The organism is Fictibacillus sp. KU28468 (assembly GCF_026153615.1).
GTDB lineage: Bacteria > Bacillota > Bacilli > Bacillales > Fictibacillaceae > Fictibacillus_C > Fictibacillus_C marinisediminis.
The window spans coordinates 115,343-172,267 of sequence record NZ_CP110666.1 but is presented as its reverse complement, the minus strand read 5'-3'; the positions used below and the strand labels follow the sequence as shown (position 1 = coordinate 172,267).

Sequence of the window (56,925 nt, the reverse complement as noted above, 5' to 3'; positions counted from 1 at the left end):
TTTCTGATTTATTAAAGAAAACCTAAAATGCATATTCATTGGCATCCTATGAAAATCCCTTTATCATGACTAACAGGCATGAAAATTAATATGAGAGGTTTGGTGAAAAAATGGCAGCAGAAAAAAATCAGCACATCTTATTAACGAGCCGTCCGAAAGGGATGCCGACGATGGACAACTTCAAATTTGAAGACATTGCGATCCCTGAACCGAAGAATGGACAAGTATTGCTTAAAACGCTCTATCTTTCCGTGGATCCTTACATGCGAGGCAGAATGAATGATACAAAATCCTATGTTCCTCCTTTTGAATTGAACAAGGCGATCAGCGGAGGAGTTGTGGCGGAGGTTGTTCAATCCCGTTCCAGCGAATTGGAAGAAGGAGACCTTGTTATCGGAAATCTTGACTGGGCACTCTATTCAGTCGCGGAGGATGCACAAGTCAGAAAGATTGATCCTGATCTAGCTCCAATCACTACTAACCTTGGTATTCTAGGAATGCCTGGCCTCACTGCCTACTTCGGATTACTGGATATCGGCAATCCTCAGCAAGGGGAAACTGTTGTCGTATCAGGTGCAGCCGGTGCAGTAGGAAGTGCCGTCGGCCAAATCGCTAAAATTAAAGGTGCCCGTGTAGTAGGAATTGCAGGTTCTGAAGAAAAGATCAGCTATCTCAAAAATGAACTTGGTTTTGATGCCGTGGTAAACTACCGTGAAGCAGGCAATATCCGAAAAGCTCTTAAAGAAGCTTGCCCGGACGGTGTCGATGTATATTTTGATAATGTGGGAGGAGAAATTTCGGACGCGGCATTGAGCCTGCTCAACCAGAATGCCCGCATTCCGCTTTGCGGCCAAATTTCCCTGTATAACCTTGAAAAAGCCGATCATGGCCCCCGTATTCAAGGACAGCTGCTCATCAACAGCGCCTTGATGAAAGGATTCATTGTCAGCAACTATGCTTCTCACTTTGAAGAAGGAGCGAAACAGCTTGGACAATGGCTCCGAGAAGGAAAGCTGAAATACGAAGAGAATATCGTAGAAGGCTTTGACAACACGATAGATGCGTTCTTAGGATTGTTTAAAGGAGAAAACCTCGGCAAGCAGCTCGTTAAAGTATAGTATCCGAGCTAAGCCGTTAATTTTTATTAAATAAACGGGGCTGTCCAAGAAGTCTGGTAGCTGTTGATCTCTGCTCCAGGCTGCTCGCTTTCCGCGGGGCGTGCGGTGAGCCTCTTGGCGCAAGCGCCTGCGGGAGTCTCACCTGTCACGCTAGTCCCGCAGGAGTCTCGCACCTTGCACTCCAATCAACTTTTCATTGAAGATTTTTCACGTCAAAGGAGCTGCCTGAAGGTCAATTTTCGACTTTCAGGACAGCCCCTTTTTATTATGCCGAGCTAGAAGCCGCTTCAGCTTTTCTTGATCCAGCTTCAGCGCCTAGAGACTCGGACGCTTCACTCCTTCAATACAACACAAAAATCTGTGTTGCTATTCTGGAGCTCCACCGTTTTTCTTCTCTAAACAGCCGCTTCAGCTTTTCTATTCACCTTTAGCCCTGAGATTGTATACATTGAACAAAAAGGAATTGAGGAACTTTCATGAAGATGCTTGATCCCAAGAAGCTGTATGTCCAGTATCGCCCCAATGCAAATCCTGCGGATCCAAAATATCCAAGGCGGTATACACTTACTCACTCTGATACCACGGCACAGCTGTTCCTCGTGGCAGGGCCTGAATTTGCTTATGATACGACCAACGAGATGAGAGATGAAGTTTTTGCCGAATGGAAAACATTTAACCGTGAAAAAATTCTGTACGGCTATGTATTGATTGCGGACGAAAACACAAGTAAAAGCCAGGCTAAAACAAGAAATGAGATTTTCATGAGCGAATTGCCGCGGGTACTGGAAGCTTTTTTCTATGGAGACCGCTTCTTTTTCCAGGCACACCCTGAATATAAGGATGCTCCTGTCTATATTCAATTTGAATCAGTCTATCCTGAGTATCGCCAGGTAAAGTCTTATGGGCCGATCTCTAAATACCAATAAGTAAGAGGTGAGTTCCTTTTGTATAAAGCCCGCTCCTATACCAATCTGCTGATCCAGCAATATCAAAATAACAAAGCGACGGTTCAATATCCCGAAATCATTGGGCTGCCCAGTACCGAGACGCAGATTAACCTGAACAAGGCGATAAAGGATAAGGTATTCAGCCTGATGGATGAAAACGGAATCAAGCGCAAGGATTTAGAAGAAATGACAGGCTTATTTGAAGTAAAACTCAATCAGGGAGACTGGCTGAGCATCGTGTTCACAAATTACGCCTATTGGAAAAATGCTGCCCACGGCCTTACACTCCAGGGATCGATTACGATGAATGTAAAAACCGGCACCATTTATGAGCTGCGTGATCTTTTTAAGGAAGGAAGCTATTATAAAACAAGGCTCACCACCCTCATCAAAAAGCAGTTCAAAGAATTTCAATTCCCGCTCATTCAGCCCTATCAGAGCGTAAAAGACACGGATGGCTTTTTTTTAACAAAATCAGGCCTCGTCATCTATTACCAAAGCTATGAATACACGCCTTACTATGTCGGAATTCCTGAATTTACGATTCCTTATAATAAAATTGCTTCTATACTCAAACCAGAAGTGAAAATCAGCTCTTAAGCTTTTTCAGCCGTTTTGTTGATTTTAGTTCGGCAACAGAAACAGCCCCAATCCCAAACATGGCCGTCCGCAGTTCAAATTCAATTTGATCAAGCTTTGAAATGATGGCATGTTCATTTTCAATAGCAGCCGGCAAAAGGGTACGGCCATAGCCGGCAAGGTTTGCACCAAGTGCCAGTGCCTTTGCAGCGTCCACACCGTTATTCAGCCCGCCGCTTGCAATGACAGGAACCTCTGCCGAACATCCTTTCACTTCATTAAGAACCTCCGCAGTCGAATTTCCCCACTCCAAGAAAGCTTCTGCCGCTTGTTCTCGCATTTGGTCTTTAGATCGGTATTTTTCTACTTGAATCCAAGAGGTTCCGCCCGCTCCTGCTACATCAATAAACTGCACTCCTGCGTCGATCAATTTTTGGGCAGTCTCCCTATCGATACCCATTCCCACTTCTTTCACACCGACCGGAGCAGGCAGGTTTTTCGCCGCCTCTTCAATTTTTTTCAGTAGATTAGAGAAGTTGACGTCTCCTTCCGGCTGGAAAATTTCCTGCATGCCGTTAAGATGCAGGACAAGCCCATCTGCTTCGGCAACCTCAACAGCTTTCATGCACTCACGGAGCCCATATCCATAATTCAACTGCACCGCCCCCAGGTTAGCGATGACTGGTACAGAAGGAGCATAATTCCTGATTTGAAACGTGTAGGCTGTCTGCCCGTTCTCGATGGCCGCCCGCATGGATCCTAATCCAACCGCCCATCCTTGTTTTTCCGCAGCCAAAGCGAGAGCCTTATTGATTTGATAAGCTTTTTCTGTGCCGCCTGTCATTGAACTGATCATGAAAGGGGTTCTCATCGTTTTTCCGAGAAAAGAAGAAGACAAATCGATTTCGCTGAAGTTGATTTCAGGGAGCGCGTTGTGCTTGAACCTGTAGTTTTCAAATCCTGTTGTCATCTTTTTCCCAGTCACATCTTGGTTTAGTGCAATTTCGATATGCTCGTTTTTTCGTTTTTCTGTATAGGAATTTTGCTCATCCACATCGATCTTCTCCTTTCCGGAACTTCTGTATCTTTCTAGACTTCCCCAAATCACATCCTGTTTAACGGCGTAAACGAATAAAAGCAGACAGTTGCACACTGCCTGCTTTTAAAAAATATGAATTTTATTCGAAAATCGAGCGGTACTCGCCATAGCCTTCTTTTTCAAGGTCCTCTCTCGGGATAAACCTCAATGCCGCAGAATTGATGCAGTAGCGCAGTCCCCCTGCTTCCCTCGGACCATCGTTAAACACATGGCCAAGATGAGAATTTGCTTCTTTGCTCCTTACTTCAGTACGAATCATGAAGTGGCTGAAATCCTTCTTCTCCTTTACATCCGTTTGGCGCATAGGCTTCGTAAAGCTTGGCCAGCCGCAGCTGGAGTCAAATTTATCAAGAGAACTGAACAGCGGTTCTCCAGAAACAATATCAACATAGATGCCTTCTTCTTTATGATCCCAATACGGATTTTGGAAAGGAGGCTCTGTTGCGTCATTTTGAGTGACTTCGTACTGAATCGGTGTTAATTTTTTCTTCAGTTCATTTTTGTCCGGCTTGGACTGCCAATGGCTTTTAATAAAGTCTTCACGCCCAGAACCCGTACGATAGCGCTTATAATGAGCCGGATTTTTCTTATGATAACCCTGATGGTACTCTTCGGCAGGGTAAAAAACAGAGGCTGGCAAAATTTCAGTCACGATCGGTTTCTGGAAGCGGCCGCTTTCAGCAAGTTCTTGCTTAGAGGCCTCTGCCAATTCCTTTTGCTCTTCATTATGATAGAAAATCGCCGTGCGGTACGAATCGCCCCGGTCATAAAATTGTCCGCCAGGATCGGTCGGATCGATCTGCTGCCAGAAGAGCTGCAGCAGCTTTTTATACGGAAACAATTCGGGATCAAACGTAATTTGTACCGCTTCATAGTGGCCCGTTGTATCGGAACAGACTTCCTGGTATGTCGGATTTTCCGTGTGCCCGCCTGTATAGCCTGACACGATACTGATGATGCCCGGCATTTCCTCAAACGGAGAAACCATGCACCAGAAACATCCACCCGCAAAAGTCGCAAGCTGCTGATTGTTATACTGAGTATTCAAAGACCTCACTCCCATTCTTTTGAAAGTCTTATTGTTCTATTGTTCCTATCATAAAACAAGTATGGCACTTAATAAAAAAATAATGCCTAGTTGGAAGTGCTGAAGTGTTCGGTTAGGCCAGAAAAGCGCTGGATTTTGGCATTAAACGTTATTATGAAAATGACGTGCTATGCAAGTAAATGGAGCAAAATCGCAAGTAAAGTCTATATTCTCGCAAGTAAGCCACCCCGATCAGTCGTCCGCAATCCCTTCCAGCGGTTTATCTTCCTATAAATGGGCAAACTAACCGTAAGTACGACGAAACTGGAGGGAAAATCATGGCTAGAAGAAGTCGAAGGCCGCTTGTTCCTGAAGCAAGAGAAGCATTGGATCAATTAAAAGCCCAGGTGATGAGGGATGTTGGCTATCAAGTGGATCCGTCACAGCCTGACGCTGTTAAATTTGAAGTAGCAAAGGATGTCAACGTCCCGCTTCAGAATGATTACAACGGACAGCTTACGGCAAAACAAGCTGGCACAGTGGGCGGACAGATCGGCGGCCGGATGGTCAGCGAATTGATCCGGCAGGCGAAGCAGCATCTTAACAAACAGCATTAAAAAGGCTGGCGCACGGCATTCAAACAAACTGCCACGCGTCCAGCCTTTTTTATATTAAGGAACAAGCAAAATTCCATCCCCAATCGGGCGTTCACCCGCTGCATCGGATGGATCGGTAACGAGCTGGCTGTTCATGACCATGCCCGTCGATCCGCCGCCATCCAAGTTTAGCGCATCAACAGCTCCCAGTGATTTCATCAACTGGGCTTCTTCGTCAAAATTCATGCCGATGCTGTATCCAGGACTCCGCCCATCAACCGTGACGAGCAGGATATTACCGTTCGGCTTAATGCCCGCAATGGTTCTTGGATTTCGCCGCTCACCGAAACGATAAAAGAATTCAGGATCATCGGGCTGATGAAACCCTTCTTTTGTAGCATCTATAATTACCTTTCCGTTTTTCAGCAATCGTGGGCCACCATTGATGATGCCCATTTTTTTAGACGCGGGGACAGGTTTGTTATCTGCAAAGACCATTTTCCCAACGTAAAGTTTATTACCGATAATAGCATGTTCCTGAAGCCAAGCCGCAGATTGGCCCGTTCCTGCAACAACAGAGCCCCCAAACGGAATATCAGCTCCCCGTGACTTATGGACAGCCACCACTCTTCCCGTACTGTCCATAACAGCTTCAGCTCCCGGACCTTCTGGAGCCCTTTTTCCGAAAACAGAATTGTATTGAATCAGTTCGTCCTCATCTGTACACGTAAAATCGTGTTTAGGAAGTGTAGTTTCAAGATCACCCACGCCGCCGCATCCACGGATACGTCCGGGATCCCTGTTTAAACCATCCAGTTCAGCCGGCATGCCTTTTGTACCTTTAACCGTTAACTTAGTATGGACCGAGGAAATTTTAGACGTATTGTCTTTGCCGATAAGCAGGCTCGTTCTTCCCTTAACCGCCTCACTGATCAGCTCACCGTTAATGACAGAAACTCCAGCTAAATCGCCTTCAGTTCCATCCTGCGATCCCATCACAAAGTATCCTCCATTAATGCCGGCAATAGCCTTCTTTTTGGCAGCCATATCCGTCAGCTTTTCCCTGCCTGGCACAATGCCGTTTGCTAATGATGGCTCCATCTCTCCCCTCCACTTTTCAGGAGATACCTCAAGGACACTGACTGTCCATGGCCCGGAAGCCTCTTCGCCATCTTCGGGTATGTAGACGACCTTTGATTGGTTATAGCCTGCAGAAACCAGCTTCTTTTGTTCAGATTTTGCGTCCGTTTCCTTTTGAAAAGGCCCGGTCCGTACAAGATAACCGAGCGGCGTCCCGCGCAAAGGATCATCCTGCGCCCGCTCGGCCACCGTTTTTACTGATGCAGCATAACCCTTGCCGGCAAGTTCATTCCGAAGCTCATCGGCTTCTTTCTTTGTTTTGGTAAAGGCTGCATCCACCATATATTCAGCATTGGGGTTATTTTCCCCATAAACAGCATGGGTGTAAGCCAGACCCTTCTGAAGCTGTTCGGTATGCTTGGTTTTTGGCTGGGAAAAATGTTCTTCTGCATGAACCGTGTGTCCAGGGATCATCGTGCTCAACATCGATACAGCCACGAATGCCTGGAAACAGGAAGATAAAATCGTTTTGTGTTTCAAAAGCCATACCTCCAATTTTTATTGATTCAACGCAACAATAACTCAACTATATGTTGAAGGAGTTACAGCCATTTATAGAAGTTGTAAATGATTAGGTAAATGAAGGCAGAAGAGTATTAAGTCTAATCGAATGGCAAAATAAATTTTGTAATGGCAGTTTTATATTGACAAAATTAATCTTGTGCATTTATTATAATCTTTGTGCATAAATAGTTTGTATGCGAACTATTTACAATGCAAACTGTTAACATTATTAGAAAGAGGGGACGACAGTGGAATGAATCTGCTCAATAATGAGCTGCTGGATTCCTTTATACAAATACAAAAAGCACTCTATTCGTTAATGAAGGAAGATGCTGACCGGGCTGGCTTGACCGTTGTACAGCTCAAAGCGCTGTACAAGATCCGTCTTACACCTGAATTAGGTTTGAGAGAGCTTGCAGGCGGCTTAAAGCTGACCAACAGCACGATGAGCGGAGTGGTAGACCGCCTTGTCGCTCATGAACTATTAGAAAGACATACTTCTTCTGCCGATCGAAGGGCCATCACACTTAAGCTCACGAAAAAAGGGGAAGAAAAGCTTCAGGAAGCAACTGGAAATAATTCTCTTTTTACCAAAAAAATTATGGAATTGACGGATATGCCGCAAGAAGATAAGGACCATTTACTCAGGATTCATCATCAAGTACTGGACGTATTGACAACCAAGGAGGAAAATCAGGAATGAACATGAAACGTTTAGCTGTACTAAACGTAATAATTTTATTGATTTTAGTTGGGGGCGGAATTGCAGCTTATTATTACTACAATCAATCCGTTTCTTATATCAAAACAGATAATGCCCAAATCGCAGGAGAACAGGTCACGATTGCAGCACCAGCTAATGGAAAACTAACCGATTGGAAAGGCTCCCTCGGAAAGGAATTTAATAAAGGCGAAGAAATCGGTACAATCTCTGCTGCACCTTCAGCCGGAGCTGGAGCAACCCCTGCAGCTGCAGGAATGTCAAAGGTCAAAATCACTCTTCCAAAGGATGGAACAGTCGTACAGCAATCCGCAGTTGAAGATTCTTTTGTTGCAGCCGGAACACCGCTGGCGCATGTTTATGATTTAAGAAGCCTTTGGGTAACAGCAAATGTGAAAGAAACGGACATTAATGATGTTAAGGTTGGCCAGGAGGTAGATGTGTACGTGGATTCTTATCCGGACAATACACTTTCTGGAGAAGTGAAAAAAATCGGCCTGGCTACTGCCAATACATTTTCTTTATTGCCAAACTCAAACAACACAGCGAACTATACAAAAGTAACTCAAGTTATCCCAGTTAAAATCTCATTAGACAGCTATCAAGGACTGGATATTGTACCTGGAATGAATGTAACCGTACGGATTCACAAGTAGGTGATATGATGTCAATCTATTTAACAGGCTACGCCATCCTATGCGTTATACTTTTGCTGACCGTTAACTATATGGCCATCCGCTCAAAACGCAAAAAACTGGGCGAAGAGACCGAACTGATCTCGGAAAGGGCTACGGGCCATCCGGATGAGTCCAACGTCCTCATTGATGAAACACTTGAGGATACAGCCGTTTCCGAGCCTGCACTTGAGTATGTAACATCTGCTGCAGAAAAGCATACAGAAGAGCGCTCGCTTCAGCGGACGGAAAGCGGTAAAAAAGATGAGCCGATTCACGTTGGCAAGATACTTACGGTTCTTATGCTCGGTGCCTTCATCGCCATCTTGAACCAAACCTTGCTGAATGTAGCCATTCCCCACATCATGAACGACTTGAACGTCTCTGCCAACACGGTGCAATGGATTACAACAGGCTATATGCTCGTTAATGGTGTATGTATACCGATTACCGCTTATCTTATTGAAAAGTTTGGGACACGGACGCTATTTATTACCGCTATGTTCCTTTTTACAGCCGGAGCGGTCATCTGCTCGCTTTCCGCCACCTTTGGCATGCTGATGGCGGGAAGGGTTGTTCAGGCTGCAGGAGCTGGAATCATCATGCCGTTGATGATGACCGTATTCCTTACTGTTTTCCCGATTGAAAAACGCGGCCAGGCGATGGGAACCATGGGGATTGCCATGCTGTTTGCACCAGCCATCGGCCCTACGCTCTCCGGGTATATCGTTGAAAATTATTCCTGGAGACTTTTATTTGATATCATTATTCCTTTTGGTGTGATCGACCTTATTATTGCTTTTGCATGGATGAAGGACGTTATCAAGAAATCAAGCCCTAAGTTCGATTTCCCGGGGTTCCTTTTCTCCACGCTCGGTTTCGGATTCTTGCTCTATGGATTCAGTGAAGCAGGAAATAAAGGCTGGACCAGCACCGTCGTCCTTTCGAGCATCTTCATCGGTATCGTTTCACTTGTCGCTTTTACGTATAGAGAGCTGACGACTGACAAACCGATGCTCGACCTGAGAGTTTTTAAATATGATGTATTTGCCTTAACGACCGTCATCAGCATGATCATCAACATGGCCATGTTCGCCGCCATGATCCTGCTTCCCATTTACCTGCAGAACATCAGAGGATTCACGCCTTTTGAATCCGGGCTCTTACTTCTTCCTGGAGCGATCATCATGGGCATCATGTCTCCGATTTCCGGCGCGCTCTTTGACCGTATTGGAGCAAGGCCGCTGGCGATTGTCGGACTAACCATAACCGTTATCACCACTTGGGGTTTCAGCCATCTATCGACCGATACCACGTATGGACATATTCTTTTCCTTTATGTATCCCGTATGTTCGGTATGTCCTTCTTGATGATGACCGTCATGACAGCAGGAATGAACCAGCTGCCGCGGTACTTAAACAGCCACGGAACAGCCACTTCCAATACGATGCGCCAGGTTGCGGGGTCACTCGGTACAGCTTTTCTCGTTACCGTGTTCTCCAACCGCCAGGAGTATCACATGGCGGACTATTCCAATGTAGTGACGAGCGCAAATCCATACATCGCTGATAAGCTTTCAGCGCTCGGGCAAGGACTTGCTCAGATGGCAGGATTACCTGGAGGAGCAGGAAGTTCACTTGGGGTTCAAGTGATCTATGGAACAGCAGCAAAACAAGCAGCCATTGACGGAATCAATGATTCGTTTATGGTCGCAACCGGAATCGCTGTTATCGCCCTCATCCTTTCCTTCTTCATCAAACGGGTCATCCCGCCAACAAAATAAATGACTGAAGGCAAGCTCACCCATTGAGCTTGCTTTTTTTATGAAAACGAATGAAAACCCTTACATGTCAAGAGTTTCGCTTGCCTGCTTCTTTTAAAAATCACCCAGATTCTTGCATTTTCCGCAAGATTTATTCTTCCATAATTCTCCCTCTGCCATTCCCTCATACCCTGTCACATCCTTTGATCCGATTAAAGCATGCATCCTCCGTTTTTCTCTCTTTCTGGGCCGTATCCGCACTATCTCGGCATGAGCGGTTGTATCGATTTTGAAGCTTCGTTATACTCGTAACCGTTGCTTATTGAACGGGAAAAAACGAGGAAATGAGGAGTGAAAGAGTTGAATTTATCTACTACTAAAAATAAACGAATTGTGGTAAAAATCGGTTCAAGTTCACTGACAAGCAGGCATGGAGAAATCAGCCGCAGAAAATTGGAACGGCTGGTCGACGAGATTGTCATGCTTAAAGATGAAGGACATGAAGTACTGCTTGTTTCTTCTGGCGCTGTGGCAGCCGGCTACAGAAAGCTCGGCTGCCTTGCGAGACCAACTTCTCTTCCAGAAAAACAAGCTGCAGCATCGATCGGCCAAGGGCTGTTAATGGAAGCTTATTCTGAACGATTCCTATCCCATGGCTATACAGCTTCACAAATCTTGATTACAAGAAGTGATTTTTCTGACCGAAAACGATACAACAACGCGCGCAATACGATAAATGTATTATTGGATCGCGGTATCGTTCCTATAATTAATGAAAATGACACGATTACCGTTGAACGTCTGAAGTTCGGTGATAACGACACCCTTTCAGCAAAAGTATCAGGGCTTGTAAATGCCGACCAGCTGCTGATCTTATCAGACATCGACGGGTTATATACAGATGATCCAAGAAGCAATCCAGACGCAAAACTTTTAGAAGAAGTATATGAGATCACACCAGAAATTGAAGCTTCAGCCGGTGAGTCCGGAAGTGAGGTCGGAACCGGCGGCATGCGTTCCAAGATAGATGCTGTCAAGATTGCGATGGCATCGGGCATTCCTTCATTTTTAGGAGATGCAGCAGTACCCCACATTATCTATAATGCGGTTCAGGAAACAGCTAAAGGAACGTACTTTACACCAAAAGACGACTCAGAAAACCTGGATGTCAGAAGACAGTGGATTGCTTTTCATTCCGGTCCTGAAGGAGAAATTATTGTATCGAATGAAGCAAAAGACGAGATTGCAGAACACAAAAGCCTGTATCCCGACGGCATTGAATATGTAGAAGGCTATTTTAAAAAAGGTGCCGTTGTGCGAATTAAAGATTTGGACGGCTTACAAATCGGCCTAGGTGTGAGCAATTATTCTTCAAGACAGCTGATCAAGATTAAAGGGCATTCCAATGACGAGATCGCGGACATTATCGATGTTGATCCGCAAGAAGCCATTCATAATGCTGATCTTGTGTGCCACACCCAGTTAGCTGTACCACTATTATCTTAAGGAGGCGTTGGATGAGTATTTTAGAATCTGAAGTGAAAAATAAAACCAATGTAAAAGAACAGGCGAAGGCAGCGCAAAAGGCCGCAAAAGAACTTGCAATACTGAGTGAAAAGGATAAGAACGAGGCGCTCTTCATATTAGCTGATGAGCTTGAAGAGCAGGCTTCCTTTATATTAAATGAAAATGAAAAAGACTTGCAGAACGGCAGGGAGAAGGACTTCAGCCAAGCCTTTATGGACAGACTCTCTCTTACAAAGGAAAGAATTGCAGATTTTGCCGAAGGACTCAGACAAGTAGCTGGCCAGGATGACCCTGTCGGTGAGACTGTCAGTGAATGGACCCTCGACAACGGAATGAGGGTTGAACAAAGACGTGTACCGCTCGGAGTGATTGGCATGATTTATGAAGCACGGCCAAACGTCACTGTGGATGCTACCGGCTTAGCTTTAAAGTCAGGCAATGCAATCGTCTTAAAAGGCGGTTCAAGCGCCATTCATTCCAATAAGGCCATTATCCAGGTCATTCAGCAGGGGCTGGCTAAAACCAGTATTCCTGCTGATGCCGCTCAATTGATTGCAACAACAGATAGAAAAGCCTCAAGTGAGCTGTTTACGATGAAAGAACATATTGACGTACTGATTCCACGCGGAGGCGGTTCTTTGATCAATACGGTTGTGAACGAAGCGACGGTTCCTGTTCTTGAAACAGGCGTTGGAAACTGCCATATTTATGTTGATAAAGAGGCTGATTTGGAGAAAGCCCTCAATATACTCATTAATGCGAAAACCGACCGTCCTGCGGTGTGCAACGCAGCAGAGACCTTGATCGTTCATAAAGACTGGCTCAATGAGTATCAATCTGTGCTGGAGAACGTGCTGAAGGAACATGGAATTTCCGTTCATGGCGACGAGGTTGTTGTTTCTGCCTTCGCCGATGCTGTTCCAGCTTCCGAAAAGGATTGGGCAGAAGAATTCCTTGGTCTTTCTATCGCGATCAAAACCGTAGAGAGCACGGAAGAAGCGATTGAACACATCGACCGCTACGGTACAAAGCATTCTGAAGCCATCGTCACAGAAGACGCTGCCACAGCAGAAATCTTTATGAGCCGCATCGATGCAGCTGCCGTGTACCATAACGCGTCTACACGCTTCACTGACGGGTCTGCGCTGGGCTTCGGGGCTGAAATCGGCATCTCTACCCAAAAGCTTCATGCACGCGGCCCTATGGGCTTACCAGCGCTCACGACGACAAAGTACTGCATGACCGGTGACGGACAGATCAGATAATCGGTAGTGCTATAAAAGGGGCTGTCCAGAAAGTCGAAAATTGACCTTCAGGCAGCCCTTTTTTGGCTTGAAAAATCTTCAATGAAAAGTTAATTGAAGTGGAAGATGCGAGACTCCTCGAAAATGAACTTCACATTTTCTTCGTGCAATATAACGCTGCCGAAGCTTTCCTTCCTGCGGGACTAGCGTGACAGGTGAGACTCCCGCCGGTGCTTGCACCAAAAAGCAGGCGTTCACGCCGGTAAGGCTCACCGCACGCCCCGCGAAAGTAGGAGCTCGCGCCGGTAAAAGAGAGCAGCCTGGAACGGAAATCAACAGCTTACAGACTTCTTGGACAGCCCCTTTTTTATAAGGAAAAGCGTCTCTTTTGCCGTTTTTGACCAAATGAGAGAATAATTGAACGAAAGAAGGAGATAATTGAACCAAAAGGACCAGTTATTGATTCTAACTCAAAATAATTGATTCTAACTAATTATTCAGACTTTTTCTCAACCATAAAAACCCAAAACATTTATGCCACACGTCATTCAAAGCTTACAGGCTAACTGTACAACTGGAATTTTTTATAGAAAATAGTCCTATTTTCTAAATTTTCTGTAGTATATTTTTGAAAACGTGGTATACTAAATGTAACAAAATGTTCACAAAACAGACCTAACTTCGTCACAATTGCAAACGCTGTCATCTACTTAAGGAGTTGATTGTAATGGATGTGTATGTTGTATATCTATTCGTGGCCACGGCTACTCCGCTATTCCTATGGCACGATCATAGAAAGCTTGCTTTATGGCAGATTCCGTTTATCGCGATCATGTGGCTCTATGTCGCGCTTTTCTTGGCAGGAGATTTGAATCCGCTGGCTCATCTGCTGTTCAATATCGTGTTTGTAGCCAACGTGGTATTTGCTCATGTTGCAGCTTTCAAAATCTATGCGATTCCGTTTATCCGTCGTGAAAGAGAACGACGTAAAATTTACCGTGAATCTAAATAAGTAACCATAAAAAAGCTCCTTGCAGGAATTCTGCAAGGAGCTTTCTTTGTGCTGACGTCCGGCAGATCTTAATGATCCATGTCCATTCCGTCCATATCGTCATCCATCTTATGCTTTCCATCCATCTCCATCTTGCCATGGTCCATCTTGTGATGATCCATATGTGCATGTCCTGCAGACATAACCCATACAGTACCTGCAACGATAACGATCGCGATGAATGCAGCAAACAAGATGTTTCCTGTCTGGGTTTTGCTGGTAAGCGAGCTGCTCTTTTCGGAGCTCTCTGTCATATGCATGAACATGAGAAGCTGAAGAGCCGCTTGCAAGAACGCAAAGATAAAGATGATAATAAGAATGGTTTGTTTAGAAAAGCCTGTTTTAAATGTTACCCATAGAGCTAATGCAGTAAGAACGATGGACAGGATATAACCAACCACGTGTTTCCAAGGTATGCCGCCATGTTCGTTTGATACAGCTTGATTTTGTGGATTAGCCATTGTGCAACACCATCCCTGTCAAATACACGGCAGTGAAGATAAAGATCCACACAACATCAAGAAAGTGCCAATATAAACTTGAGATAAAGACTTTCGCTGACGTCTGAGGCGTCAATCCTCGTCTTGCCACCTGTATCAAGATTAAGGTAATCCATGCAATACCCATTGTTACGTGAAGTCCGTGTGTTCCTACGATAACGAAGAATGCAGACCAGAACGCGCTTGTTCCTAATGCAGCACCTTCATGTACGTAAGTGACGAACTCGTAGATTTCATAGCCCAGGAATCCAGCCCCAAGTGCGAGCGTGATGATCATCCAGACAAATAGTCCTTTTCTGTTGCGTTTACGCATTTCATGAATCGCAATACCGCATGTAAAACTACTGGTCAACAGCAGGAATGTTTCAATCAATACACCTTTGAGTTCAAAGAGCTCATGTGGTGTAGGTCCATCTGCAGTTCTGTACATCAGAGTGAGATAGGTTGCAAACAACGTAGAGAACAACGCAATTTCCGCCCCAAGGAATATCCAGAAACCGAGAATATTCAAGCGCCCGGTTTCTGATTGATATTCTAAAGGCGTGTTATGATCGTGTACTTCTGCATGTGCCATTGTTCACGCCTCCTTTAAACGGTAATCCGTTCAGTTTCTTTTATTTCTTCAACACTTACATAGTAACCTTCATTTTTATCAAATGAGCGGATGATTAGGGTAATGAATACGCCGATCAATCCGACAATCCCCATCCAGTACCATTCGAACACTAATCCGAAACCTGCAACGAAGAAGCAGGACGCCATAGCAAATGGTACTCCTGAGTTATCAGGCATATGAATCGGTTTAATATCAGCGAGTTTTGGTGTTACATCATGGTTTTCATGTCGCATAGTCTCAACCGGATCCAAACCTTTTACAGTTGGAGTAACCGCAAAGTTATAGTGCGGCGGTACAGCTGACGTTGTTGCCCACTCAAGTGTACGTCCAAGACCCCAAGAGTCACCAGTGTTTTCACGCTCTGAGTAACGGAAGCTGTAGTAGATGTTATAAACAAGGGCCAGGAATCCGATACCCATCACGAACGCTCCTACAGTAGAGACCATATTAAGATCTCCCCAGCCTGATGCTGCGCTGTACGTGTAAACACGGCGAGGCATTCCATCAAGGCCCAGGAAATACTGCGGGAAGAAACATACGTTAAATCCGATCATGAACAACCAGAATACCCATTTACCAATACGTTCATTCAGCTTGTAGCCGAACATTTTCGGATACCAGAATACAAGTCCTGCGAAACACCCAAAGACTGTTCCGGCGATCAATACATAGTGGAAGTGAGATACAAGGAAGTACGTGTTATGGTACTGGTAGTCAGCTGCAGCCATCGCAAGCATGACACCCGTTACTCCACCGACAACAAAGTTTACGATAAATCCTAGTGCCCAAAGCATTGGTGTCGTAAATGAGATCCTACCTTTGTACATCGTAAACAACCAGTTAAAGATCTTAATACCGGTCGGAATACCAATCAGCATGGTACTGATCGAGAATGCAGTGTTAACTGCTGCTCCTGAGCCCATTGTGAAGAAGTGATGGACCCAAACCAGGAAGCTGTATGCTGCGATAAGGACCATCGCCCATACCATCGCTTTGTAACCGAAAAGCACCTTGCGGGCAAATGTACTGATAATCTCTGAGAACAAACCGAACGCAGGAAGGATAACGATGTATACTTCCGGGTGGCCCCAAAGCCAGAACAAGTTCGCCCATAGCATATCCATCCCCGCTCCTTGAAGCGTGAAGAAATGAGCTCCGAATAAACGGTCAAATGTCATAAGTGCAAGCGCTACTGTAAGAATAGGGAACGCGAACACGATGATGACCATAGTAATAAGTGCAGACCAAGTGAACATTGGCATTCTGAACAATGTCATGCCTGGCGCTCGCATTTTTAAAATCGTTACCAGGAAGTTAATACCCGTTAACAGGGTACCAATCCCGGAGATCTGAAGACCGAGCAAGTAGTAGTTCTGCCCTGGTCCAGGACTTAACTCATTACCGGCAAGCGGCATGTAGCTTGTCCAACCAGCAGATGGTGATCCACCGATAACGAACGAGATGTTAAAGAGCATTGCTCCGATAAAGAACGTCCAGAAACTTACGGCATTCAAATAAGGGAATGCAACGTCACGTGCTCCAATTTGAAGCGGGATAACTACGTTGATCAAACCAATCAAGAACGGCATCGCCATGAAGATGATCATGATCGTACCGTGTGTTGTAAAGATTTCGTTATAGTGCTGGGCATCAAGGAATTTCGCATCCGGTACAGCAAGCTGTGTACGCATTAGCAATGCATCGACACCACCGCGGAATAGCATAAGAACCGCAGAAGCGATGTACATGATTCCTAACTTTTTATGGTCAACGGTAGTGAGCCATTCTTTCCAAAGCCACTGCCATTTTTTAAAATATGTCAGATAAAATAGAAGTCCGATTACTGTTAAACCGATGGAAACGTCCGCACCGTAAATCAGCGGGTCACCGGTAACAAAAAATTCATCCCATTTCATAATTTAGTGCCTCCTCTATTAATGAGAATGAGATTCCCCATGAGAGTCTTGTTCCGGCTTGTTCGCATCTTTCGCTTTTGAACCGTGCGGGTTTTGCGGAACTACTCCTAAGCGTTCACGGGTCTTCACTGCATAGTCTCTATCTTTAGCGTGATCTACCCATTTTAAATGTGTAGATGAGAATGTCATCTTCTTGGCTTCGCCTTGAAGCATTAACTGATCATACTGCTTTTTAGACAACTCAGGCGCCTTGCTCTTCGTATCTTTTGCCCATTTGTCAAAATCAGTCTGTGAAACAGAATTCACATCAAAAATCTGGTGGGTGAATCCTTCACCATTATAGTTTGCATTTCGACCTGCAAATTTGCCTTTATGATCCGCCTGCAGATAAAGCGTTGTTTCCATACCTGGCATCGCGTACTTTTGACCCCCAAGTGCAGGAACCCAGAATGACGACATGGAATCTGCTGAAGTCAGCTTGAATTCCACCGTCCGGTCTTCCGGGATATTAATGTAGTTGACGGTTTCAATGCCTTGCTCCGGATAAGAGAAAATCCATTTCCAGTCAACTGCCGTCGCCGTAATGACGATCGGTTCTTGGTGCGCAGAAGCCTGCGGCGGTTTCTCAAGATCATAAATGGTCTTAATCGTCGGAATAGACAAAGCGATTGTAATAAGAATCGGGATAACCGTCCAGAGTATTTCTAATTTCTTGCTTCCCTCTTGTTCAGGTTCCCAGTTGGACATATCTTTTCTGTTTTCACGGTATTTAACAACAATCACCGTGAGCAGGATATACACTACAAGTAGAATAAGTGCCATGAATCCTATAGAATAAAGAATAAGATCCTTCTGCTGAGCCGCAACAGGTCCTTTCGGATCTAGAACTATATAATTGCTGCACCCGCCTAAGAAAAATACGGACAGCATAAGTCCTAACGCAAAAAACGGTCTTAACCGCTTAAACACTAGGCCCACCTTCCTTCCTGTAAACATATATGTGAGATTTCTCACTGTAAACTTACTAAGTTTGTGCTTTCGTTCACATAATAACAAATTTCCCCCAAAAATAGACCATCTTTTATGAACTGTCATAAGTTCTTCATGTAAATTTCACTAGTTTATCACATATTTATCAAAGAATGTTCATATTTTTGGAATTTACTTCTTGCTCTTCCATTTCACGATTTATCCCTGTACGAAATGAAAAAGCCGCCTGTTCGGCGACTTTTTTACCGTTCTAAATTCTTTATTTCCTTTAAAAGGACAGCTTAAACCAAGTTTAAAGATTAAATTAAAATCATGACAAATGTTTCACATGGAACGTTTATTCTTCATGGTTCGACGTTGTTTTTATCGATTCCGGATGATAGACCATCTTTCCTCCATAATGGCCTGTAATCGAAAGCGTTACTGCTCCTGCAAGAGAGAGAATAAGCACGATCGGCATTAGTGGCGGAATCAGGCGGAAGCGATGTAGCAATTTAAGCAGTATAACTGCCCCAAATATGAAAAGGGTGATGAGCGCATACGTCTCATGCGGTTGAACGCCACTCTCGATGCTGTGCCCGACCTGTTTTCTTAGGAAGTGTTCAGCTCCGTCACCGGAAATGTAGGCTACAATTCCCATAACAAAACCTGAAGAAAACAAGTACAGCGCCATTTGATCAAAAAATGGTTTCTTCCATATCGCAATAATCTGCGCCAAAACTCCAATGATCAGCAGCGCAATCGGAAAATGTACAAGCACAGGATGAAGCGGTGTAGATAACATACTGGTCAGCTCCTTTTAGTATTCGTATAACTAATGATAAAAGCAGAAACTGAATTTTAGCTGAAAAAACGGAAGTTCCTCAAAAGTTTTACGATAAAATAGGCAGCTTCACTGTAAATGCCGTACCTTTTCCCAGCTCGCTTTCAGCCCCAATCGTCCCATGATGAAGGTCTGTAATCACCTTTGCAATGGTCAATCCAAGACCCGCACCCCCAGTCTGCCGGGAACGCCCTTTCTCCACCCGGTAAAAACGGTCAAAAAGATAAGGAATTTCTTCTGTTGGAATTCCTGCTCCTTTATCTTCAACCGTAAAGCTCAGGATTCTTCCTTCTTCCTTCTCTACCGTCATGTATATAGAAGACCCTGGATCTGAATATTTGGAGGCATTATCAAGGAGGATATGAAGCAGTTCTTTTATTCTTACCCGGTCAGCCTCTACCAGGATTTTGTCATCAGGCATATTTAAGACAAACAGCCTTTTACCCTCATGCAGCCGCTGATACTGATGGATGACCTTTTCAGCCAGCTCTGCAAACGAAAAGGACGCCTTGTTCATCTTAGTTTGCCCTGCATCCTCTTTGGCCAGTGTAAGTAGATTGGCGACAAGCCCGTTCATATGGCGGATCTCATCCTTCAATTCATTCAACGTTTCCTGAGAAAAAGGTGAAAGTTTATCTTTTTCTTCCTGTTCCAAAACCTCAAGAGAGGCAGAAAATATACTGATAGGCGTTCGAAGTTCATGGGAAGCGTCAGCAATAAACTTTTTTTTCCCTTCAATATTCTGAATGATCGGCTTCATCGCTTTTCTTGCCAGCCGATCTCCCATAATAACGGAAATAATTAATGCGGCCAGCCCGATTAAGGCAAGGGAAAAGAACCAATGCTCAATTTTTTCATGAATGCTGCTAATATTCTTTCCTACAAAAAGCATGGTATTTTTGTCGATGCGAGCACTGGCATAAATGATGTGCATCTCGTCCCTCGAATGCATGCTTAAGCTCTCTAACTGCCCTTCTGAGCGGCAGCACTTCTGACCTCGGACAAATGCGCGAAAAGCTTGGGCTTCCTTCCCTTTTGGCTGTACGGCTGCTCTATGAGGAAACTTTTGCACGGTTTCAGTAAAATACAGCGATCGCGAGGTCTCTTTTCTTTCAAGAGTATCGTCCTGATCTTTGTATTTCGCCAGTTCATAGTGCAGGATGTCCTGAATGTCTTCATTTGCTGTCTCAAACAGCATGCTTTTTACCAATAAATAAAGAACGGCCAAGACGATAAGGAGAGTTACAAAAAACCAGCTGCTGTAGTTCCATGTGAGTTTCTTTCTAAGATGATTCAGCATTATTCTTTCTCCATTCGATACCCGATGCCTCGGACGGTCTGAATGTATTTTTTCTCTCCAGATGGATCCAGCTTTTTCCTCAGCAGTTTAATGAAGGCTTCAAGCGTGTTCATCGTCACATCGCTGTCTGCTCCCCACACATGCTGAAGGATGCTTTCCCTTGTCAGCACCTGATTCTTATGGCGGGCAAACAGGACGAGCAGCTGAAATTCTTTTGGCGTCAGCTGAATTTCTTCATCGCCCCGTTTAAGCATATGGTGCTGTACATCAAGCTGCAGGTCACCGATCATCACCCAGTTATCTTCATATAAAAAGCTTCTTCTTCGCCCTAAAGCCGTAATCCGAGCAAAAAGCTCTTTGAATTCAAACGGCTTGGAAAGGTAATCATCGACCCCCGCATCAAATCCTTGAACAAGGTCATCCACTTGATCCCTTGCCGTCAGCATCAAAATAGCCCCCTGATAGCCTTCTTTCCGGAGCTCCCTGCTGACAGAGACACCTTCTTTTTTTGGCAGCATCCAATCCAGGATTATGATATCAAACGGTTCTTCAAGCGCTCGATCAAATGCCGTGTCACCATCTTCACACAGAACCAGCCTGTACCCTTCGTTTTCCAGCATCCTCATGATTAACCGTGCGAGACGGCGATCGTCTTCAACCAGTAAAATTTTCATGCGATCCTTCTCCTGTACGGTTGTCAGCGCCTCCGTGGCTTTCTGCTGCTTTTCTGATACTGCTGTCTTGCACCCGCACGGCGGCTCTGCATCTTGTCATTCGTTTCAGAGCGGCTTCCTTCCTTCTTTTTTTCCGGTTTTTCCAGCCGCTGTTTTTGTATCTTCTGCTTAATTCCTTTTTCGATCAACTCTAAATAATTGCGGTCTTTTGCCGCAACCATCGTCACGGCAAGCCCCTTGCTGCCGGCTCGTCCTGTTCGTCCTATACGGTGGATATAACTTTCTGTATCTTGAGGAATATCGTAATTGATGACATGGGTCACACCTTCAACATCCAGGCCCCTTGCCGCAACATCTGTAGCGATCAGGTAGCGGATTTCTCCCTGCCGGAAGGCATGCATCACCGCTTCCCGTTTAGCCTGGGTAAGATCGCCATGCAGTTCGTCTGCCTGGTATCCCGCTTCCTTCAAAGCTTCATTCAGCTTGCTTACCCGCCGCTTCGTCCGGCAAAAAATAATAGCAAGGTACGGACGGTGCAGCTCCAGAAGCAGCTTCAAGTCATCCTGCTTTGAGCGGTCTGTCGTCTCAATAACACGTTGTCTGATTTCATTTAAGGTGATTTGTGTCTTCTTCACCGTAATCTCTGCTGGATCTTTCATATACGTTCCTGCAAGGTTTACAATTTCAGAAGGCATCGTTGCGGAAAAAAGCATCATCTGCCGGTTCTCTTCTGGTGTCTGATCAATAATTTCTTCAACATCCTGCAAAAATCCGATATGAAGCATCTGATCCGCCTCATCTAAAACCAGCATGGAGACGTGTGACAGATCAATGGTTCCTCTTCTTACATGGTCCAGCAAACGCCCTGGTGTGGCGATGACAACCTGCACCTTACCGCCGAGTTTATGCATTTGCTGAATAACATCTTGTCCCCCATAAACGGACAGGACATCAATTCCCATTGAACTGCTCAGCTTTTTTACTTCTTCCGCCACCTGGATAGCAAGTTCTCTTGTCGGCGTCACGATCAGTGCTTGGATAGCTTCATTCTCCTGGTCAATCCGCTGCAGCATCGGTACGGCAAAAGCCATCGTTTTCCCGGTTCCTGTCTGGGATTTTGCAATCACATCTTTTCCTTCTAACAGCAGCGGGATTGTCTGCTCCTGGATCATTGTCGGCTGGGCAATCCCATAGTCAGCTAGCGTTTTCCGGAGCAGAGGATTCACCTGTAAAGCTTCAAAACCACCCATAAGCAAGTCTCCTTCCTTTTCTTAAATTACTTGGTTAGAGCAATATTATTCACACTCAACCCAACAACAGCATTGATTTACATGTACCTTTTAAAAAAGAGAGCCGTATTCAGGCTCCCTTTTTTCTTCCTATTAATTTGCAACTTTGTTGTTCGATTTATCGTTCAGCTTCAACAGCATATCTGCTGTCATTTTATCCAAGTCATAGTCAGCTTTAAAGCCCCATTCCGCTGCAGCAGCAGAAGAATCGATGGCATTCGGCCAGCTGTTTGCAATCGCCTGTCGAACAGGGTCCACATCATAATCCATCGTAAAGGACGGCATCTGCTTTTTGATGGCAGCAGCGATTTGTTCCGGCTCGAAGCTCATTGCAGAAACGTTAAATGAGTTGCGGTGAAGCAGTTTTGCCGGATCAGCCTCCATCAGGTTGATAATCGCATTTAACGCATCCGGCATATACATCATATCCATGTATGTTCCCGCATCAATAAATGAAGTATAGCTGCCTTTTCGAACGGCTTCATAATAGATCTCAACCGCATAGTCCGTCGTACCGCCTCCTGGAGGGGCGACATAGGAGATCAATCCAGGGAAACGCAGTCCGCGGGTATCCAGGCCAAATTTGTGAAAGTAATAATCACAAAGAAGCTCGCCAGACACTTTGTTTACTCCATACATCGTTGTCGGACGCTGGATCGTGTCCTGCGGAGTCTGATCTTTCGGTGTTGAAGGGCCAAATGCACCAATGGAACTCGGTGTGAAGAATTGGCAGTTCAGCTCTCTCGCCACCTCAAGGGCATTCACCAGACCTCCCATGTTCAAGTTCCAAGCAAGCAGTGGCTTCGCTTCTGCCGTTGCCGAAAGAAGAGCAGCAAGGTGGACCACCGTATCCGCATTGTATTTTTTAGCGATGCCGGCCATCGCCTGTGCATCGGTTACATCAAGAATCTCGAACGGTCCGGATTGAACGACCGGGCTGTCTGTCTTACGGATATCTGTCGCAATAACATTATCCGCGCCATATATATCACGGGCTTTCATGACCAGCTCTGAACCGATCTGCCCGAGTGCTCCAGTAATGAATATCTTCTTCATGTTACATCCTCCGAATCTATACCGGTTCCTGTATTAAGAGATGATTCCCATTTCCTTGCCGACTTTTTCGTAGATGGCAAGTGCCTGATCCAGCATTTCCTTCGTATGGGCAGCTGTTGGCATGTTTCTTACACGGCCAGTGCCTCTTGGTACGGTTGGGAAGACGATGGATTTTGAATAAACGCCTTCTTCATTCAGCTTTTTGCTGAACTCCTGAGTTTTTACTTCATCCCCTACAATAACAGGTGTGATTGGTGTTTCACTGTTTCCGATATCATAGCCCAGCTTCTCAAGGCCTTGTTTCAAATACTTGCTGTTGTCCCACAGTTTTTCTTGCAGCTCTGTGCTTGATGTTAAAATTTCAATGGCTTTTGTACAAGCCGCTACATCTCCTGGAGTCAGTGAAGTAGAGAACAAGAATGGACGGCTTCTTACTTTCAGCCAGTCGATCAAGTCCTTTTTACCGGCTACATAACCGCCGACAACACCGATTGCTTTAGAAAGCGTACCGATTTGGAAATCCACTTTATCGGATAATCCGAAATGCTTCACGGTTCCTGCGCCGTTGCCGAGTACGCCAGATCCATGTGCATCGTCTACATAAGTGATAAGATCGAACTCTTCAGCAATTTCAACGATCTCTGGAAGCTTGGCAACGTCTCCGTCCATGGAGAACACACCGTCCGTGATGACCATGATCTTGTTGTAAAGTCCAGATTCCTTTGCTTCCTTCGCTTTTGTACGAAGGTCTTCCATGTCAGAGTGGTTGACACGGATAATTTTTGCTCTGGAAAGTCTGCAGCCGTCAATGATGGACGCATGGTTCAGTTCATCTGATAGAATCGCGTCATTTTTATCCATGACTGCTGAGATGGCAGCCATATTGCAGTTAAAACCGGATTGGTAAGCAATCGCTGCTTCTGTATGTTTGAACTCTGCTAATTTTTCTTCAAGTTTTACATGCAGTTCAAGCGTTCCATTAATGGTACGCACAGCCCCCGCACCAACACCATATTCGTCAATTGCCTGTTTGGCAGCTTGCTTAAGACGCTCATCTGTTGCTAAACCAAGATAATTGTTTGAAGAAAGGTTGATCAGTTCTTTACCATTCACTTTGATCTTCGGACCGTTCGCGCTTTGCAGCGGATCAATCACGTTATAAAGCCCTTTTTCTTTTAAATCACCTAAATTTTCTTCCAGGAAGCGATCCAATACATTACTTGACATACATACTCTCCTTTCAAATTTTAAAAATGTTATGTGAGTCTGAACAAATGTACACGTGAGAAAAACACAATATTCAGATATAATTCAATGTTATTAAGTATCTATCACTAAAAATATTTTATCACATTTTAAGTTTGTTTACATCATATGGACAAAATTCATACTTCTCTGTCTAGTATTTCTTTCCCGTTTCGGAAGTATTTCATTCTAAAATAAAGGCTGTTTCTTTGTAGCTCTTGGGAGTGGTTGATTTACGTTTCGGGATGCTCGCTTTAACCGGCGTAAACGCCTACTTTCGCGGGGCGTGCGCTGAGCCTTACCGGCGCATGCGCCTGCGGGTCTCACCTGTCCCGCTGCTCCCGCAGGACAAGGAAGGCTTCGGCAGCGGTACATCGCACGAAGAAAATGCGAATTTCATTTTCGAGGAGTCTCGCACCTTGCACTCCAATCAACTTGTCAATGAAGCTCGTTTACAAAAAGGTCCCCAATGCAACAATCTTTAAAAAAAGAGCCAAAATAAAAAAAACCGCCCAACATGGAGCGGCCAGCGGATACGAAATAATAAAACTCATTGAACCAGTGAATGCTTAAACGCATAGATGACGGCTTGGGTCCTGTCCTGTACATCGAGCTTGTTTAAAATGTTGCTCACATGTACTTTAACGGTCTTTTGTGCGATGAATAACTGGTCTGCAATTTCCTGATTGGATTTTCCTTCTGTCATTAAAAGGAGTACCTCAAGCTCACGGCTCGTGAGCTCTTCATGTGGCTGTTGATGATTTTTTTGGCGCATACGGTTCATCATCTTGCCTGTAACTTCGGGTTCCAAGACAGACTGGCCGTGATAAGTAGCTCTTACCGCTTCGGCGATTTCACTCGCTTTTGAGGTCTTAAGCATATAGCTTACCGCTCCTGCTTCTATCGCCGGGTAAACTTTTTCATCATCCAAGAAGCTGGTCACAATGATAATCTTCGCTTCCGGCCATTGCTCAATGATTTTTTTGGTCGCTTCAATCCCGTCCATCTCATTCATGACCAAGTCCATTAAAATGACATCAGGGCGCAGCTCCAGTGCCAGTTCAACGGCTTTCTTCCCATTCTCGGCCTCACCAACCACCGTAAGATCTGACTGGGCAGAAAGATAGGATGAAACACCGATTCTTACCATTTCATGATCGTCCGCAAACAATACTTTAATCATTTTTATCATCCTCCACCGAAATCACTGGTACTTTTACTTCCAGCCGCGTCCCTTTGTCGGGCAGACTTACCACCTTCATCGTGCCGCCGATTTCCAGCGCTCGTTCCTGCATGTTTTGAAGCCCGTAGGATCCGGCTTTATCCTCGTCCATAGCAAAGCCGACACCATTATCAGCTACGCGAAGAATGATTAATTCTTCCCGTTCGATCAGCAGAATTTCAAGAGAGGTAGCTTTGGCATGCCTCAGTGTGTTTGAGACGGATTCCTGCAGAATCCTGAACAGGTGGTCCTCAACACCCTTGTCGAGCGGCATTTCTTCTATTTTTGCATGAATCTCAATCGGCACTTTTTGAACGAGCTCCGCTAACAGTTCTTTAATTCCTTCCTGCAAGGACTTTCCTTTTAGAGCTGCAGGACGGAGGTGAAGCAGCAGCGCCCTCATCTCAAGCTGCGACTGGTGAATCATTTGTTCCACCAGTTTCAGCTGCCTGTTTTCAGGAGCTTCTTCAGCTTCCCTTGACTCATTGATGGCTGACATCAGCATGGAGGCGGCAAAAAGCTGCTGGCTCACTGAATCATGCAGCTCACGTGCTAAACGATGCCGTTCTCTCGAGATCATCTCTTGAATGATTTTCTCTTGATCTTCTGCTTTTTCGTTCGCCAGCTTTTGTGAGGCCCTGGCCTGATCCGTAACCTGGCGCTGTACATTTTTCATTCTTTTCCACAGGGCATCCATCTCTGTTCCCTGTGCTTGTAAAGGAGGATAGATGGACCTGCCGTTCTCCATCTCACGCAGGCCTTCTTCCACTTGTTTGAGCTGTCTGCGGACAGCAAACCCATGCAGCAAACCAAAAAACACACCAAGAACCAAACTGGCAGCCGGCACAACCAGTATAAATGGCAGGCCGAACAGCTGCCGTTCCCATAGTGTAGCCAGGTCTGGGAAAGGGTGCACCATGAACACAGCAATGAAAAGCAGAATAGCGGTCAATAGAGATACGGCGATGGATAGGAGGACACTTCGCAGCACAATACTCATGTCCGCTTCACCTCTAGATCCCCGACCACCATGGATGTAACGATCTTAATTCTTTGCTGGGCCTCCTGGTAGTTCTCTGTTTGAAAATGAAAAAGCTGATTGAATATTTTTGATTCATGAAGCTGAAAAATTGTTGTGTTTCCAGCCAGCACAGAATGATGAACACTAACCGCCGCTTCATACGGCACAAGAATTTTAATGTTTCCGGCAAGATTCCGTATGGCAATGACTGATTCGCCATCCGGCAAAACGGTGTTGCTCAAATCGATGACACTGTCCCCGATCCCGCACTGGATGTTAATGTCACTCCATTCATACACATGGTCAGGGGTCTGCTGCCGGCCGTACAGTATATTTTTAAACAGCGGCTGTTTCGTAAAAAGTGACTCGGACAGCCGGGAATCCTCTTCGTTTTGGACGACCGGCTCAATGACTGACGGTTTTTTTTTAGATTGATAGAACTGGATGACCAGATAAACAAGGACCGCAATCATGACAAACTTAAAGGCCATCATGTTCAGCAGGGTGATGATCAATCCAAACCATCCGCCCCAATACAGCACTTTCCCGATTGTCCGAGGCATTTTTTTTCTTCCGATATAGATGCAGCCAGCCATGAGGGCAAAAATAAAAATCAATTCCCCTCCGCGAAATGAAAGTTCAAGAATAAGAAGCAGTACACCAATCAAAAGAAGCCAGCTGATCAAATCTGTTTTTTTTTCGTTAAACATGGTGCACCCCCTCTATCTCTCTCGTTTTTCCTCTTTATTGTTAATGGTACACGTCCTAAAAGGCGCAGTACCCTACGCCTTTTAGAATACCATTTTTAAATTATGAAATCGTAGTTTTTTCTTCTTTTTTCCATTGTTTTTCAAGCTGTGCAAACCGCTCATCGATCGTATTGAAGTGATAATCCGTATTCACCTGATGCTCCAGCCGCTCCAGATAGCGTTCCATTTCGTCGAATCTCAGGCCTGGCTTCGAACCTGCTCCGGCATCCAGAACTTTATTCATTCCTCGATGGGCTCGGGCGATGTTTTCGCGACCCATCAGCTCCATTCGCTTCACATACATATCTTTCAGCTTATGCTTCATCTGTTCAAACTTTTGCTCCAGCGCTTCCAGTTCGCGCTTCGCCTCTAATTTAGCATCATTCAGGCGGGCTGCACGCTCATCATACCGCTGCTGTTCGTTGGCTGCGAACTCATGCAGATCGCTTTCTCCAGCCTGAAGTGCTAAATCCGCCTGCTTCTTTCGTTTTTCAGCATGTGACTTTGCTTCTCTGTACTCTTTTGTAAATTCTTCAGTAAGTATAAATTGACGTTCGACCAGTTTTCGCACACGGTCCGTTTCTTGTTCACATTGACGCAAATATTGGTTCAGCAGTGAGAGCGGATTCTTCTGCTCCTTCTGATCGAGCATCTCGTGAAAATCAGCTGCTATGGAATTTTTGATTCTTGTAAAAAGTGTACTCATGTTCATTCTCTCCTTTTATTAGTTTCTGTTCATTTCTGCCCATTGTTTTTCAAAGTTTACAAACGGATCATCAGCTGAGCCTGTTTCGCTTTTCTTGCCGTTCCATCCTTTATACACCAGGTACAGCACATAGAGGGCAAGGACACCTAAAAGTGCCGGCACATTGGAGATGGCTGCACATGCTGCAATCACGCCGGCAGCACCCCACAAGATTTTCTTAGATGTTGTTTCTGCCTTCATGAAACCCTTAACGGCAAAATATAAAATGACTAACCCGATTGCGAGTCCAATCATGTGGCCGATGTTCGCCAGCAGGGTGATCGCTGCAATTCCTCCGAGTACAAACAAACCAAATTTCTTCATTTGTTGTTACCTCCTTTCATAGTTCTAGCTTACCTGCGTTCCGGGTTTTCTATAATGTACCCCGGCTATATTTTCAGGTACGACTTGAGGCGTATTTTCATAGAATCCATAGGCTTATTAATAATAGGAGGGGGGTTAATTAGGCTGTTTTAGTAACCATTGCTGTTCTTAGGAGTGGTTGATTTCCGTTTCAGGATGTTCGCTTTCCGCGGGGCATCCGGTGAGCCTTACTGGCGCAAGCGCCTGCCTAGTCTCACCAGGAGTCTCGCACCTTGCATTCCAATCAACTCGTCAATGAAGACAAAAATATTCTAAAAACAACAATCCTTTAAAAAAGAGCCTTTAATTAAGAGGATGCATTCCCCGTCTCCGGCAAACCGTCCCATTGAAGATGCATTCAAAATTAGTTCTGAAAAATCGGCAAATGTATGTTTTTGACCTCATGAGGGAACGAGCTTTTTAAGTATTTTTATGAAAACGGATGAGTTTAGCCTCCTTTTGGGTACTTTTTTGGAAGAAAATAAATGAATTGGAGTAAATGAGGATGATCTGGTCTGACTAGGGGCTTGATTGGAGTGAGATTCGCTTAAATTTATGTGCCGTATCCTAATAGACAGACTTGTTTTTGGAATAATATGGATTTAATAATGGTCGACCTAAATTTCTATTCTCGAAATGAACCGGTTTATTCTCGAAATGGACTCATTTATTCTCAAAACCGACACACTTATTCTCGAACCGTTTATACGCGACAAATATCGACACATTTTGACCCATTCATTTCATATTTACGGGCTAAAAATACACAAATAAAAAAAACCGGCTCGAGAGTAATCCTCTCAAACCGGCTTTCTTGACTAACCTATTATCTTTTACGTCCAGGATTCGATGTCATCCTCATCGATCTCTTCTTCGTCGATCACATCTTCATACTCCGGAGAATGCTTCGGATCTTCCTGATAGCCGTGTCCATGCAGTCCTGCCGCAACCTCATTCGAGAATCCGCGGTCTGCGGGGACATGCTGCTGCAGATTACGGACTCCGTTCGCTTTGATCTCATTCTCGACCAAAAAACGGATCGAGTCCATCAAGTTCGTTTGCGAGTTGATCCAGTCAATAATGGCGGGGGCTTCATTCTTCTTCGTCTTTAACGAAATATTGTCGCCTGGCTTTTTTTGTTTCTTCATCATTACACCCCCTTACCATTTAAATTAGAGACTTATACCGGCTGTTTCGCACGATCCTTGATCGCACCGTAGATTTTTCCGCGTACGAATGCATCCAGTCCATTTGCATTCATTGTCACTGCATATTTTGCAGGAATGTAAAGAAGCTGAATTTCACGCTCATCACAAAGTTCCTTAAGCATTGGAGAAAGAATCGGATTCATCAAGATGCTGCCGCCTCCATAAACGCAGATTAAATCGATTTCGTTTCTCGCTTTAGTAAGCTGCTTGCGGATGTTGTTGATGATTTGGCGAGCTTGTCCTTCAAGCGGTCTTTTTAATGTTTTCATCGCACGCGCATGATATTTATGGTTCGGGTTCTTGATCACGTCACTGAAAAATTGACGCGGGCTGTCGGGAAGGTGGATCAAACGGTTGAACTCACTGAGTGCTTCCTCGATCGCATACCCTGCACCATGGTTGGTGCCATGCACGAACTGGCGCAAAAATTTGTTTCCTTCTGTGATCGGATACTCTGTAGAACCATCACCGATATCTGTGTGAAGGATTTTTTTGTTTTTAAAAAAGCTGCCGTTGAAGTTCTTCGGCATATCGTACGCTTCAATAAATTGGTCAAAAATATCGCCTTTTCTCCAGTTGCCGTCTTCATCTTTTTGAAGAGAGAAGGTTACTGGTGTAGCTTCCGGAATAACTTTTACAAACTCAAATTCTACTTTAACTGTAACGCGCTGCTTTCCAACATGAACCGTCACATGGTGAGGGCCGTTCATGAAACGCTTCTCAAATTTAGCTGCTGATTCATCAGAGTGCTGTGTGATCGGCAGCGCAGTCGCCATATCAACCGTTACATCAATGGATGCAGGAAGCTTTTTCTCTTCTGCAAATCCTTTTTGTACCGCTACTGCTGCGATTTGAGCGAGTGTGTTGACGATTGGCAGGTCAATCTCGTACTTGTAATCTACGCCGACCTGAATGTTTTCGATCAGTTCACCGCTTTCAAGCGCGAACTTTCCTACATAATACATACCCGCACGTGCTGCCGGGGAATCAATCGTTACGATTAAGTTATCCTGAAGGTTGCGTACAATCGTTTCAGGAGCCTGTTCTTCACTCCATGGCAGCTGGTCCACGGCACAGTTTACGTTCGGCTGCTGAAACAAACGGCCATCGATATAAATGTCATGCTCACTGTTTCCGTTATCGTTACCTACTAAAAATTGATATTGCATAGTATCTATTCCTCCTATTATTTTATCTAAAACTACCTGGTGACACAAGGTATTACTCAGCCATATAATGCTTTATGTATCGATATTTCCTGAAAAATAGAGGTACTGGAATATAGATGGCTGAAGTTCTACTATATAGAACTTCGAACGTTTTGAATAGATTCCGACACTCCTATACTTAATAATATTTGACAATTCTAGAGTAACACCTCCTATTTTTTAAGAATTCATTCAGACTGAACCTTCTGAATCTTATATTGGAAAAACTTCCTGCAACCTTACAGGACCTTTTTATGGTACAGTGACTTTTTGGTCTACTAATAGCCCGTTATGGAAAAACCTATTAGTTAATGCTTCTTTTTCCATAGATGAGCGTAATACGACGGTACGAACTGAGTTCCTTGCCGGTATTACAACCCTTCTGACAATGGCGTATATCATCGTTGTCAATCCGATGATCCTGTCTGACGCATTTTAGGCGGTATATCACTTTAAATCCATAAAAACCCTGCCTCATCCCCCTCAGCAGCGTCGCCGTAAACCTTTTATTATCGAAAATGCTTTTTTATTATCGGAATCTCCAATATATTATCGAAAAACCAAATTTATTATTGAAAACCGGAATTTTATTATCGAACAGAATAAGTACGAGTGTTTTCGACTGGATTCGACGCGTTTATTTCATCAAAATCACCAAACGAATAAAAACACTCTAACCCGTTCATAGTAAAGACGAAAAGGAGGGATCCTAAAATGAACAAACAGCGTGCACAAGAGATTGCCTCATCTCCGGTAATGGCAAACGTTACATGTGATGGTGTACCAATTTACATCCAGCATGTTGACGAGCAAGGAGAAACGGCCAGAATCTACCCGCTCGGACAGCCGGAAAATGAAAAGCAGGTTTCTCTCAGCAGTTTAATGGAACAGTAAATGCCCCTTTTACAGGGGTATTTTCTTTGTTTGGAAGAAGAATGATTAAGCTTGGAATAAGAGCGGGAATAGTACATAATGTTGAAAATAACAGCTGATTATTCTGAGGTGATCCCGAAATGCTTCATTTAGATAAAAATCATAACCCGCAAGAAAACAAAGAACTCATTGCTTCTTTTTCTGAGAATAAAGAAGATCTAAAAAGCCTGTTGAACCAGACAGACAACCTATTTCAGGAGCTGAATCCCCTGCCAGAACCAACGCATTCTCCATCCTTCTCATTTAAAAACCTGCTGCATGGTCTTCCGAAGATCTTGCTTTCCACAGCATGGCATAAAAACAAAGAACCGCTCCCGCAAATTGTAACAGATCAAGAGGGAGGCATCTATCCGGACTGGAAAAAGAAGCTCGATCAGGCATTTATTCAGCTGCAAAGGGAGATCGAACAAGAGAAAAATGTCCGGGATTACGGCGCAGCTGGCGACGGTATCACCGATGACACAGAAGCGTTCAAAAAAGCCATCGGAAACGGCAATGTAAAAGTTGTTGTTCCCGCAGGTGTATATGTCACTCGGGGAATCCGGCTCCCTTCCTATACAATGCTGATCGGTGCGGGTAAGGGAGTGACCACCATCAAGCTTCATGATAAGGCGCCCAGAAGCCGTCAGCTGTTGACCAACTCCAGCCACTGGAATGGCAACCATCATATTTATGTCCAGGGGATGAGCCTGGACTGGAATGTGGAACGTTTGAATCCGAACAAAAAGACAGCTTCAGGCAATAACCAGTCTAGCTGCCTCACGTTTGCTCATGTATCATTTGGCTGGGTAAAAGAGGTGGAAGGCATCAATCCCGGTCTGCATTGTTTTGATGTATCATCTGCCGTGTATACCTATTTCGGAGATGCTACACGGGCCCGCAGAAGCAGCCGCTATATTTGGCTTGATCAGCTGAACGGCTATGGTTTTGGCGATGATGGGATCACAACTCATCACAGCGATAATATCCTCATTTCCAATTGCCATTTGTGTGACCCAAGCGGAAGAGCCCACAAAGAAGGATTCTCGAACTCCAACGGGATTGAAGTGGACGATGGCTCTCGAAATGTCATGCTTCTTAACAATTCGACCACACGATGCTTCGGCGGTGTGGAAATCAAGGCACACCATAATTCTGCAGCCGCGAGCAACACACAGATCATCGGGCATATCTCAATCAATGACAACCGTTCTTATAATTTCCGCCATATCGGCCACCACGTTGAAACGGATCCTGAATCGAAGACGGCGTTTAATATTAAAGCCAGCCATATCGTGGCGGTTGCTCCAATTCGGACTCCTCTCTACAGGGACTCAACACCCCGGGCAATGGTGATCTCTGCTTACAAAAACGTGGCCATCAACCATTTTACCGTCATCGGAGATTCTGAATATGATTACCGGGGAGAGCCGGTCATTGCGGTCCAGTACCGATCACGGAACATTATCCTTCATGATCTGAACATCAGGGATTTTAAAACGGCAGGAGCCGACATTAAAGTATTTGGCGGCCCTCATGGCGCAGATTTAGTAGAAATCAGGAAGGTAAGGATTCAAAAATCTGCACCGACTGCCATACACATCGGCTCTAACATACAGGCGATTAAAATCAGTGACGTTCAAGCGGTTTGCGAAAAGGGGAACAAGGGACTCGTCGTTGACCATTCCCACGCGAAAATTGAAGATTTTCATTCACTCGGCTACAAAACTCCCATTTGTATAGTCAATAAGTAGCAGGATTTTTAGAATAAATTGGAGCGAGTTCCTTTAACTTGTAACCATTTCTTAACCAGTTTTCAATATATAGTCCCTATTTCTTCATATCTCCTTAACAATAAAGTGGTTTAATGAGTGTGAAAACTCAATGAGGAGGAAACAACATTGAAGAAAAAAGTCTCAATCGGCTTATCCTTGGCAATTATGGCCTCAAGCGCCATTCCAGCCTTTGCTTCAACTGCCCAGAACCATCACTTTCCCCAGAACCACAACCCGATCAAGAACATAGAATTTGAATCGATGAAAGCTCCGAGCACAATTGAAAACATGGTAAGAACATATACCGATGCAAAAGTAAAAATCACGTACAAAGACGGTACGGTAAAAGAAACTCCGTTAAATTATAATCAGCTATTCCTATCCAAAGATAAAATTGTAGACAACAAAGGCGAAAAGATTCCTGCAGGTACACCTATTGATGCAAAAGGCAATCCTATCGTTGATCGAAGCGTGCCTGACAAGCCTTCATACTATATTTCTGACGCACCCGATTCCAATAGTTTTATTACGATTGCCGGAAAAGATTACATTATCTCTCATTATGAGTACGATTCCATGGATAATGCCGGAAACGAAATTAAAGGACTCCCCGCATCCATGACACTAACTCAAGTGGACCGGAATCAAAAAACTGGCAAGCTTACTGTTAACCATGCGAAAAAAATTGATTTTTCTAACGTGAACGGCCTTTGGACGCCTTGCAACGGCTCCACAACAGATTGGGGAACTCATCTTGGCTCTGAAGAATATGAGCCGGATGCCCGTGCGTTTGAAGATCCTTCTTCTGATTCCTATCGTGATGTCACCAATTTTGCACAGCGCTACTTTGGAGATAAATCAAAAGCCAATCCTTATTTTTATGGATGGATTCCGGAGATCTCAATCAAGCCGGATGGTAATACGAACGTCGTAAAGCATTACAGCACTGGGCGTTTTTCACATGAAATTATGCAGGTGATGCCCGATCAAAAAACTGCATTGTTTGGTGATGACGGCGGGAATACGATGATGTTTATGTATGTCGCCGATCAGAAGAGAGACTTCTCTGCAGGGACTTTGTATGCGGCAAAATTCAAGCAAACCTCTTCCGATAACGGAGGCGCAGGAGACTTGCAGTGGATCAAGCTTGGCCACTCAACAGACAAAGAAGTCAAGAAAATCATCGATAACGGCACAAAATTCAGCGATATCTTTGAAACTTCGGACAAGCCTGCTCCTGGCTTTAAGGCTGTAAAAACAGCGGCCAGCAAGAAAGTCGAGTATCTTAAAGTGAAGCCAGGCATGGAAAAAGCTGCGGCTTTCTTAGAAGCACGCCGATATGGTGCATTGCTCGGTGCCACTTCTGAATTTAATAAAATGGAGGGCATTACTGTAAACAAAGCGGCTAAAAAAGCGTATATCGCCATCTCCTACGAGAATGGAAGCATGAAAAAAGAAGATATTAGCGGCGTGCAGGATGACATCCAATTGCCGGTTATTGATTCAGGAGTAACCTTTGAGTTGGATCTCAATGGACGTCAAAAAGATCATAGCAGCAACCGTATCGCCAGCCGCTATGCGCCTTCAAAAATGAAGGGTCTCCTTGTCGGTGAGGATCTTCCAAAATCTGATGCATACGGCAATACTGCCAATCCGGATAAAATAGCGAATCCAGATAATCTTACCTTCTCCAATGACATGGACACGCTATTTATCGGTGAAGACAGCTCGCATCACACCAACAACTTTGTTTGGGCCTATAATGTTAAAACGAAAAAACTTTCAAGAATACTTTCTGTTCCAGCAGGGGCTGAAGCAACGGGCTTGCGGGCGGTTGATCAGCTGAAGAATTCCCGCTATTTGCTTAGCAACTTCCAGCACCCGGGTGAAGATCTGGATGGAAAACAAATTACAGCAGTAGATAAGGAAAAGCTCGAAGATGCCATGAAAAAAGGCATAGGAATCCAGGAAACTGGCGGAGTCGGCTACCTCTCAGGACTTCCATCAGGAGATTTGAAAACAAAATAAGCTTTATGATAAAAGCCCTACCCCGTATGCGGGATAGGGCTTTCTTTGTATTATTGTGCTGGCAGCTGTTGTTCTTCTATCATCTTTTTACAGACTTGATAGCACTCCTCAATATGAGAATTACCGAGATATTTCATCGCAGCAAAACTGATACCGGCCGCTACAGCCTGTCCTACAAAAGGTACGAACTTCGTGACCTGTTTGACCGCTATGCGTTTACCTGCCTTTTTTAATAAAAGAGAAATCATCTGTTTTGTTACGACTCTGCCAGCAAACTGGCTGCCCGCTGACGTAATGAGTACAATGATTTTCCCTTTCAATGTTGCATCCATCTTCTCAATCTGGCCGGGCGCCAAGCCGAACTTCTCATTAATGGCCGGGAGCAATTCCATCATGATCGTGATGTCCGCACCCACATCCACTCCGGGAATCGGGATAACAGCGGCCGCCGCAGAAGCTGACGCCCGTTTATTAACCAGCACTCTACATTCCGTTCGGATGGCTTCCAGTTCTTCTATCGTTTTAGGAATCATGGTTATCTCCTTTTATGTAAAGCTTTGCTTTAGATTATACCCAAAACTATATGATGAATAACTAGTATTGTGCACTATTCGACCTATCAACCGCTCACTAATCACTGCAGAAAAGTAATCCAAATAAAAAGAAAGGGGCTGTCCTGAAAGTCATTCAGGCAGCTCCTTTGACGTGAAAAATCTTCAATGAAAAGTTGATTGGAGTGCAAGGTGCGAGACTCCTGCGGGACTAGCGTGACAGGTGAGACTCCCGCAGGCGCTTGCGCCAAAAAGTAGGCGTTCACGCCGGTAAGGCTCACCGCACGCCCCGCGGAAAGCGAGCAGCCTGGAGCAGAGATCAACAGCTACCAGACTTCTTGGACAGCCCCTTTACAGCGTTATTGCGCTTTTTCTTTTTTAATCTGTTTGCTTCTCAGCTGTCCGCATGCGGCGTCAATATCAGTACCGTGCTCCTGGCGGATTTTGCAGTTGATGCCCCGTTTTTTCAGTGTATCGTAAAACGTCAGCACAGACTCCTCCTCGCTTCGCTGATATTGGCTGTGTTCGTCTACTGGATTGTACGGAATAAGGTTGACGTAGACCTTTTGCTTTTTATCCTGGAGCAAATCAGCGAGTTGTTCTGCTTCTTCCTTATGATCATTAACATCTCTTAATAAAATGTACTCAATCGTAATTCTCTTGTTTGTTTTTTCTAAATAATAATCCAAGGATTCCATTAATTTTTCAATAGGAATCGCACGGTTTATTTTCATGATGCGTGTCCGTAATTCATTATTCGGTGCATGAAGGGAGATCGCCAAATTCACGGGTAGCTGAGAGTCAGCAAATTCATAAATCCTGTTGGCGAGTCCGCTTGTAGAAACCGTGATATGACGCGCGCCAATCGCGAGTCCTTTATGATTAATCACCACTTTTATGAAATCAATCATATTTTCAAAGTTATCAAATGGCTCTCCAATCCCCATGACAACGATATGGCTCACTTTTTCATCCTGATTTCTTTGATCAAGATGAAGCTGGACGTTCATGATCTGCTCGACGATCTCACCGCTCGATAAGTCGCGGCTTTTGGCCAGTAAACCGCTCGCACAGAAACTGCAGCCAATGTTGCAGCCGACCTGGGTCGTCACACAAACAGACAAGCCGTATTTGTGCTTCATTAATACCGTTTCGATCAAGTTACCGTCCCGCAGCTTGAACAAAAACTTGATCGTGCCATCCTCTGATTCCTGCTTCACATGCTGCTGCATCGTCTGGAACTCGAAGCTTTCTGAAAGCATTTCGATGCATTCCTTTTTTACATCGCTCATTTCAGAAAAGGAAGTGACTCGTTTTCTATATAGATATTCCCAAACCAGGGATGCTTGATATGGTTTATGGCCCCGTTCTAATAGCGAGGCAGCCAGCTGTTCAAATGTTAATCCATAGATGGATTCCTTTACCATTTTTTTACCCTCTTTTCAAAACATATAATGAACTGTCCCAAAAGACAGCATACTATTTCGTAACCACCTGTTATCTTACCATAAAAAGTCTGGGTATTCAGTGGCGCTGTTTTGTCTTCTTTGGACCATTCTGACCATCCTTTATCCTTCTTAATCTTGAAAAGCAATGAAAGACATTTGTTTCCAATTTTATGTATAATTGCATTAGGTACTTGCTTAGGGGGGGTAGGATGGAATCCCAAAATTACGTGCTGCATGACAAAAGCAATGAATTTTATTGGGAAGGTGATGGACAGCTTTCAATTAAAACGTTTAGGTATGGCCGGGCCCTTTACAAAACGAACCGGGGTTTCTTTGCGGTGGAAGAAGGCCGATATCTTCTTTTAAATGAAGGTGCCTATACGATTGCTATTGAAGAAGAAACTGAGGTGGAGTCTTTCTGTTTATTCTTCAGAAAAGGGCTTGCCGAGGAAGTGCTGAGGACGTTGAAAGCTGATTCCGGCAATCTTTTGGCCGATCCTTTTAAACCGCTAAATTCTGTCGATTTCTTTTCTTCAGCTCTCTCTACCCAAAAATCGACTATTTCCGGGGAAATATGACTACAAAAAGCGATTCTCTTTGGAAGAAAGAACAGTTTCAGCAATTGATGGAAACGATTGTGAGGGAACAGTTTCATGCAGTTATGGAGCCAGAGGCACTGCCTTCGTTAAAAATGGGAACACGGGAGGCACTGTACAGAAGAATCAGTACCGCACATGAATATATTCGCGCCTTTTATCATCAGCCGGTAACCTTACAGCAGATTTCCCAAGCTGCTTCTCTATCGACGAATCATCTCCTAAGGAACTATTCGGCCATCTATGGATGCACACCTCACCAGCACGTCACAGCGCTGCGAATCGAAAAAGCTAAACAACTATTAATTAAAACAGAAAAGACGATGACCGATATAGCCTTTAACCTGGGATTTGAGACCCCCTCTTCTTTCAGCAAAATGTTCAAACAGCATACAGGGATCTCTCCGCTACAGTTTCGAAAAAAAGTGATTTTGGATAAGAAATAGCAGCAACAACCATTTATGATGAAGAAGAAAGAACAAAAGAGGAGAGATGGTTAATGGAAGTAACAGCGATACATAAAATTGGACAGATTGGAGTTCCTGTAAAAGACCTGGAAAGAGCCGTTGATTTTTATCAAAACGACTTAGGGCTTCAACTCCTTTTTCAAAACAAAAACATGGCATTCTTTGAGTGCAGCGGCCTTCGTTTAATGCTCAGCCTGCCTGAGAATGAAACATTTGCCCATCCCAGTTCCGTCATCTATTTCCAAGTGACTCATATTAAGAGTGCTTATGAAGATATGCTTAAAAAAGGTGCTGCGTTTGTAAGCGAACCTCACCTGATTGCTAAAATGGGACAAACCGAAACGTGGATGGCTTTCTTTAACGATACAGAAGGAAATACACATGCCTTGATGAGTGAGGCAGAGGTTTAAAAAAGGAGAAGAAAGGATACCTGAAATAAGGTAACTTTAGAAATAGGAATGAGGTGAAGGGATGAAGATTGGAATTATTGGGTTGGGTGACATTGCAGCAAAGGCCTACTTGCCTGTTCTTTCTGAAAAAGAAGGGATAGAGCTGGTGCTTTGTACAAGGAATACCGAAACTCTCAATAGATTGTCCGAAAAATATCGAATTCAGGAAAAGGTACCGACAGTTGATGAGCTCATAACAAAGGGCATTGATGCAGCGTTTGTGAGTACAGCGACAGAGGCACATTTTGAAATCGCTGAAAAACTGCTAAAAAGCGGAATCCATACTTACATAGATAAACCTATATCCATGAGCCTTCAGGAAACCGAGAACATTGTAAAGCTCGCAAAAGAAAGCGGCAGTATCGCCATGGCTGGTTTCAACAGAAGGTTTATACCAAAGGTGAATGAGCTTATAGAACACGGGAAAGCAAGCTTAATCCTTATGCAAAAAAACAGATATTCGTCTCCGGATTTTATACGAAGATTTGTTGTTGAAGATTTTATCCATGTGGTAGATACACTTCGATTTTTAATGGATACTGAGGTGTTGGATGTAAAGATACAGTTTTTAAGGAATGGGGAAATGCTTGATCACTTGATCATTCAGCTTATTGGTGATGGATGTATTGCTATGGGAATCATGAACAGAAATGGCGGGGTGACAGAGGAAATCATTGAATACCATACTCGCAGCGATAAATATGTCGTTAACAGTCTGGTGGAAACCACACATTATCATAATAAAGAGATCAGCATGTCTAAATTTGGTGACTGGGAGCCCACGCTGTATAAACGAGGCTTCTATCAAATTGTCGATCATTTTATCGAATGCATTCAAAATAATAAGTTACCTGATCCATCGATTGATGATTCGCTTTTAACGCATGAGATCTGTGAGAGAATCGTAAAAGCTATAGATTCAAAAGTTTAATAGAACTAAAAAAACCTCAGCAGACAATCTGCTGAGGTTTTACAATACAAATTATTGTGCAGTATAGCCGCCATCCAAAACGATGGCTTGTCCTGTAATACTTTTTGCTTTGTCGCTTGAAAGGAACATTGCGTAGTCAGCGATCTCACTTACTTCCAATAAACGTTTTTGCGGAACTAACGGGTAGATGACTTCTTCAAGAACACTTTCCAAAGAAACGTTTCTTGTTTTCGCTAAATCTTCCATCTGGCCGCGTACGAGAGGCGTGTCAACATATCCTGGACAAAGGGTATTTACTGTTACTCCGTGAGTAGCAGACTCTAATGCCGCAGCCTTTGTTAGACCGATCACACCATGTTTTACACTGTTGTATGCTGCTTTTCAAGCAAACCCAATAAGTCCGTTAATGGAAGCCACGTTGATAATGCGTCCGAACCCTTGCTCTTTCATGATTGGGAATGCATGTTTAATCGCGATGAATGGAGCAGTCAGCATGATTTTAATCATTAGTTCGAATTTAGCAGCCGGGAACTCTTCGATAGGAGACACGTGCTGTAATCCTGCATTGTTGATGAGCACATCTACACGGCCGTATTCTTTATGAGCAGCTTCGATTATAATATCTTCATTACAAATTCAGATTTTAACTTCATGGCGCCAAAACCGTCAATTTTGCAATCAATATCGTGCAAAAAGGCTGCCAGCCCCGTAGGTATACTCTGAGCTGCATTTTGGGCGGTTAGGCAATTTAGACAAGACAATCATTTCTCCATTCGTTTTTGTTCATTTTACCATATAAAAATTTTTTGAATTTGTTTCAATTGATCCCTCTGTTGATCTCCCTATCCCACTTTTTCATTTTTTTCACAAGTGTCGAGTGATCGACTCCTAAATATTCTGCGGCCTTTCTGATGGAGGGTTTCTTGTGAAGCGCATCCATAATCACTCTTTTTTCAAACTGTTCCATTCTTTGTTTGAAAGTATGAACAGACTCTGAGTTACCATGAATACTAAAGTGGGGCGGCAGATCAACCGGTTCAATAGTAAGTGATGGCACCGAAACAATCATGCTCTCAACTAAATTCCTTAATTCTCTCACATTCCCCGGCCAATGGTAGCTTTGTAAAATTTGTTTGGTTTCGGGTGATACACGCTTTTCGATATTAAATAGTTTACAGAAATAGGTGAAAAAATGATCCAGTAAGACTTCGATGTCCTCAGGACGCTGGCTTAATGGAGGAATAGCTATTTCTATCACTTGCAGCCTGTAATATAAGTCTTCTCGAAATTTTCCTTTTTCCACTAACTCTTTTAAATGTTTATTTGTTGCTGAAATGATTCTAATGTCTAGTTGCTTTACTTTGCTGCTGCCTAATTTTTGAATTTGTTTCTCTTGCAGGACACGAAGCAACTTGACTTGCAGAGACAATGGAAGTTCCCCTACTTCATCCAGCAAAACTGTCCCCTTGTCCGCCAGTTCCAGCAGGCCGACTTTCCCTTCCTGCCTTGCTCCGGTAAACGCCCCTTTTTCATAACCAAAAAGCTCAGATTCCAGCAGCTGTTCAGGGATAGCCCCGCAGTTCACTTTAATAAAAGGCATATCTTTTCTGTCACTTAATTGGTGAACTAAATTAGCAATAACCTCTTTCCCCGCTCCTGAAGGACCAGATAGCAATATACTTGTTGGGTATGAAGCGATTTGTTTTACTTTTTCTATAATTCCCTTCATTTGAATGCTTTGAAAGACTACTTTTTCATCATTTCCCTCCGTGGAAAAGGTATATCGATTCTGACTCATTTCAGAAAAGCTTTTTGCCTTCTTCAACTCATTTGTCAGTTCATTTAGCTGAGTAATGTCTCTGACACTGGTTACAACCATTTGAATCTCGCCTGATTCATCGAAAACGGGAGTTCCCGTGACCATGACATCTTTTTGCTGGCCGATTCGCTGAAGAATCGATCTGCGTTTTTTATCCTGCAGGACAAGGAGTGAGACAGATTGATCAAAGAAGCCGTGGTTCATCAAATCGCCCATGTGATGACCGATAAGTCTTTCCCTTTTGATTCCTGACATAGCCTCGTAAGCTGAATTCACAATGAGTGTAGTTCCTTCACTATTAACGACATAAATGCCATCCGTAGAAAATTCGATGATTTTTTCCATTTGCTTGAGTAATGAACGATAATGTTCGATTTGAGAAATATCCTGAATAACACTCACAGCACCAATGAGCTGATTTTCCTTATATAAGGGAGTTTTATTCACCATACATTGCAACCCTGCTATCGTCATTTTCGCTCCGAGTGTGCTCTTGCCACTATTAAGAACTTGGTGGATTGGTGAATTAGGAACAAAATCACGAATATCTTTGCCCACTAAGTCTTGGTGTTCTTGTTTTATTAGTTTTTGTGCTGAGGAATTTATGAATAAAATCCTGTTATTATGGTCCACTACAATGACCCCGTTGGACATCGAGGAGAAAATGCTTTCTAAAATTTCTTTGTTCACAGTAAGTGGTTTCATCGGAATCTCTGCCTCCTGCAAGAAGCGGTGAAAATTATCACCAAACGGTGACGATTTTCACCGTCTTTAGTCTCTGTTACACCAACAATTCTTTTTATTATGGTGAATTCTATCACCATTATTTGCTTTAGACAATGTAAATTCTTATATAAAATAAGCATTTTTAATATTGGCATGAATCTTGCATTATAAAAAGGCAAGGAGGTTGAGAATGGAAATTAAAGAGTTATTCATTAATGGTAAATGGGAATCAAAAGAAAGAACCTATGCACTGCACTCTCCTTATAGCGGGGATGTTATTGCTAACATTAGTATGGCAGATGAGGCAGATGTAAAAAAAGCCATTGAAGGAGCAAAAACAGCCTATGAAACGATGAAAGTGATGCCTGCCTATAAGCGCTCAGAGATTTTGCTGAATGTGGTCCAACTTCACCGTGAAAGAAAGGAAGAGTTGGCACGAATTGTTGCACTTGAGGCCGGAAAGCCCATTCGAACAGCACGTGGCGAAATAGACCGCACCATTGCTACCTATCAATTTGCAGCTGAAGAGGCAAAACGGATCTATGGAGAAACCATTCCAATGGATGCCGCTCCTGGAGGCGAGAATCGGCTAGGACTTACATGGAGAGAACCATTAGGTGTTGTCGTTGCAATCAGCCCCTTTAATTTTCCGGTTAATCTCGTCGCGCATAAACTAGGACCAGCCTTTGCTGCGGGAAATACTGTTGTATTGAAACCGGCTGAACAAACACCTTTAAGCGCGTTATTAATCGCTGAGATCTTCAAGCAAGCCGGCCTTCCGGATGGAGCTCTTCAAGTGATAACAGGCAGCGGAAGAGAGCTTAGTGACGCTCTTATTATTGATGAAAGAGTTAAAAAAGTAACCTTCACAGGGAGTGCAGAGGTAGGTAAACTGATTAAATCAAAAGCCGGGTTGAGGAAAGTAACATTAGAACTTGGTTCCAATTCAGGGTTAATTGTTGAACCGGATGTCCCGCTGGAAAAAATTGTGCCCCGATGTGTAGAAGGAGCATTTTCCTTTGCAGGCCAGGTTTGTATTTCACTGCAAAGAATTTATGTTCATGATTCCATTTATGATGAGTTTTGTAAGCGTTTTATTGAAGAGGCAAAAAATTTAACAGCCGGCGACCCTCTCGATGAAAAAACCGATATTAGTGCCATGATCAACCTTAAGGAAACAGAGCGAATTGAGTCATGGGTCCAGGAAGCAAATGAGCAGGGAGCTGACATTGCACTAGGCGGTAAACGCGACGGTTCGGTCTTCCCGCCAACCGTACTATTGAATGTGAAAAAAGATATGGCGGTTTCCTGCCAAGAAACATTTGCTCCCGTTGTCTCAATCGTTCCCTACCATGGACTGGATGAAGCCATCCATATGGTCAATGATTCTTCGTATGGATTAAATGTGGCTATCTATACCCAAAACATCCTTCATGCAATACATGCGGCCAAAAAGCTGGAGTCAGGCGGAGTCATTATTAATGATATCCCAACCTTTAGGCTGGATCATATGCCTTATGGCGGAGTAAAGGACAGCGGCTATGGACGTGAAGGAATTAAATATGCCGTTGAAGAAATGACAGAATTAAAATTCGTTACCATAAAAACAGCATTTTAAGGAGGAGAAGTACTTTGGCAAATATTATTAAACCTAACCCAAAGCTTTATGTAATGGATAATGGCCGTATGAGAATGGATAAAAACTGGATGATTGCGATGCACAGTCCAGCAACAGTGGAGAATCCCAATACACCAGCTGAGTTTGTCGAGTTCCCTGTCTATACTGTACTCATCGACCATCCAGCAGGTAAAATTCTTTTTGATACTGCTTGCAATCCTAGCTCAATGGGGCCAGAAGGCCGGTGGGGGAAAGCAACTCAGCAAATGTTTCCAATCAATATGGGGGAGGAATGTTATCTTCATAACCGCCTGGAGGAGCTAGATGTAAGACCCGAAGATATTAAATACGTAATAGCATCCCACCTTCACCTTGACCACGCTGGGTGCTTGGAGTTATTTACAAATGCGACAATCATCGTTCATGAAGATGAGCTGAACGGTGCCCTTCAAACGTATGCCCGCAATGAAAAAGAAGGAGCATACATCTGGGGAGATATTGATGCCTGGATAAAAAATAATCTTCAATGGAAAACCATAAAACGAAGTGAAGACAATCTTGAATTAGCAGAAGGAATTAATATCCTTAATTTTGGAAGCGGACATGCATGGGGTATGCTTGGCCTTCAGATTAACATGCCAGAAACAGGCGGGATTATACTCGCCTCAGATGCTATCTATACAGCTGAAAGCTTCGGACCGCCGATCAAGCCGCCTGGCATTATCTATGATTCACTGGGCTATTCCAACGCAGTTGAGAAAATACGCAGAATCGCGAAACAAACAGGTTCCCAAGTCTGGTTTGGACACGATGCTGACCAATTTAAAACATTCCGCAAATCTACTGAAGGATATTACGAATAAAATAGAGGGGGAAAAACAATGAGTGTCGCAAAGTTAGTTTTCACCCCATTAAGCTACACAGGATGGGGATCACTGAAGGAATTGCTGCCCGAAGTTGCAAAGTATGCGCCAAAGAGAATCCTTGTTATCACAGATCCAATGCTGGCCAAGATAGGAATCGCTCAACGCGTAACAGGACCGCTTGAAGAACAGGGCTATTCTGTCACTTTATACACGGACGTCGTTCCTGAACCTCCTGTAGCAACAGGAGAAAAGCTGGTTTCCTTTACCCGTGAAGGAGAATTTGACATGGTCGTCGGTGTAGGCGGCGGAAGCGCACTCGATTTGGCCAAATTAGCTTCAGTATTGGCTGTGCATGATGGTTCTGCAGCTGATTACTTAAACTTATCCGGCTCTAAAAATGTAGAAAAAAAAGGGTTGCCTAAAATCCTCATTCCGACTACATCCGGAACCGGTTCAGAGGTGACAAATATCTCTGTCCTCTCCTTAGAGACCACAAAAGACGTGGTGACACACGATTATCTTCTCGCAGATGTAGCCATTATTGATCCGGAGCTGACCGTATCGGTTCCCGCCAAAGTAACGGCAGCTACGGGAATTGATGCATTAACCCATGCAGTGGAAGCCTATATTTCAGTGAATGCAAGCCCTGCCACTGATGGCTTAGCCCTGCAGGCGATCCGCTTAATAGGACGATCCCTTCGGAAGGCCGTTACAGACGGAAATAACCGGCAAGCAAGAATTGATATGAGCAATGGGAGTTATATCGCAGGCCTTGCATTCTTTAACGCTGGAGTAGCAGGAGTCCATGCCTTGGCTTACCCGCTGGGCGGGCAATTTCACATTTCCCACGGTGAATCGAACGCCGTCCTTCTTCCCTATGTAATGGGTTATATTCGGAAAAGCTGCACAAAGCGTATGGCGGACATCTTAAATGCCCTGGGTGGAAATTCTGCCTACTTATCCGAAGAAGAAGCTTCCTATAAATGTGTAGAAGAACTCCAGAGGCTTGTGAGTGATGTTGGAATCCCAGCTGCTTTATCTGGCTTCAATGTACCGGATTCAGCACTGGAGAGCTTAACACAGGATGGAGTAAAGCAAAAAAGAATCCTGGCCAGAAGTCCTCTTCCTTTATTAGAAGGCGATATTAGGAAAATATATCAAGCCGCCTTTAATGGTACGATCGTAGAGCCAACTTAATTAATAAGAAATGTAAAACGCCAGAACAATGTTTTGGCGTTTTTTTATTTTCTTTTCATGTCAGCAGATTATTTTAGCTGATGAACCTACAGCAAGCCCTGATTCTAAAACAGCCCATGGAATTGTCCAACTAATAGCAAGTGAAGGAAATTCCAGTAAAATAAAATTCCAAAAAAACACCTGCCACCAAATAGATGGATAGGTGTTTCTTTAATGACAAAAATGGTTTTTAATAAATTAGGGAGATCCAAGAAAATATTTTTATGGTATGATAGTTAGATTGTTTACCAGCCATGTGACACATTTACATTCATCTAAGAAAAGAGGCAGTTATGCACGCCGCAGAATTATCCAAGCGACATTGGTTACTCATCTTTACACTTACTTTATTAACATTTGTTCTCGGGACAAGCGAATTTGTTATCGTTGGAATCTTAACCGATATTTCCTCGAGTCTTCATATAACTAATGCGAAAGCAGGTACACTCGTTTCTGCATTTGCAATTACGTTTGCCATTGGCACACCAATCGTAATGTCAGCCACAAGCCATTTTTCAAAGCGTAAATGGATGTTGTTTTTGATAGGATCGTTCATTATCCTGAATGCTTTGTGCGTGTTTTCGACGAGCTACATCATACTCCTTGCACTTCGGATGATGACGGCGATTGTAACAGGAGTTTTAATCTCTCTTGCTATGATTGTTGCAAGTGAAACCATGCCGATCGCAAAACGCGGACTTGCTATATCCTTCGTTTTCGGTGGTTTTACTCTTGCAAACGTGATTGGGGTACCGATAGGCACGGTCATCGCTCAATGGTACAACTGGAATTCAACCTTCCTGTTTACGACTCTTCTGGGGGGAATTTCATTTTTGGCATCTTTCTTCATTTTGCCTAAAATGCACAGTCAAATTCGCAGTTCGATGCGTGATCAATTTTCTTTATTGACACACCCACGAATCTTAATGGCTTTTTTCATTCCATCACTTGGTTTTGGAGCGACGTATGCCATTTATACGTATCTGGTCCCGATCCTGAAAGGAATGGAAGCACCACGTAGTTCAATTAGTTTGATCTTGTTTGGCTACGGATTTATTTCGATTTTCAGCAACATACTCGCTGGTAAAATTGCCAGCTACAATGCTATTGGACGCCTTAGGTTTGTTTTCTTTTTGCAGGCTTTGGTTCTGATCAGTTTATATTGGACGACAAATCATTTTATCTTTGGATTGGTTAACATAGGCTTGATGTCATTAATGGCCATCCTTTTAACAACATCCACACAGCTTTATTTGATAGACCTTGCCCGTATTTATCAGCCAAAAGCAACAGGACTCGCTGCTTCCCTGATGCCAGTCGCAAGCAATGTAGGTATTGCCTTTGGTTCCGCATTAGGCGGATTCGTTTACCATCAAGGAAACTTGATGAATGTGACATGGGTCGGGGGACTGGTTGCTATCTTTGCAAGTCTTCTAACTTTCCAAAGTCATCGCTTAGACCAAAAACCACAAAAGAAAGCAGCGTAACAGTTAATCAAATAAAATATAAAAAAGAAGTATCAAGAACGCAGCTTGGTTCATTGGCACTTCTTTTTTATATATTGACTATATGCTTACCTAAAAAAAATCATCGAACAATTGCAAAATTACTTATGGTACGGTTCTCCGTTCTTCACTTTCTGGTAAAGCATCATTTTTAGAAATTCGAATCCAATGCTCCCTTTTTGCCTGCCCCTCTACGCTAATAAATTATTTAAATATTCAGGTCAATGCTTTACTTAGCGGAAACTTTGGCTTGAATTGGATAATCGCAACTTTTTCACGAAAAATGAATATTACCAAACACGTTGTAATTTAATTTAAAAAATCTATATATAATTTGTATAAGTTTTAATGTACTCCATCAACAAGCTGATTGATTGAGTTTAACTTGGAAGAAAGCTCAATAAACCATGCTTCATCCCCCGTTGATAATGCCAAGTCTATTAGAAATAGAATTTGTTCCTTGTTTACCGCCTTAGAAAGTGGCAGTTTCCTAACATTTTTCCTTAAAATCGAAATTGTTTTGCCAAGCGTTTCACGATTGTCACTCGTAGCAACCGTTACTTTAACAACTCCATCCAGAATACTCTGTGACTCAATATAACCAATTATTAATTCCCCATCCCCTGATTTTCCCTTAATCCAATCACCTGTTTTCAAAACGGAATTACCATTCGGCAACATCCTTTTTCACCTTCTTAAGTTATTTTTGTATTTTATGAATGTAAACAAGACAAGAAAGAACCTTTTTTTAAGCTACAGTCATCGGGGATATATCACCTAGATAAATCTGTAATGTTTTTTATTACATTTAATAAAAAGAAGTCTACGGCCATCAGTTACAGCCGCTATTTTGTTCTTGTTTTACAAGTTCGACAACTTCTTTAATTGTATAGTTCTTTAAATATTCACCCAAATGTTCTTCCGCACCTAAGAAAATTGTAAATAATACTCTTTTCATATTCGCTCCCACAATACACTTTTCATTTGAATCAGGACACTTAGGCTGCAAAGCACCTTCAGAGGTTATCATATATATATCCCAAAGATTAACTTCACACAGCTCAAGAGTAAAAATAAATCCGCCGCCGGTTCCTTCTTTTGATTTTATAAATCCATGTTTTTTTAACAAGCTTAGCACTTTACGAATGCGTACTGGATGGACACCAGCACTCTCTGAGATACCATCACTTGTTGACATACGGTCCGGCTGCAACGCAAGATAAGTTAAACTATGAATGGCAAGTGTAAAATCACTATTCATGGCCCGCCTCCTTAGAAATCAACACAGCTAATCACCTTTTTGCTTTACATATAGCTTCTGCATCTTTTTTTAAAATCAATCAACATAGTGTGATAATAAATATTACAGTTTATCTTGTCAAGTATCTAATTAGAAGTGTTGTATCAACTCTTACCCATGAATAAGGAATTCCAAGCGTCCTGTAAAGCTTTACGAATCACGTTCTCTCCCGTAAACAGATTTGCGTGTTTTGAAATTTTTGTATAAATAAGTTTAATAATCCCATTGTCTTTTAACTTGTTCTTCTGCTAACTGTTCAATTTTTTCCCATGCCAATTCTTTACTTACAATGACATTGGTTTGATAATTTTTATCTTTATAATTAACTGTAACGAATAATTCAATCATCACTTTCTTCCTCCTTCCGAAATAATATTAATTGGCCACTTTTTTGCCATTCGGCGTTCGAAAATGTACGAAGTCTACGAGGCAAAGAGTACAGATGCTTTTTCCCCATTCATTTTATATAATATCCAAAGGTATTTTTCTTGTTGGTTTTGGAAATACCTCGTCAAGTCTGTTCAGATCTTCTATGGTCAATTGAATAGTAGCAGCTTGAGCATTGGCTAAAACATGTTCTTCCTTAACAGCTTTTGGGATAGCAATTACGTTGTTCGAACGAATGGTCCACGCAAGAGCAATTTGTAATGGCTGCACATTGTATTTTTCTGCAATCTCAATGATGGTTGGATCGCTTAGTAATTGTCTTCTTAAGCTCCCTCCCTGGGCCAGGGGACTATAGGCCATAATTGGCATGTTATGTTCATGATGCCAGGGCAGGAGATCATAATCAATTCCTCTAGAACCCAGATGATATAACACTTGATTTGTCACACATTTTTTTCCGTTAGGGGTATTCCACAACTCAATCATATCTTCCGTATCAAAATTAGAAACTCCCCATCTTGCAATTTTACCATCCTTGCGCAGTTTCTCCATTCCTTCAATCGTTTCTGCCAAAGGAACACGGCCTCTCCAGTGTAAAAGATACAAATCAAGATAATCTGTTCCTAATCGTTTTAGACTATTTTCACATGCGCTTTCAATCAAATCTAACCCGGAATGATGAGGATATACTTTCGATACTAAAAAAACTTTATCTCTACGCCCCTTGATTACCTCACCAACCAAACGTTCGGAATCGCCATTTCCGTACATTTCAGCCGTATCGATTAGCTTCATGCCTAGTTCTATTCCAAGTTGCAAAGCTTTGATTTCTTTGTTTTTCGATTGAGGATTTTCACCCATGTACCATGTTCCTTGACCAATACTTGGAAGAAAGGTTCCATCAGCTAAAGTTACGATACGTTTTTCTAGTGAATGCTTCATTCTTACTATTTTTTCATGGTCATGTACACTCAATTTCATCATTCCTTTCAAAGCTCACCTTGTTTTTCTTGAACGACAATTCCTTTATTACCATTTATTGAAAAACAGGATTATTATTTTTTTTAAAAAAATGTGGCTATACATTGTTGTAGTATAGCCACAAAAATAACATATTAATGCTCACTTACACCAAATGAGCTCCGCCATCAATAAGAAGAGCAGTACCGGTTGTAAAACCATTTTTCACTAAGTACACGTAGGCCTCTGCAATGTCTTCAGGCTGTGCCACGCGATTAACAGGTAGCTGCTGTGCAATGTTGCTGTATAAATTTTGTCTTTGCTCGTCAGGCATCCCTCCGTAGAGTGGGGTGTCTACGATACCAGGTGAAACAACATTTACCCGTATAGGGGCCAGGTCTACTGAAAGCCCTCTAACCAATCCATCGATCGCTGAATTGATCGAAGCAAGTGTAGTTGCCCCCTGTGGCGGACGGATTCCATAAACACCAGAGGTCAATGTGATAGAACTGGTATCATTTAAGTACGGAATAGCAGCACGAACGGTTGAGTATTGCCCCCAAAACTTACTATCAAACGCTTCTCTAACATCCGCAACAGGTAAGTCACTAAAATGGCCCATTGCACCTTCACCTGCCGTAACGACAAGGTGATCAAAATTCCCTACCATTTTAAAAAAGTCAGCTAGTTTTTCTTCACTGCGAAAATCAATATTGTATGCTTCCACATTACCACCGAGTACATTCTTTGCCTCCGATAGCTTTGCCTCAGAACGACTTGCAATAATGACTTGAGCAGATTCATCAAGAAATGCCTTTGCTGCGGATAATCCAATACCAGAAGTACCTCCTATTACGACTACACGTTTTCCTTTTAATGACATTGTATGAAACCTCCTTGAAAAATTCTTTTTAGGTTGTATCTGAAAACAATATTACATACTACTTTTGGTGAAAATAATATAAACCAACGCTACATTATTTTATTTTGCTAATAGTTTTAGCGCTTCACGATTGAATGCAGGGATATCATCTGGAAAACGGCTAGTAACAATTTTATTGCTTACCACAACTTCTTCATCTTTGTAGTTAGCCCCTGCATTTTTTAAATCATTACGAATAGATTTGAAACCAGTTATGTCGACGCCTTTTAACAGGTCTGTATCGATCAATACTTGTGGTCCATGGCAAATGGCAAAAACAGGTTTGCCTTCTTGGATAAATTCCTTTGCGAATTGACCAAAGCGGTCATCTTCACGAAGTAAATCAGGGGAGAAACCACCTGGAATAAGCAAGGCATCAAAGTCTGCAGGATTAACCTCATCAATGGCTTTATCAATTTTTACGGTTGCGCCTTTTTTACCAGTAACTTCATTTCCTGCATGTTTATCAATTGTAATTACTTGATGACCAGCTTCTTTGAATGCTTCTGCAGGTTCTGTAAATTCAACATCCTCAAATAAATTGGTTATAAGTGTAGCAATTTTTTTGTCCAATCTAAAAACCCTCCTTGTAATCGCAAAAACTTTCTCAAAAAAATGCTTATCATTAATGGAAGAGGTGGGCTCGAAATTTACTTCCGAACCACTCTCTATTCAACTAAAATACTAACGTAATGCTTTAACAAGGGCTTTTCCAAATTCTTTGGCCCCTTGTGGACCATCGCCAGTAATAATATCATCGTATGCAACAACATGTTGTTCAACATATTTAACGTCAACAGCTATCAATGCGTTCTTTTGAACATCTACTGGATAGCAAGTTGCTTCTCTCCCAGAAAGCAAACCAGTTTTAGCAACTGTAACAGCCCCTGCACAAATTCCTGTTACAAGAACTTTCTCATTGTAAGCTTGCTTCAAAAAGCCTTGTAATTTTTGATTTCCCCATAGATGATCATTTGTACCAGATCCTCCAATGACCGAAACAACATCAAATTCTGTGGGCGATACGTCCGAAAAGATAACAGAAGCCGTTGCTTTTCCATCATAGTCACCAGTAATTTCACCTGCCACGGTGCTGGCAATGGTTACTTCGACTCCTGCATTTTCAAGCTCTTCTTTTGGTTTGAATAACTCATCTTCATTAAAACGTTCTGGCGGTATAATTAAGAGTGCTTTTTTACTCATTATTTTTTTCTCCTCAAAAAGAAAAAGATTTGTTGATAACACTTTTTCTTATATTGTATTTTTACTTGTGGTTGTTAACAATTTCAGCTGAAATTTCAGTGGTTTAGAAATGAGAACGGTATATCAAATTTTGTGTCTCAGATATAGATTCATCCCCTTTTCAAAAAGTCTGTATTACATATGCTTTGAAATTATTTCTGTCAAAGCTTCTTTTGGATTGAACCCGATAACCTTATCTACAGCCACTCCGTCTTTGAAAAGAATCAACGTTGGAATGCTCATCACTCCAAATTTCCCTGCTGTTCCTGCGTTTTCATCTACATTAAGCTTGATAATTCTAACTTTGTCACCCATTTCACCATCGATTTCCTCCAATACAGGTGCAATCATTTTACAAGGACCACACCATGGTGCCCAAAAATCCACTAAAACTAATCCCTCTTTCATTTCAGTGCTAAATGTTTGATCTGTTACGTGTGAGATAGCCATTTTTATATCCTCCAATTCATTCTTATAATTTTAATGAAAGTATTTTTTTTGCTTACAAAAAATACAAAATTACCCACCTTTTTTAATGTAATTAAAAAAGTTACAGTTTGCTTATTTTGCAGTTTAGACATTACGAATAATGGTCTGGTAAATCCCTAACAAACTAATCTATTTTAAAAGCCACTTTCCAAATGGATTGCTTCCTGTTCAAAAGGAATTACTGTAATTTTAATATTTACAGTTTATGAAGTCAAGAAAAATTAACTCGATATTCTCAAATTCCACTATAGTGTAATATAAGCCACGATGTTATTTGGAATATATAAGTTGAATGTTTAATACTAGTTCTTCATGCGCAATTTTAGTTGTTTCCTCACATATAAAAGGCATCAGAATCGCCGCCTTAAATTTAAAACACCGTTTTATTTAAAAGGTCTAAAAATAAATTACTACATCTTTGAATGAATCAGTTTATTTCAAAGAAACTTTACCTTGAATTTCAATTTTAACATCTGCTTTTTTCAATAAATTTCCGACTTCGCACCCTTTATCTGCTGCTTCCGTCGCTCTTTGTGAGGATTGAATTTGTTCTTCTGTTGCATCTTTAGATAAAACGATGTGAGGATAATGGATAATTTTAAATTCATTATCAGATATCTTTGCCTCTGAGTTCACTGTAAGTTCAGCAACAGGCAGGTTTTTGCTTGCAAGTACAAACGTAAGAGTTGCTGTATAACAAGTAGTTACCGAAGAAACAAGAATCTCTTTTGGATTTGCTCCGTTGCCACTACCTCCTAAAGAAGTAGGAATAGCGATTTTTGTATCAAGATACTCCGCATTAAGGGTTCCATTCCCTTTTACTCCACCATCCCAAACAGCATTCACATTTATTTTCATATCAGCCATGTTTAACACTCCTTCAAATAAATAAATTATATTTATATCATGTCGTTCATGTATGTTTCTATTCTACAGGTATCGCAAGTCGTTCACGAAAGATGAAAAATACGGTACAAAACCTTGATTACGGTGTAATTAAGACCAAATTCCGCGCAATTAATGTTGGTTTGATAGTTGAAATCCCTTGAGCTTCTTTGTAAAACGGTCTGGAACAGTTGATGAAGCAGCGTCTGCTGTTGTTTATCTTGCTTCTGAACAGGCTTCCTTTATTAATGGTGTAAACCTTCAGGTAGATAGCGGTTCAGTTGCGAGTATATAAATTAAGCTAATTCTTAAGAAAAAACTTAAACAAAAAGGTTATCTTTTGTCGACAAACTGAAAGGGGCTGTCCAGAAAGTCGAAAAATGACCTTCAGGCAGCCCCTTTTTGGCTTGAAAAATCTTCAATGAAAAGTTGAATGAAGTGGAAGATGCGAGACTCCGCGAAAATGAACTTCACATTTTCTTCGTGCGATAAATAGCTGCCGGAGCCTTCCTTGTCCTGCGGGACTAGCGTGACAGGTGAGACTCCCGCCGGTGCTTGCACCAAAAAGTAGGCGTTCACGCCGGTAAGGCTCACCGCACGCCCCGCGGAAGTAGGAGCTCGCGCCGGTAAAAGCGAGGAGCCTGGAACGGAAATCAGCAGCTTACAGACTTCTTGGACAGCCCCTTTTTTGTTTTCCTTACCGACAGGAGAGTTTTTATATTCATGTGCACTTCCATAAAGTAATTTAAATATATTTAATGATTTCTTCTAGCCACTCTTTATCAAGCACAACTTCAACTCTTTGCTTTACCACTATTTGTGGTAGGGTTCTCCACGATTAATTCGAAACGCCCGATAAATCTGCTCCACCAGTACGAGTTTCATTAACTGATGCGGATATGTGATCCGGCCAAACGATATTTTTTCATTCGCCCGTTTCATGACTTCATCACTGAGACCCAATGACCCTCCGATCACAAAGGCCACTTTGCTTTTTCCGTAGGTCGCCAGCTGGTCCAGGTTTTTTGCAAGATCCTCTGAAGAAATCAGCTTCCCCTCAATCGCCATGGCAACAACATGAGCATCCTGTGGGATTTTCGCCAGGATTCGCTCACCTTCTGCTTTTTTCACGATCTGCATCTCCTGATCACTCAAGGTTTCAGGCGCTTTTTCGTCCGCTACTTCGACAATTTCTATTTTGGCATATGGACCGAGCCGCTTTACGTATTCATCAATTCCCATTTTTAAATACTTTTCTTTCAGTTTGCCAACGGTTACTACTAAGATATTCACAGGGGAAAACTCCTTTTATAAACAACTTATCCACAAAAGTTATCCACATATGCACAAAATCTATCCACATTTAGTATAGGATCACTCGTTCGATACTTTATATATGGCCTTTTTTTCGCAATACGTACATGTTGTTGATAACTTTTCTGATTCTGTTAATAACTCCAGATTCGGATAGATTTCCAATTCATCAACGATCTCATCGATCCCGATATCCACATGTTCATCACAGCAAAATTTTTTCAACGTCATTCTCCTTTATTTATCCACATGATGATCTCTTCGTATTTTAACACAAATCAGTGTCTCACTATTCTGCTTCCGGGTAAATCAATAGACCGTTACTTGCGGTTCGACACGATTTACTTGGCAATTCACATCATTTTCATCATCTCTAACTATTGCCGCTCCAATAAACACAAAAAAATCAGGAGATTTCTCTCCTGATTCCCTTATGAAGACTTCTGAAGACCCAGTTTAATGGTCGTGGTTTTCTTTTTGCCTTTGCTGTAGTACGTAATTTTCATCTTATCGTCTACTTCTTTTTTCGTATACAGGTATTTGCGAAGCTCAAGTGGAGAGCCAATCTTCTTGTCATCGAGTGCGACAATAACATCCATCTCTTTGATCCCTGCCCGGTCAGCTGGTGATAATGGATCAACATCCATAACCACGACACCTGATTTAACACTTGGCGGCAGCTTTAACGTCGTTTGACGGTGATAGCTGCTGACTTGTGATAATGGGATAGGGCCAACACCCAGGAATGGGCGTTTAACTTCGCCGTAACGCTCAAGGTCAGCGATAATCGGCTTAGCTGTATCAGAAGGGATGGCGAATCCAATTCCTTCTACTTCCTGCTGTGCAATTTTACTGGAGTTAATGCCGATAACCTGGCCGCCGATATTCAGAAGGGCGCCTCCGCTGTTACCAGGGTTGATCGCCGCATCCGTCTGGATGACTTCGGCTTGCCAGTCCGGATTGCCGTCTTCATCGCTGTCAACTGGCATTGTTCGGTCAGCACTGGAGACAACCCCCTCTGTTACAGAGCCTGGAAATGTTCCGAGCGGGTTCCCGATCGCTATGGCCGGTTCACCCGGTTTCAGTGAGCTGGATGACCCAAATTGAGCCACTTTTTTCACCCTGCTGCCGTCGATTTCAACTACCGCCAGGTCCATCAGCGGGTCCGTACCGCGCAGTGTGCCCTTCAGCTTCGTGCCGTTACTTAGTGTAATCTCAAGGCGGCTGGCACCTTTTACGACGTGATTGTTTGTCACGATATAGGCTTTTCCACCTTCTTTTTTATAGATCACACCTGATCCTGAACCGGCAGCCTGCTGGCCTTGGTTCCAGAACTCACCTTGCTGGATGTTCAGCACTTCGACAACTGCATCCCGTGCCTTACTGACAGCATCAGTGACGTTGGTCGTGACGTTCACATTCACGTTTTTGTTGATCCCGTTTTGCTCATTAACGCCGGCATTATCTTCATTGCTTGAATAGTTATCAGGCAGAAGCCCCATGCCTCCAAGGGCAGGAATTGAAAATAATATGAGCAGGCCGCCTAATATAGCGCCTACAAGAGCGGCCAGCAAAAATCCGCCT

At 43.1% G+C, this 56,925-nt stretch carries 62 protein-coding genes and 2 pseudogenes (1 of these 64 running past the window's edge); 24 read left to right on the top strand and 40 right to left on the bottom strand.

Translation table 11 applies throughout. The features are described 5' to 3' along the window. Positions 1-110: 110 nt before the first annotated feature. The 4 genes from OKX00_RS00920 to OKX00_RS00905 all read left to right on the top strand — a co-directional run bounded on the left by OKX00_RS00920 (position 111) and on the right by OKX00_RS00905 (position 2,665). Positions 111-1,118: an NADP-dependent oxidoreductase gene (locus OKX00_RS00920; RefSeq protein ID WP_265409055.1), complete on the top strand. Its 1,008-nt coding sequence runs from the start codon at positions 111-113 to the stop codon at positions 1,116-1,118. A 63-nt stretch (positions 1,119-1,181) separates the two neighbouring features. After that, entirely contained in the window at positions 1,182-1,397 is a 216-nt protein-coding gene (locus OKX00_RS00915; protein ID WP_265409054.1) for a hypothetical protein, read from the top strand. 197 nt (positions 1,398-1,594) lie between these two features. Beyond that, positions 1,595-2,044, top strand: coding sequence for a staygreen family protein (locus OKX00_RS00910; RefSeq protein ID WP_062238168.1), 450 nt, complete (start codon positions 1,595-1,597; stop codon positions 2,042-2,044). Between the two features lie 18 nt (positions 2,045-2,062). Continuing rightward, complete coding sequence (locus OKX00_RS00905) at positions 2,063-2,665, top strand: DUF3298 and DUF4163 domain-containing protein (protein WP_265409053.1); 603 nt, start codon at positions 2,063-2,065, stop codon at positions 2,663-2,665. On the opposite strand, the gene fni is transcribed toward OKX00_RS00905, so the two are convergent. Beyond that, a complete protein-coding gene (fni, locus tag OKX00_RS00900; protein ID WP_265409052.1) occupies positions 2,655-3,698 on the bottom strand; it encodes a type 2 isopentenyl-diphosphate Delta-isomerase in 1,044 nt (347 codons plus the stop codon). The two genes, OKX00_RS00905 and fni, sit on opposite strands and share 11 nt — an antisense overlap. A gap of 124 nt (positions 3,699-3,822) precedes the next feature. Next, the gene (gene msrB, locus OKX00_RS00895) at positions 3,823-4,731 is read right to left on the bottom strand and encodes a peptide-methionine (R)-S-oxide reductase MsrB (protein ID WP_265410439.1); all 909 of its coding nucleotides are present in this window, start codon (positions 4,729-4,731) and stop codon (positions 3,823-3,825) included. Between the two features lie 377 nt (positions 4,732-5,108). Here msrB and OKX00_RS00890 point away from each other — a divergent pair, with 377 nt between their 5' ends. Further along, positions 5,109-5,387 carry an alpha/beta-type small acid-soluble spore protein gene (locus OKX00_RS00890; protein WP_265409051.1) on the top strand — a complete coding sequence of 93 codons (279 nt, stop codon included), beginning with the start codon at positions 5,109-5,111 and terminating at the stop codon, positions 5,385-5,387. Between the two features lie 54 nt (positions 5,388-5,441). On the opposite strand, the gene OKX00_RS00885 is transcribed toward OKX00_RS00890, so the two are convergent. Then, positions 5,442-6,986 carry a phosphodiester glycosidase family protein gene (locus OKX00_RS00885; RefSeq protein WP_265409050.1) on the bottom strand — a complete coding sequence of 515 codons (1,545 nt, stop codon included), beginning with the start codon at positions 6,984-6,986 and terminating at the stop codon, positions 5,442-5,444. Positions 6,987-7,263: 277 nt separating this feature from the next. On the opposite strand from OKX00_RS00885, the gene OKX00_RS00880 reads away from it, so the two are divergent. The 5 genes from OKX00_RS00880 to OKX00_RS00860 all read left to right on the top strand — a co-directional run bounded on the left by OKX00_RS00880 (position 7,264) and on the right by OKX00_RS00860 (position 12,960). After that, positions 7,264-7,713 carry a MarR family winged helix-turn-helix transcriptional regulator gene (locus tag OKX00_RS00880; RefSeq protein ID WP_265409049.1) on the top strand — a complete coding sequence of 150 codons (450 nt, stop codon included), beginning with the start codon at positions 7,264-7,266 and terminating at the stop codon, positions 7,711-7,713. Next, positions 7,710-8,387: an HlyD family secretion protein gene (locus tag OKX00_RS00875; RefSeq protein WP_265409048.1), complete on the top strand. Its 678-nt coding sequence runs from the start codon at positions 7,710-7,712 to the stop codon at positions 8,385-8,387. The genes OKX00_RS00880 and OKX00_RS00875 overlap by 4 nt, the downstream gene beginning before the upstream one ends. Positions 8,388-8,395: 8 nt before the next feature. Next, positions 8,396-10,189 carry a DHA2 family efflux MFS transporter permease subunit gene (locus OKX00_RS00870; RefSeq protein ID WP_265409047.1) on the top strand — a complete coding sequence of 598 codons (1,794 nt, stop codon included), beginning with the start codon at positions 8,396-8,398 and terminating at the stop codon, positions 10,187-10,189. 339 nt (positions 10,190-10,528) lie between these two features. Continuing rightward, positions 10,529-11,674: a glutamate 5-kinase gene (proB, locus tag OKX00_RS00865; protein ID WP_053356373.1), complete on the top strand. Its 1,146-nt coding sequence runs from the start codon at positions 10,529-10,531 to the stop codon at positions 11,672-11,674. Between the two features lie 11 nt (positions 11,675-11,685). After that, positions 11,686-12,960 (top strand): glutamate-5-semialdehyde dehydrogenase, encoded by a 1,275-nt coding sequence (locus tag OKX00_RS00860; RefSeq protein WP_265409046.1) that lies wholly within the window; start codon positions 11,686-11,688, stop codon positions 12,958-12,960. Positions 12,961-13,038: 78 nt separating this feature from the next. Here OKX00_RS00860 and OKX00_RS00855 read toward each other — a convergent pair whose 3' ends face one another. Next, positions 13,039-13,275, bottom strand: a complete 237-nt coding sequence (locus OKX00_RS00855; RefSeq protein WP_265409045.1) for a hypothetical protein — start codon at positions 13,273-13,275, stop codon at positions 13,039-13,041. Positions 13,276-13,666: 391 nt separating this feature from the next. Here OKX00_RS00855 and OKX00_RS00850 point away from each other — a divergent pair, with 391 nt between their 5' ends. Then, entirely contained in the window at positions 13,667-13,951 is a 285-nt protein-coding gene (locus OKX00_RS00850) for a spore morphogenesis/germination protein YwcE (protein ID WP_053356371.1), read from the top strand. A gap of 68 nt (positions 13,952-14,019) precedes the next feature. Here OKX00_RS00850 and qoxD read toward each other — a convergent pair whose 3' ends face one another. The 10 genes from qoxD to OKX00_RS00800 form a co-directional block, all read right to left on the bottom strand. Then, positions 14,020-14,451, bottom strand: a complete 432-nt coding sequence (qoxD, locus tag OKX00_RS00845; protein WP_265409044.1) for a cytochrome aa3 quinol oxidase subunit IV — start codon at positions 14,449-14,451, stop codon at positions 14,020-14,022. Beyond that, positions 14,444-15,064, bottom strand: coding sequence for a cytochrome aa3 quinol oxidase subunit III (qoxC, locus tag OKX00_RS00840; protein WP_265409043.1), 621 nt, complete (start codon positions 15,062-15,064; stop codon positions 14,444-14,446). Before qoxC ends, qoxD begins: the two co-directional genes overlap by 8 nt. 14 nt (positions 15,065-15,078) lie before the next feature. Then, complete coding sequence (gene qoxB / locus OKX00_RS00835) at positions 15,079-17,022, bottom strand: cytochrome aa3 quinol oxidase subunit I (protein WP_265409042.1); 1,944 nt, start codon at positions 17,020-17,022, stop codon at positions 15,079-15,081. An 18-nt stretch (positions 17,023-17,040) separates the two neighbouring features. Further along, positions 17,041-17,991, bottom strand: coding sequence for a cytochrome aa3 quinol oxidase subunit II (qoxA, locus tag OKX00_RS00830; protein WP_062238149.1), 951 nt, complete (start codon positions 17,989-17,991; stop codon positions 17,041-17,043). Between the two features lie 358 nt (positions 17,992-18,349). Then, entirely contained in the window at positions 18,350-18,796 is a 447-nt protein-coding gene (locus OKX00_RS00825; protein WP_062238147.1) for a DUF2231 domain-containing protein, read from the bottom strand. Positions 18,797-18,884: 88 nt separating this feature from the next. After that, positions 18,885-20,135 carry a sensor histidine kinase gene (locus OKX00_RS00820; protein ID WP_265409041.1) on the bottom strand — a complete coding sequence of 417 codons (1,251 nt, stop codon included), beginning with the start codon at positions 20,133-20,135 and terminating at the stop codon, positions 18,885-18,887. Beyond that, positions 20,135-20,809 (bottom strand): response regulator transcription factor, encoded by a 675-nt coding sequence (locus tag OKX00_RS00815; RefSeq protein ID WP_062238143.1) that lies wholly within the window; start codon positions 20,807-20,809, stop codon positions 20,135-20,137. The genes OKX00_RS00820 and OKX00_RS00815 overlap by 1 nt, the downstream gene beginning before the upstream one ends. 23 nt (positions 20,810-20,832) lie before the next feature. Continuing rightward, positions 20,833-22,059: a DEAD/DEAH box helicase gene (locus tag OKX00_RS00810; protein ID WP_265409040.1), complete on the bottom strand. Its 1,227-nt coding sequence runs from the start codon at positions 22,057-22,059 to the stop codon at positions 20,833-20,835. A gap of 132 nt (positions 22,060-22,191) precedes the next feature. Next, on the bottom strand, positions 22,192-23,154 hold the full coding sequence (locus OKX00_RS00805) for an L-threonine 3-dehydrogenase (RefSeq protein WP_265409039.1): 963 nt from the start codon (positions 23,152-23,154) through the stop codon (positions 22,192-22,194). A 33-nt stretch (positions 23,155-23,187) separates the two neighbouring features. After that, positions 23,188-24,381: a glycine C-acetyltransferase gene (locus tag OKX00_RS00800; RefSeq protein ID WP_265409038.1), complete on the bottom strand. Its 1,194-nt coding sequence runs from the start codon at positions 24,379-24,381 to the stop codon at positions 23,188-23,190. A gap of 242 nt (positions 24,382-24,623) precedes the next feature. On the opposite strand from OKX00_RS00800, the gene OKX00_RS00795 reads away from it, so the two are divergent. Next, positions 24,624-24,884, top strand: coding sequence for a hypothetical protein (locus tag OKX00_RS00795; protein WP_265409037.1), 261 nt, complete (start codon positions 24,624-24,626; stop codon positions 24,882-24,884). 65 nt (positions 24,885-24,949) lie between these two features. Here OKX00_RS00795 and OKX00_RS00790 read toward each other — a convergent pair whose 3' ends face one another. The 7 genes from OKX00_RS00790 to OKX00_RS00760 all read right to left on the bottom strand — a co-directional run bounded on the left by OKX00_RS00790 (position 24,950) and on the right by OKX00_RS00760 (position 30,876). Then, the gene (locus OKX00_RS00790) at positions 24,950-25,582 is read right to left on the bottom strand and encodes a response regulator transcription factor (RefSeq protein ID WP_053356361.1); all 633 of its coding nucleotides are present in this window, start codon (positions 25,580-25,582) and stop codon (positions 24,950-24,952) included. Continuing rightward, entirely contained in the window at positions 25,575-26,621 is a 1,047-nt protein-coding gene (locus OKX00_RS00785; protein ID WP_265409036.1) for a sensor histidine kinase, read from the bottom strand. The genes OKX00_RS00790 and OKX00_RS00785 overlap by 8 nt, the downstream gene beginning before the upstream one ends. Continuing rightward, the gene (gene liaF / locus OKX00_RS00780; RefSeq protein ID WP_265409035.1) at positions 26,618-27,352 is read right to left on the bottom strand and encodes a cell wall-active antibiotics response protein LiaF; all 735 of its coding nucleotides are present in this window, start codon (positions 27,350-27,352) and stop codon (positions 26,618-26,620) included. Before liaF ends, OKX00_RS00785 begins: the two co-directional genes overlap by 4 nt. 100 nt (positions 27,353-27,452) lie before the next feature. Further along, on the bottom strand, positions 27,453-28,097 hold the full coding sequence (locus tag OKX00_RS00775) for a PspA/IM30 family protein (protein WP_265409034.1): 645 nt from the start codon (positions 28,095-28,097) through the stop codon (positions 27,453-27,455). An 18-nt stretch (positions 28,098-28,115) separates the two neighbouring features. Continuing rightward, positions 28,116-28,460: a lmo0954 family membrane protein gene (locus tag OKX00_RS00770; protein WP_053356357.1), complete on the bottom strand. Its 345-nt coding sequence runs from the start codon at positions 28,458-28,460 to the stop codon at positions 28,116-28,118. 872 nt (positions 28,461-29,332) lie between these two features. After that, complete coding sequence (locus tag OKX00_RS00765) at positions 29,333-29,650, bottom strand: hypothetical protein (protein WP_265409033.1); 318 nt, start codon at positions 29,648-29,650, stop codon at positions 29,333-29,335. 29 nt (positions 29,651-29,679) lie between these two features. Next, positions 29,680-30,876, bottom strand: coding sequence for a ParM/StbA family protein (locus OKX00_RS00760; protein ID WP_265409032.1), 1,197 nt, complete (start codon positions 30,874-30,876; stop codon positions 29,680-29,682). A gap of 753 nt (positions 30,877-31,629) precedes the next feature. On the opposite strand from OKX00_RS00760, the gene OKX00_RS00755 reads away from it, so the two are divergent. The 3 genes from OKX00_RS00755 to OKX00_RS00745 all read left to right on the top strand — a co-directional run bounded on the left by OKX00_RS00755 (position 31,630) and on the right by OKX00_RS00745 (position 35,630). Then, on the top strand, positions 31,630-31,809 hold the full coding sequence (locus OKX00_RS00755; RefSeq protein WP_062238123.1) for a small acid-soluble spore protein H: 180 nt from the start codon (positions 31,630-31,632) through the stop codon (positions 31,807-31,809). Between the two features lie 119 nt (positions 31,810-31,928). Further along, the gene (locus OKX00_RS00750) at positions 31,929-33,581 is read left to right on the top strand and encodes a glycosyl hydrolase family 28-related protein (protein ID WP_265409031.1); all 1,653 of its coding nucleotides are present in this window, start codon (positions 31,929-31,931) and stop codon (positions 33,579-33,581) included. A 147-nt stretch (positions 33,582-33,728) separates the two neighbouring features. Continuing rightward, a complete protein-coding gene (locus OKX00_RS00745; protein ID WP_265409030.1) occupies positions 33,729-35,630 on the top strand; it encodes a PhoX family protein in 1,902 nt (633 codons plus the stop codon). Positions 35,631-35,680: 50 nt separating this feature from the next. On the opposite strand, the gene OKX00_RS00740 is transcribed toward OKX00_RS00745, so the two are convergent. From OKX00_RS00740 to rlmN, 3 genes are all read right to left on the bottom strand, one after another. Continuing rightward, complete coding sequence (locus OKX00_RS00740; RefSeq protein WP_265409029.1) at positions 35,681-36,163, bottom strand: hypothetical protein; 483 nt, start codon at positions 36,161-36,163, stop codon at positions 35,681-35,683. Positions 36,164-36,264: 101 nt separating this feature from the next. Then, on the bottom strand, positions 36,265-36,504 hold the full coding sequence (locus OKX00_RS00735) for a hypothetical protein (protein WP_265409028.1): 240 nt from the start codon (positions 36,502-36,504) through the stop codon (positions 36,265-36,267). 36 nt (positions 36,505-36,540) lie between these two features. Next, a complete protein-coding gene (gene rlmN / locus OKX00_RS00730) occupies positions 36,541-37,608 on the bottom strand; it encodes a dual-specificity RNA methyltransferase RlmN (RefSeq protein ID WP_265409027.1) in 1,068 nt (355 codons plus the stop codon). A 230-nt stretch (positions 37,609-37,838) separates the two neighbouring features. Here rlmN and OKX00_RS00725 point away from each other — a divergent pair, with 230 nt between their 5' ends. The 4 genes from OKX00_RS00725 to OKX00_RS00710 all read left to right on the top strand — a co-directional run bounded on the left by OKX00_RS00725 (position 37,839) and on the right by OKX00_RS00710 (position 40,072). After that, the gene (locus tag OKX00_RS00725; protein WP_265409026.1) at positions 37,839-38,207 is read left to right on the top strand and encodes a hypothetical protein; all 369 of its coding nucleotides are present in this window, start codon (positions 37,839-37,841) and stop codon (positions 38,205-38,207) included. Next, the gene (locus tag OKX00_RS00720) at positions 38,204-38,671 is read left to right on the top strand and encodes a helix-turn-helix domain-containing protein (RefSeq protein WP_265409025.1); all 468 of its coding nucleotides are present in this window, start codon (positions 38,204-38,206) and stop codon (positions 38,669-38,671) included. The genes OKX00_RS00725 and OKX00_RS00720 overlap by 4 nt, the downstream gene beginning before the upstream one ends. A 53-nt stretch (positions 38,672-38,724) precedes the next feature. Next, a complete protein-coding gene (locus OKX00_RS00715) occupies positions 38,725-39,102 on the top strand; it encodes a VOC family protein (protein WP_265409024.1) in 378 nt (125 codons plus the stop codon). A 61-nt stretch (positions 39,103-39,163) separates the two neighbouring features. Further along, on the top strand, positions 39,164-40,072 hold the full coding sequence (locus OKX00_RS00710) for a Gfo/Idh/MocA family protein (RefSeq protein ID WP_265409023.1): 909 nt from the start codon (positions 39,164-39,166) through the stop codon (positions 40,070-40,072). Positions 40,073-40,123: 51 nt separating this feature from the next. Here the strand turns inward: OKX00_RS00710 and OKX00_RS00705 are convergent. The 3 genes and pseudogenes from OKX00_RS00705 to OKX00_RS00695 form a co-directional block, all read right to left on the bottom strand. After that, positions 40,124-40,654, bottom strand: a pseudogene (locus OKX00_RS00705) (3-hydroxybutyrate dehydrogenase); the annotation flags it as partial. 32 nt (positions 40,655-40,686) lie between these two features. Further along, positions 40,687-40,761, bottom strand: a pseudogene (locus tag OKX00_RS23280) (PhnA domain-containing protein); the annotation flags it as partial. Between the two features lie 128 nt (positions 40,762-40,889). Then, positions 40,890-42,596 (bottom strand): sigma 54-interacting transcriptional regulator, encoded by a 1,707-nt coding sequence (locus OKX00_RS00695; RefSeq protein ID WP_265409022.1) that lies wholly within the window; start codon positions 42,594-42,596, stop codon positions 40,890-40,892. 211 nt (positions 42,597-42,807) lie between these two features. Here OKX00_RS00695 and OKX00_RS00690 point away from each other — a divergent pair, with 211 nt between their 5' ends. From OKX00_RS00690 to OKX00_RS00675, 4 genes are all read left to right on the top strand, one after another. Beyond that, the gene (locus OKX00_RS00690; RefSeq protein ID WP_265409021.1) at positions 42,808-44,235 is read left to right on the top strand and encodes an aldehyde dehydrogenase family protein; all 1,428 of its coding nucleotides are present in this window, start codon (positions 42,808-42,810) and stop codon (positions 44,233-44,235) included. Between the two features lie 14 nt (positions 44,236-44,249). Beyond that, a complete protein-coding gene (ahlS, locus tag OKX00_RS00685) occupies positions 44,250-45,098 on the top strand; it encodes an AhlS family quorum-quenching N-acyl homoserine lactonase (protein WP_256225191.1) in 849 nt (282 codons plus the stop codon). Positions 45,099-45,116: 18 nt separating this feature from the next. Next, a complete protein-coding gene (locus OKX00_RS00680) occupies positions 45,117-46,298 on the top strand; it encodes an iron-containing alcohol dehydrogenase (RefSeq protein WP_265409020.1) in 1,182 nt (393 codons plus the stop codon). 332 nt (positions 46,299-46,630) lie between these two features. Then, positions 46,631-47,824: an MFS transporter gene (locus tag OKX00_RS00675; protein ID WP_265409019.1), complete on the top strand. Its 1,194-nt coding sequence runs from the start codon at positions 46,631-46,633 to the stop codon at positions 47,822-47,824. Between the two features lie 363 nt (positions 47,825-48,187). Here the strand turns inward: OKX00_RS00675 and OKX00_RS00670 are convergent, their stop codons facing one another. The 9 genes from OKX00_RS00670 to OKX00_RS00630 all read right to left on the bottom strand — a co-directional run bounded on the left by OKX00_RS00670 (position 48,188) and on the right by OKX00_RS00630 (position 54,009). Then, positions 48,188-48,523 carry an IDEAL domain-containing protein gene (locus OKX00_RS00670; protein WP_265409018.1) on the bottom strand — a complete coding sequence of 112 codons (336 nt, stop codon included), beginning with the start codon at positions 48,521-48,523 and terminating at the stop codon, positions 48,188-48,190. Positions 48,524-48,674: 151 nt separating this feature from the next. Beyond that, a complete protein-coding gene (locus tag OKX00_RS00665; RefSeq protein ID WP_265409017.1) occupies positions 48,675-49,103 on the bottom strand; it encodes an RrF2 family transcriptional regulator in 429 nt (142 codons plus the stop codon). A gap of 252 nt (positions 49,104-49,355) precedes the next feature. Then, on the bottom strand, positions 49,356-49,490 hold the full coding sequence (locus OKX00_RS00660) for a BA3454 family stress response protein (protein ID WP_265410438.1): 135 nt from the start codon (positions 49,488-49,490) through the stop codon (positions 49,356-49,358). 114 nt (positions 49,491-49,604) lie between these two features. Continuing rightward, positions 49,605-50,510 carry an aldo/keto reductase gene (locus tag OKX00_RS00655; protein ID WP_265410437.1) on the bottom strand — a complete coding sequence of 302 codons (906 nt, stop codon included), beginning with the start codon at positions 50,508-50,510 and terminating at the stop codon, positions 49,605-49,607. A 145-nt stretch (positions 50,511-50,655) separates the two neighbouring features. After that, positions 50,656-51,372 carry an SDR family oxidoreductase gene (locus tag OKX00_RS00650; protein ID WP_265409016.1) on the bottom strand — a complete coding sequence of 239 codons (717 nt, stop codon included), beginning with the start codon at positions 51,370-51,372 and terminating at the stop codon, positions 50,656-50,658. Between the two features lie 99 nt (positions 51,373-51,471). Beyond that, positions 51,472-51,984 carry a type 1 glutamine amidotransferase domain-containing protein gene (locus OKX00_RS00645; protein WP_062237301.1) on the bottom strand — a complete coding sequence of 171 codons (513 nt, stop codon included), beginning with the start codon at positions 51,982-51,984 and terminating at the stop codon, positions 51,472-51,474. A gap of 111 nt (positions 51,985-52,095) precedes the next feature. Further along, positions 52,096-52,614 carry a DJ-1/PfpI family protein gene (locus OKX00_RS00640; RefSeq protein ID WP_265409015.1) on the bottom strand — a complete coding sequence of 173 codons (519 nt, stop codon included), beginning with the start codon at positions 52,612-52,614 and terminating at the stop codon, positions 52,096-52,098. A 174-nt stretch (positions 52,615-52,788) separates the two neighbouring features. Then, the gene (gene trxA, locus OKX00_RS00635; protein ID WP_265409014.1) at positions 52,789-53,103 is read right to left on the bottom strand and encodes a thioredoxin; all 315 of its coding nucleotides are present in this window, start codon (positions 53,101-53,103) and stop codon (positions 52,789-52,791) included. A gap of 471 nt (positions 53,104-53,574) precedes the next feature. Then, on the bottom strand, positions 53,575-54,009 hold the full coding sequence (locus OKX00_RS00630) for an OsmC family protein (protein WP_265409013.1): 435 nt from the start codon (positions 54,007-54,009) through the stop codon (positions 53,575-53,577). Positions 54,010-54,187: 178 nt separating this feature from the next. Between OKX00_RS00630 and OKX00_RS23275 the strand changes: the two genes are divergently transcribed. Then, positions 54,188-54,322: an SDR family oxidoreductase gene (locus OKX00_RS23275; protein ID WP_416054280.1), complete on the top strand. Its 135-nt coding sequence runs from the start codon at positions 54,188-54,190 to the stop codon at positions 54,320-54,322. Positions 54,323-54,414: 92 nt separating this feature from the next. On the opposite strand, the gene OKX00_RS00625 is transcribed toward OKX00_RS23275, so the two are convergent. From OKX00_RS00625 to OKX00_RS00610, 4 genes are all read right to left on the bottom strand, one after another. Beyond that, entirely contained in the window at positions 54,415-54,621 is a 207-nt protein-coding gene (locus OKX00_RS00625; RefSeq protein WP_265409012.1) for a hypothetical protein, read from the bottom strand. A gap of 219 nt (positions 54,622-54,840) precedes the next feature. After that, complete coding sequence (gene rlmH / locus OKX00_RS00620) at positions 54,841-55,320, bottom strand: 23S rRNA (pseudouridine(1915)-N(3))-methyltransferase RlmH (protein WP_265409011.1); 480 nt, start codon at positions 55,318-55,320, stop codon at positions 54,841-54,843. Between the two features lie 81 nt (positions 55,321-55,401). Continuing rightward, on the bottom strand, positions 55,402-55,566 hold the full coding sequence (locus OKX00_RS00615; RefSeq protein WP_082316078.1) for a CxxH/CxxC protein: 165 nt from the start codon (positions 55,564-55,566) through the stop codon (positions 55,402-55,404). A 206-nt stretch (positions 55,567-55,772) separates the two neighbouring features. Then, positions 55,773-56,925 carry the 3' portion of a S1C family serine protease gene (locus tag OKX00_RS00610; protein WP_265410436.1) on the bottom strand. It continues 56 nt past the right edge of the window, so 1,153 of the gene's 1,209 nt are visible here — the last part of the coding sequence; its start codon lies off the right edge, out of view — the gene reads right to left on this strand; its stop codon occupies positions 55,773-55,775.

Excerpts from the sequence above, each read along its gene's own strand:
- OKX00_RS00920 (WP_265409055.1), top strand. The coding sequence starts at position 111 with ATGGCAGCAGAAAAAAATCAGCACATCTTATTAACGAGCCGTCCGAAA.
- OKX00_RS00910 (WP_062238168.1), top strand. The coding sequence starts at position 1,595 with ATGAAGATGCTTGATCCCAAGAAGCTGTATGTCCAGTATCGCCCCAAT.
- msrB (WP_265410439.1), bottom strand. The coding sequence starts at position 4,731 with ATGGTTTCTCCGTTTGAGGAAATGCCGGGCATCATCAGTATCGTGTCA.
- OKX00_RS00890 (WP_265409051.1), top strand. The coding sequence starts at position 5,109 with ATGGCTAGAAGAAGTCGAAGGCCGCTTGTTCCTGAAGCAAGAGAAGCA.
- OKX00_RS00880 (WP_265409049.1), top strand. The coding sequence starts at position 7,264 with ATGAATCTGCTCAATAATGAGCTGCTGGATTCCTTTATACAAATACAA.
- OKX00_RS00875 (WP_265409048.1), top strand. The coding sequence starts at position 7,710 with ATGAACATGAAACGTTTAGCTGTACTAAACGTAATAATTTTATTGATT.
- OKX00_RS00870 (WP_265409047.1), top strand. The coding sequence starts at position 8,396 with ATGTCAATCTATTTAACAGGCTACGCCATCCTATGCGTTATACTTTTG.
- OKX00_RS00860 (WP_265409046.1), top strand. The coding sequence starts at position 11,686 with ATGAGTATTTTAGAATCTGAAGTGAAAAATAAAACCAATGTAAAAGAA.
- OKX00_RS00850 (WP_053356371.1), top strand. The coding sequence starts at position 13,667 with ATGGATGTGTATGTTGTATATCTATTCGTGGCCACGGCTACTCCGCTA.
- qoxD (WP_265409044.1), bottom strand. The coding sequence starts at position 14,451 with ATGGCTAATCCACAAAATCAAGCTGTATCAAACGAACATGGCGGCATA.
- qoxC (WP_265409043.1), bottom strand. The coding sequence starts at position 15,064 with ATGGCACATGCAGAAGTACACGATCATAACACGCCTTTAGAATATCAA.
- qoxB (WP_265409042.1), bottom strand. The coding sequence starts at position 17,022 with ATGAAATGGGATGAATTTTTTGTTACCGGTGACCCGCTGATTTACGGT.
- OKX00_RS00825 (WP_062238147.1), bottom strand. The coding sequence starts at position 18,796 with ATGTTATCTACACCGCTTCATCCTGTGCTTGTACATTTTCCGATTGCG.
- OKX00_RS00820 (WP_265409041.1), bottom strand. The coding sequence starts at position 20,135 with ATGCTGAATCATCTTAGAAAGAAACTCACATGGAACTACAGCAGCTGG.
- OKX00_RS00815 (WP_062238143.1), bottom strand. The coding sequence starts at position 20,809 with ATGAAAATTTTACTGGTTGAAGACGATCGCCGTCTCGCACGGTTAATC.
- OKX00_RS00810 (WP_265409040.1), bottom strand. The coding sequence starts at position 22,059 with ATGGGTGGTTTTGAAGCTTTACAGGTGAATCCTCTGCTCCGGAAAACG.
- OKX00_RS00805 (WP_265409039.1), bottom strand. The coding sequence starts at position 23,154 with ATGAAGAAGATATTCATTACTGGAGCACTCGGGCAGATCGGTTCAGAG.
- OKX00_RS00800 (WP_265409038.1), bottom strand. The coding sequence starts at position 24,381 with ATGTCAAGTAATGTATTGGATCGCTTCCTGGAAGAAAATTTAGGTGAT.
- OKX00_RS00790 (WP_053356361.1), bottom strand. The coding sequence starts at position 25,582 with ATGATTAAAGTATTGTTTGCGGACGATCATGAAATGGTAAGAATCGGT.
- OKX00_RS00785 (WP_265409036.1), bottom strand. The coding sequence starts at position 26,621 with ATGAGTATTGTGCTGCGAAGTGTCCTCCTATCCATCGCCGTATCTCTA.
- liaF (WP_265409035.1), bottom strand. The coding sequence starts at position 27,352 with ATGTTTAACGAAAAAAAAACAGATTTGATCAGCTGGCTTCTTTTGATT.
- OKX00_RS00775 (WP_265409034.1), bottom strand. The coding sequence starts at position 28,097 with ATGAGTACACTTTTTACAAGAATCAAAAATTCCATAGCAGCTGATTTT.
- OKX00_RS00770 (WP_053356357.1), bottom strand. The coding sequence starts at position 28,460 with ATGAAGAAATTTGGTTTGTTTGTACTCGGAGGAATTGCAGCGATCACC.
- OKX00_RS00765 (WP_265409033.1), bottom strand. The coding sequence starts at position 29,650 with ATGATGAAGAAACAAAAAAAGCCAGGCGACAATATTTCGTTAAAGACG.
- OKX00_RS00760 (WP_265409032.1), bottom strand. The coding sequence starts at position 30,876 with ATGCAATATCAATTTTTAGTAGGTAACGATAACGGAAACAGTGAGCAT.
- OKX00_RS00755 (WP_062238123.1), top strand. The coding sequence starts at position 31,630 with ATGAACAAACAGCGTGCACAAGAGATTGCCTCATCTCCGGTAATGGCA.
- OKX00_RS00750 (WP_265409031.1), top strand. The coding sequence starts at position 31,929 with ATGCTTCATTTAGATAAAAATCATAACCCGCAAGAAAACAAAGAACTC.
- OKX00_RS00740 (WP_265409029.1), bottom strand. The coding sequence starts at position 36,163 with ATGATTCCTAAAACGATAGAAGAACTGGAAGCCATCCGAACGGAATGT.
- rlmN (WP_265409027.1), bottom strand. The coding sequence starts at position 37,608 with ATGGTAAAGGAATCCATCTATGGATTAACATTTGAACAGCTGGCTGCC.
- OKX00_RS00725 (WP_265409026.1), top strand. The coding sequence starts at position 37,839 with ATGGAATCCCAAAATTACGTGCTGCATGACAAAAGCAATGAATTTTAT.
- OKX00_RS00720 (WP_265409025.1), top strand. The coding sequence starts at position 38,204 with ATGACTACAAAAAGCGATTCTCTTTGGAAGAAAGAACAGTTTCAGCAA.
- OKX00_RS00715 (WP_265409024.1), top strand. The coding sequence starts at position 38,725 with ATGGAAGTAACAGCGATACATAAAATTGGACAGATTGGAGTTCCTGTA.
- OKX00_RS00710 (WP_265409023.1), top strand. The coding sequence starts at position 39,164 with ATGAAGATTGGAATTATTGGGTTGGGTGACATTGCAGCAAAGGCCTAC.
- OKX00_RS00695 (WP_265409022.1), bottom strand. The coding sequence starts at position 42,596 with ATGAAACCACTTACTGTGAACAAAGAAATTTTAGAAAGCATTTTCTCC.
- OKX00_RS00690 (WP_265409021.1), top strand. The coding sequence starts at position 42,808 with ATGGAAATTAAAGAGTTATTCATTAATGGTAAATGGGAATCAAAAGAA.
- OKX00_RS00680 (WP_265409020.1), top strand. The coding sequence starts at position 45,117 with ATGAGTGTCGCAAAGTTAGTTTTCACCCCATTAAGCTACACAGGATGG.
- OKX00_RS00675 (WP_265409019.1), top strand. The coding sequence starts at position 46,631 with ATGCACGCCGCAGAATTATCCAAGCGACATTGGTTACTCATCTTTACA.
- OKX00_RS00670 (WP_265409018.1), bottom strand. The coding sequence starts at position 48,523 with ATGTTGCCGAATGGTAATTCCGTTTTGAAAACAGGTGATTGGATTAAG.
- OKX00_RS00665 (WP_265409017.1), bottom strand. The coding sequence starts at position 49,103 with ATGAATAGTGATTTTACACTTGCCATTCATAGTTTAACTTATCTTGCG.
- OKX00_RS00660 (WP_265410438.1), bottom strand. The coding sequence starts at position 49,490 with ATGATTGAATTATTCGTTACAGTTAATTATAAAGATAAAAATTATCAA.
- OKX00_RS00655 (WP_265410437.1), bottom strand. The coding sequence starts at position 50,510 with ATGAAATTGAGTGTACATGACCATGAAAAAATAGTAAGAATGAAGCAT.
- OKX00_RS00650 (WP_265409016.1), bottom strand. The coding sequence starts at position 51,372 with ATGTCATTAAAAGGAAAACGTGTAGTCGTAATAGGAGGTACTTCTGGT.
- OKX00_RS00640 (WP_265409015.1), bottom strand. The coding sequence starts at position 52,614 with ATGAGTAAAAAAGCACTCTTAATTATACCGCCAGAACGTTTTAATGAA.
- trxA (WP_265409014.1), bottom strand. The coding sequence starts at position 53,103 with ATGGCTATCTCACACGTAACAGATCAAACATTTAGCACTGAAATGAAA.
- OKX00_RS00630 (WP_265409013.1), bottom strand. The coding sequence starts at position 54,009 with ATGGCTGATATGAAAATAAATGTGAATGCTGTTTGGGATGGTGGAGTA.